Below are 57,442 nucleotides of genomic sequence, written 5' to 3'. Positions count from 1 at the left end.
TTCATCGGCGGCCGCGCGCTGCGCGCCCGCGGCCTCGAGCTCGCCGGCAAGATCGCGGCCAAGACCGGCTGCAAGGTGCAGGCGGCCGGCGGCACCGCGCGCATCGAACGTGGCGCCGGCCGCGTGCCGGTGCTGCGCCTGCACTTCGTGGTCGAGACGGCACTCGAGATGCTGAAGGGCACCCAGCACATGGTGCTGTGCGGCGCCAAGGCGCCGGCCGCCTTCTTCGCCTACCCCGGCAAGCCGTCGGTGCTGGTGCCGGACGGCTGCGAGGTGACGGCGCTCTGCCCGGTCGACGGCGATCCGCTGGGCGCGCTCGAGGCGCTCGCCGCCGAGCTCGATGCGATGAACGCCAAGCCGGCCAACATCGCCGAGGCCAAGCGGCCGGACCGGCCGACCGGCAAGTTCACCCTGGACGGTCTCGGCGCAGCGCTCGGCGCGACCCTGCCGGAGGGCGCCATCGTGGTCGACGAATCGGTCACCACGGGCCGCGGCTTCTTCCCCTACAGCGCCGGCGCGCCGCCGCACGACTGGCTGAACAACATGGGCGGCTCGATCGGCTTCGGGGCGCCGGTTGCGGTCGGCGCCGCGGTCGCCTGCCCCGATCGCAAGGTCATCGCCATGATCGGCGACGGCAGCGCGATGTACACCATCCAGTCGCTGTGGACGATGGCGCGCGAGAACCTCGACATCTGCGTGATGATCTTCTCCAACCGCTCCTACAAGATCCTGTACAGCCAGCTCGCCGACGTCGGCGCCGCCAATCCCGGGCCGCGCGCCATCGACATGCTGACGCTCGACCGCCCGACCCTCGATTTCGGCGGTCTGGCCAGGAGCATGGGTGTGCCGGCCGCCAAGGCGACCGATCTCGAGGAGCTCACCAAGCAGCTCACCTACGCCATGTCGCAGAAGGGCCCGTACCTGATCGACGTGGTGATGTAGGGGGCGCGGCGGACTCATCGCATTCTCCTCCCCCGTCTTACGGGGGAGGAGAATTATTGTTCAGGAACCGTCATGGAAGAGACCCGTCGGCGCACGCTGCACGGTCGTCGGCGCGGCAAGAAGCTGCGCCTCGGGCAGCGGTCGCTGCTCGATACGCTGTTGCCGCGGCTCACGCTGGCCGTGCCGCCGCCGCCGGGCCGGATCGATCTCGCCGCAGCCTTCGGCGGTCGCCTGCTGCCCGACGGCGTGTGGCTTGAGGTCGGCTTCGGCGCCGGGGAGCATCTGGTCTGGCAGGCCGAGCAGCATCCCGAGGCCGGCCTGATCGGCTGCGAGCCGTACCTGAACGGCGTCGCCAAGTGCCTCGCCCACATCGAGCGCGCCGGTATCGGCAACATCCGGCTGTTCACCGACGATGCGCGGCTGGTCATGGCCGGCCTGCCCGCTCGCTCGCTCACCCGCGTCTTCGTGCTGTTTCCCGACCCGTGGCCCAAGACGCGTCATCACAAGCGCCGTTTCGTCCAGCGCGAAACGCTCGACCGGCTCGCCGAGCTGATGGTCCCTGCGGGTGAGTTACGACTGGCAACCGATGATCCGAGCTACTTGCCCTGGATGGTCGAGCACGCGGTCACCCATCCTGCCTTCGAATGGCTCGCCGAGTGCCCCAGCGACTGGCGCGACCGGCCAGCCGACTGGCCAGCCACGCGCTACGAAAGGAAGAAGCTGGCGGGGCGCCCGACGTTTTTGCGCTTTCGCCGATTCGGCTGAAACCGGCGTCGGGAACCGGGACGCGGTACGACCGTCACCATCTACCTGCCGCGCGCCGCCACCCTCGGCGAGCCCGATGCCGCGTCGGCAGGCTCGCTCCTGCCGTCCGGTCACGAGGAGATATCCCCTTCATGTCCGGCTACAGCCGCGACATCATCGTGCATGACGGCCGTCTCGATCCCGGCGCCAGGCCGGTCGCCAGGCCCTTCCGCAAGGCTGAGCTGGCCCGTGCCGTCCGCGACGCCCTCGACGGCGTCAGCGCCTGAGCGCTGTCCGTCCCCCGCGCGCCGCCGCTGCCCTACGCTTCGTCGACCAGCTCGAAAGCGGGGAGTCTCGACGCCGCGCTGGGCGAACGCCTCCGGCCAAGCCTCTGACGATCTTGGGCGCGGCATTGCCTGTGCCACCCGGAAGGCGGCAAAGGTGCTTGCCGCGGCAAGCGTTGGTGCGTTCTGATGGGACATGGCACGTTCTCGTATCGGCCTTGCGCTTGGCAGCGGGTCGGCCCGCGGCTGGGCCCATATCGGCGTCATCGACGCGCTGACCGAGGCCGGCATCGCGCCCGACGTTGTCTGCGGCTCCTCGATGGGTGCCTTGGTCGGGGCGGCACATGTCGCCGGCCGGCTCGGCCCTCTCAAGGCGTGGGCTGAAGGCGCGACCTGGCGCAGGATTGCCGGCCTGACCGATCTTCGCTTCACCGGCGGCGGCCTGGTCAGCGGCCGCCAGATCGTGTCGTTTCTCCGCGATCTCGATATCAGCGCGCCGATCGAGAGCTATGCCATTCAATATGCCGCCGTGGCCACCGAGCTCGCGACGGGTCGCGAGATCTGGCTGCAGTCGGGCCTGATCCACGAGGCGGTGCGCGCCTCGATCGCGCTGCCCGGAATCTTCAGCCCGGTGCTGGCCAACGGCAAATGGCTGCTCGACGGCGGGCTTTCCAATCCCGTCCCGGTGTCGGTATGCCGCGCGCTGGGGGCCGATGTGATCATCGCGGTCAATCTGAACGGCGAGCTGCTCGGCCGCCGCTTCACCGAGCCCGAACCGCCCGAGACGCCGCGCCCTTCGCTGGTCTCGAGCGAGGCCTTGCGGCGCGTGCTGGGCCAGTTCCCGCTGCCTGGCCGGCGCCCTGCGGCCAACGGCGAGACGCCGTCACCCGGCGTCGCGCCACCGGGCTACTTCGACGTGCTGGCGAGCGCCATCAACATCATGCAGGACCACATCACCCGCACGCGGCTCGCCGGCGAGCCGCCGCACGTCATGCTGGTGCCCCGCTTGCGCACCATCGGCCTGATGGAGTTCAACCGTGCCGCCGAGGCGATCGCCGAAGGCCGGGCCTGCGTCGAGCAGGCGTTGCCCGCCCTGAAGCGCTATCTGTGAAAGGCGATATGAAAGCGGCGGGAAGAGCCTCGCCGCCTGCGGGACCACTACTAATAGCGCCCCGATGGTTGACCCCAAAAAGCCGACGGATTCTCTTGCGATCCCGCCGGACTGAGACTATATCCGCGCCATCCTCATCGGGTTCGCGGGACGAACCAAAGAAAAAAGAGTGGGCCAAAAACCCGCTCTTTTCATTTGTAGGCGTTCCCTCTGCCCAAACGTCGAGAAACAGGACCGCTTGACCGACTTGCTGCGTCGCATTGAAGAGATCGTCGCCCCGACCGTCGCCGGCATGGGCTACGAGCTGGTGCGCGTTGCGATGAGCCGCGGCGGCACGCTGCAGATCATGATCGAGCCGGCGGATGGCCGGCCGATGGATGTCGAGGGTTGCGCCACCCTGTCGCGCGCCCTGTCGGCGGTGCTCGATGTCGAGGACCCGATTCCCGGCTCGTATACCCTGGAAGTGAGCTCGCCCGGCATCGACCGGCCGCTGACGCGACCCAAGGACTATGTCCGGTGGTCCGGCCATGTGGCGCGGCTCGAGACCGCCGAACCGATCGACGGCCGGCGCCGCTTCAAAGGGACGCTGCTTGGCCTCGCCGACGACCTGGTGAAGCTCCGGCTCGACGACGGCAAGGAAGCCGCCGTGCCGCTCGCCAGCGTCACCAAGGCCAAGCTCGAGCTGACCGACGCCCTGATCGAGGAACATCGGCGCGCCCAGGAAGGCGCTGCCCAGGCACATTAGAAGAATCGCAAGAGAGGAAGACTGACATGGCAACGACCGCCGATATCCCGCGTCTGGAGATGCTTCAGGTCGCCGACATGGTCGCGCGCGAGAAAGGCATCGAGCGCGAGGAGGTGCTCGAGGCGATGGAGCAGGCAATCCAGAAGTCGGGCCGCGCCAAGTATGGGCTGGAGCACGACATCCGCGCCGAGATCGACCGCAAGACCGGCGAGATCAGGCTGCTGCGCTACATGCAGGTCGCCGACCCGATCGAGAACGAGAACACCCAGGTCGCGCTCGCCGAGGCGCAGCGCCGCAATCCGGAAGCCCAGGTCGGCGACTTCCTGACCGACGAGCTGCCGCCGATCGATTTCGGCCGCGTCGCCGCCCAGACCGCCAAGCAGGTCATCACCCAGCGCATGCGCGAGAGCGAGCGCAAGCGGCAATATGAGGAGTTCAAGGACCGCGTCGGCGAGATCGTCTCGGGCGTGGTCAAGCGCGTCGACTACGGCAACGTGACGGTCGACCTGCAGCGCGCCGAAGGCGTGATCCGCCGCGACGAGTCAATCCCGCGCGAATCGCTGCGCGTCAACGACCGCGTGCGCGCCTACATCTTCGACGTCCGCGAGGAGCCGCGCGGCCCGCAGATCTTCCTGTCGCGCAGCCATCCCCAGTTCATGGCCAAGCTGTTCACCCAGGAAGTGCCGGAGATCTACGACGGCATCATCGAGATCAAGGCGGTGGCGCGCGATCCGGGGAGCCGCGCCAAGATCGCGGTGCTGAGCCACGACAGCTCGATCGATCCGATCGGCGCCTGCGTCGGCATGCGCGGCAGCCGCGTCCAGGCCGTGGTGCAGGAGCTGCAGGGCGAGAAGGTCGACATCATCCCGTGGTCGGCCGACACCGCCAACTTCATCGTCAATGCGCTCGCCCCGGCCGAGGTCAGCAAGGTGCTGATGGACGAGGAGAAGAACAAGACCGAGGTCGTGGTGCCCGACGATCAGCTGAGCCTCGCCATCGGCCGGCGCGGCCAGAACGTCAAGCTCGCCTCTCAGCTCACCGGCTGGGAGATCGACATCATGACCGAGGCCGAGGAGAGCGAGCGTCGCCAGAAGGAGACGCGCGAGCGCACCGAGCTGTTCAAGGCGAGCCTTGATGTCGATGACGTCATCGCCCATCTGCTGGTGGCCGAGGGCTATGGCGCGGTCGAGGATGTCGCGGAGGCCGCGATCGAGGACCTTGCCGGCGTCGAGGGCTTCGACGAGGAGATCGCCACCGAGCTGCAGCGTCGGGCGCGCGAGTATATCGACCGGCGTGACGCCGAGCTGGCGGCCCGCCTGGAGGAGCTCGGCATGGACGAGGATCTGCGGTCGACCGAAGGCCTCAGCCTGCCGATGCTGGTGGCACTGGGCGAGCAGGGCGTGAAGACGCGCGACGACTTGGCCGATCTCGCTTCCGACGAGCTGCGGGAGATCGTCGGCGAAGGCGCGATGGACAACGACACCGCCAACGCCATCATCATGAAGGCGCGCGAGCACTGGTTCGCCGCCGAGGACACCCCGCCCGCCGAAGGGGCCAAGGCATAAGGAGAGGCCGCCGTTCTTGGTTAGCAGCACCGCCATCCTGTCCCAACCCGACGCCGCGGCGTCCGCTGTCGCCGGCGAGCCCCGCCTGCGTGCGCCCGTGCCCGCCTGCCCCCTGCGGACCTGCATCGCCACCGGCGAGCAGGCCGCGCCGGAGCGCATGATCCGGTTCGTTGTCGGACCGGACGGGGATGTCGTGCCCGACCTGGGGCGACGCCTGCCGGGCCGCGGCATGTGGGTGCAGGCGAAGCGAGCCGCGGTCGAGCGGGCGGTGGCGCGCAAGCTGTTTTCCAAGGCGGCGCGCGCGGCCGTGAAGGCTGCCGACGACCTGCCGGAGCGCGTCGAGCGCCTGCTGCTCGAGCGCGCCCTGGCCGATCTCGGCCGGGCGCGTCGCGCTGGCCGGGCGGCGGCGGGTTTCGTCAAGGTCGAGCAGATGATCGGCCGCGGTCGTGCCGGCCTGCTGGTGGTGGCCAGCGAGGCCGACGGCGATGGGCTGGGCAAGCTCGCTGCCAGCGGCCTGCCGATCGCACGGCTGGGTGACGCGGCGTCGCTCGGCCGCTTGTTCGGTCGCGAGCAGACGATTTACGTGGCGATCGCCCGCGACGATGCGGGCGGCGCATTCATTGGACGGATCGAGGCCGGAGCGGCGCGCTGGTGCGGCTATCGGCAGAACAGCAGCAGTTGACGCGCCGGTATGGACCAAGGACAACACCCGACATGACGGAACAGAAAGAAACGACCAAGCCGACCAAGCCGCTCAGCCTTTCGACGGCGGCGCGCCCCGGTGCGGCGGCGTCCAAGGGCAGCAGCGACGCCACTCAGGTGCGCCAGAAATTCTCGCATGGGCGCACGCGGGCGGTGACGGTCGAGGTCAAGAAGCCGGTCAAGCGTCCGACCGCCGGCGCGGCGCCCGCCCCTGCGCCGGCTCCTGCTCCCGCGCCGGCGCCCGCACCGGCGGCTGTGACGCAGCAGGCTGCCGGGCGCACGCTGAGGATAGGCGGCGGCGGCACTCCCGCGCGCTCGACCGTGACCTTGCGTCCCGGCGGCGACCGGTCGGGTCCGGGTGGTCGCGGCATCGTGCTGAAGACCCTTACCGAGGAAGAGAAGGAGGCGCGGGCGCGCGCTCTTGTCGATGCCAACCGCGATGCTGAGCTGGCACGCCAGCGCGCCGCCCAGGAAGCCGCCCGTCGTGCGGCCGAGGAGGAGGTGCGCCGCAAGGCCGAGGAGGAGCACAAGAAGCGGCTGGCCGAGGAGGAGGCGCGCAAGCGGGCCGAGGAGGAGGCCAAGCGCAAGGCCGACGCCCTGGTCCAGAAGCGGCTCGATCAGGCTGCCACCGCGCCCGCTCAGGTTCCCGTCGCGCCTCAGGGACAGCCGGGCCAGCCCGCGGTCGCCCGCCAGGGGCAGCCGGGCGAAAGGCCTCCTGCGCCGACGCAGGCCGCTCCGTCCGCGGTGCCCGCTCAGCAGCCGATCCGGCGTCCGGGCGGCCCGGGACCGTCGCAGGCGCAGCCTGCCGGCGGTGCCTTGCGCCGGCCGCCGATGCGTCCGGCATCGCCCGCCGTCAACAAGCGCCTGCCGCAGCCGCCGGGCGCGCGCCGCGAGGCGCCCAAGCGCCGCTCCGACAAGGTCGATGTCGGCCGCGCGGTCGAGGGCGAGAATGATTTCCGCAGCCGGTCGGCGGCGCAGATGCGCCGTCGCCTCGAGCGCGACCGGCGCCGCGAGCACGCCAACGACGTCCAGCAGCAGAAGGTCTATCGCGAGGTCACCATTCCCGAGACGATCACCGTCCAGGAGCTGGCGTCGCGCATGTCCGAACGCGGCGCCGACGTCATCAAGACCCTGATGCGCATGGGCGTGATGGCGACGATCAACCAGGCGATCGATCCCGACACCGCCGAGCTGGTGGTGACCGAGATGGGCCATCGGCCCAAGCGCGTGACCGAAGGCGACGTCGAGACCGGCCTGACCGAGAACGTCGATGCGCCGGAGACCCTGCTGGCGCGGCCGCCGGTCGTCACCATCATGGGCCACGTCGACCACGGCAAGACCTCGCTGCTCGACGCGTTGCGCGCCACCGACGTGGCGGCCCATGAAGCGGGTGGCATCACCCAGCATATCGGCGCCTACCAGGTCACGCTGCCGTCGAGCCAGAAGATCACCTTCCTCGACACGCCGGGCCACGAGGCCTTCACCGCCATGCGCGCGCGCGGCGCCAAGGTGACCGACATCGTCGTGCTGGTGGTCGCCGCCGACGACGGTGTCATGCCGCAGACCAAGGAAGCGATCGCCCATGCCAAGGCGGCGGGCGTGCCGATGATCATCGCCATCAACAAGATGGACAAGGCCGGCGCCGATCCGAATCGCGTCCGCACCGAGCTGCTGCAGGACGAGATCCAGGTCGAGCAGCTGGGCGGCGAGGTCCAGTCAATCGAGGTGTCGGCGACCAAGAAGACCAACCTCGACAAGCTCGAGGAGGCGATCCTGCTGCAGGCCGAGCTGCTCGATCTCAAGGCCAATCCGGATCGCCTGGCCGACGGCGTCGTGGTCGAGGCCCAGCTCGATCCCGGCCGCGGCTCGGTCGCCACCGTGCTGGTCCAGCGCGGGACCCTGAAGGTCGGCGACGTGCTGGTCGCCGGCGCCGTTTGGGGCCGCGTGCGGCGCCTGATCGACGATCACGGCGATGCCGTGCAGAACGCCGGTCCTGCAGTGCCCGTGGAGATCCTCGGCCTCGACGGCACGCCGCAGGCGGGCGACGAGTTTCATGTCGTCGAGAGCGAGGCGCGGGCCCGCGAGATCGCCGACTTCCGCTCGCGCCGCGACCGCCAGGCCCAGCTTGCCCGCGCGGCGGGCGGACGCGGCACCCTCGAGGAGATGCTGAAGGGCATCCGCGAAGGCACCGCCAAGGAATTGCCGGTCCTGATCAAGGCCGACGTGCAGGGCTCGGCCGAGGCGCTGGCCGGCGCGTTGCAGCGGCTGTCGACGGAGAAGGTCGCGACCCGTGTCGTCTACAGCGGCGTCGGCGGCATCAGCGAGGCCGATCTGACGCTGGCCAGGGCATCGGGCGCGCTGATCATCGGCTTCAACGTGCGCGCCAATCCGCAGGCCCGCGAGATCGCCAAGCGCGACAAGATCGACATCCGCTACTACAGCATCATCTACAAGGTCACCGAGGACATTCAGGGCCTGATGGTCGGTCTGCTCGACCCGACCTACAAGGAGACCTTCCTCGGCAACGCCCAGATCCGCGAGGTCTTCCGCATCACCAAGGTCGGCAACGTGGCCGGCTGCATGGTCACCGAAGGCCAGGTCAAACGCGGCGCCAAGGTCCGCCTGCTGCGCGACAACGTGGTGATCCATGAAGGCACGCTGAAGACCTTGCGGCGCTTCAAGGACGAGGTCCGCGAGGTCCAGCACGGTTTCGAATGCGGCATGGCGTTCGAGAACTACGACGACATCAAGGTCGGCGACGTGATCGAGTGCTTCGAGGTCGAGGAAGTCCGCCCGACCTTGTAGTCAGGAATCCTCCCCAGCTTCGCTGGGGAGGTGTCCGCGTCTTCGCGGAGGGAGGGGTCATGAGTCATGGGACTCATGACCCCTCCGTCGCCGTAAGACGGCGACACCTCCCCTTCGCGGAAGCCGCGAAGGGGAGGAGATCGAAGGAGACCCCCATGTCCCGACGTCGCCAGTCCGAGCGTGAAAAGGGCGGCCACAGCCAGCGCCAGCTGCGCGTCGGCGAGGAGCTGCGCCATCTGCTGGCCGAGCTGCTGGAGCGCGGCGAGATGCGCGATCCGGACCTGCGCGGCGCGTCGATCACGGTGACCTCGGTCGATGTCAGCCCCGACCTGCGCAACGCCACCGCCTTCGTGATGCCGCTGGGCGGCCAGCACGAGGACCGGCTGCTCGCCGCCATGCGCCGCGCCGCGCCGTGGTTCCGTGCCCGGGTCGGCGAGCGCGCCGGCCTGCGCTACGCGCCGGAAATCCGCTTCGAGATCGACCGCACCTTCGACGAGGCCGACCGCATCGGCGCGCTGCTGCGCCGGCCCGACGTGGCGCGCGACATCGAGGAGTCCGGTCGCGACATCGAGTCGGCCGATCGCGACGCCAAGGACGGCTGATCGCGGTAAACGGCAATTGGCAGTACCCGTCGCGCGGAAGGAGTCCGCCTGACCTTGTAGTCAAGTTTCCTCCCCAGCGCGGACCCCGCGCTGGGGAGGTGTCCGCGTCTTCGCGGACGGAGGGGTCATGAGCATCAGCACTGTTGCTCATGACCCCTCCGCCCGCTTCGCGGGCACCTCCGCCCGCTTCGCGTCGGGAGGAGAAGAGGAGGGTCGGCGAGCGCGCCGGCCGGGTCACGACCTCAGGGGCGATTGAGGTAGTACTCGTCGCGCGGAAAGAAATCGGTATTGGGCGAGGCGGCGGGCACCGTCCTGCCGTCGTTGAGCGGCTCGATCTTCTTGTCCTCGAACCATTTGATCAGCTCGGCCCGGTCGATGCGCGCGCCGGTGAGGTGCAGGACGATCTCGGGGCGCGCCAGCAGCTCGAGAATGCGCTGCCGGTCGTAGGGGATCGGCTGGTCGCTGCCGAGCAATGCCGGATGGATCATCGTCACGTAGGGGAACACCGAGCGGAACGTCTCGACCGTGCGCGCGGTCGGCGCCCACTGCACGTAGAGGCCGCCGGGGGCCAGCCTGGCGCGCACCTGCCGGAAGAATTCCTGGGAGTTCAGCAGGCCCGACAATGCCGTCTTGGGCAGGATGGCGTCGGCCTCGATGACGTCGTACCGGCCGTCGTCGAGCGCCAGCGCATGACGGCCGTCGGCCACCACGATCTCGAATTTCGGATTGGCCAGCAGGCCGTCGACGCCGGAACGGCCGCCGGCGTCGCGATAGCGCCGCAACGTGTCGATCACCGGCGCCACGATCTCGATGACGCGGACCCGATCGGTGTTCGGATGCAGGCCGGCCGCATAGGGTGTCCCGCCGGTGCCCGAGCCGATCACCAGCACGCGCCGCGGCTCGGGATGGGCGAGCGGGCCGATGGCGCCCAGGAAGACATGCACGGTGTCGAACGGCAGGCGGCTCTGCGAATGGCCCTGGATATAGAGGCGTCCGCTCTGCGCGTCGGACATCTTGAGCAGGGCGAGACCTGTCTTGTCCTCGGAGACGATCGCCGTCTCGCCGGTGAGGCCGTGCAGGCGTCGCCAGAATGCCTCGCCGCCGGGAAACAGCAGCAGGCCGAGGATCAGCAGGCCGGTCGGCGCCAACGGCCAGCCCAGCCGCCGGCTCGTCGTGATCTGCAGCACGGCGAAGGCAAGGCCGATGGCGACCAGCAGCTTCAACGTCCCCGCGGTGCCGACCAGGTCGAGCAGAGCCAGGCCCGCCGCCAGGCTGCCGGCGCTGTTGCCGAGGATATTGGCGAGCTGGACCAGGCCGACCCGGCGGCCGAGCTGGGCAAGATCGACCTGCACCGCCTTCTGCACGACCGGGAAGGAGAAGCCCATGATGAACGAGGCGGGCAGCACGACGACCGCGACCAGCAGGACGATCAGGCCGATGTCGGCGGCATCGCCCTGCACGATGTCGCGGTCGACGAAGGTCGCGGGCAGCAGGCCGGCGCCGATCGCCAGGTAGACGAACCACGCGCCGGCCAGCGCCAGCGCCGTCGCCAATCCCTGCATCAGGAAGAAGAAGCGTCGCGGGTCGGCAATGCGATCGATGTGCCGCGTGCCGACCAGCAGCCCGGCGGCATCGCCCAGCAGGAAGACGGCGAGGACCAGGGAGAAGCTGTAGCCGTTGGATTGCAGCAGCACGCCGATCAGGCGGTACCAGACGATCTGCAGCGCCACGATCAGGAAGCCGCTGATGAAGACCAGCAGCGACCAGCGCCAGACGACGCTGCCGCTGGCATCGTCGGCGCTGCGGGCCGCCTTGGCCGAGCCGCGCGGCGACGACAGGTCGAGGCCGATCGCAAGCATCAGACCGCCCGCCGCGACGATCAGGTTGAGCGCCGCGCCGACATGGATCGTCCTGTCGAACCCCAGGCTGCCGATCAGCAGCCAGCCGCCGCTGAAGGCGCCGACGGCGGCGCCCAGCGTGTTGAGCCCGTACAGCCAACCGATCAGGCGGGCCGAGCCGTCGATCCGGGTGACCACTGCCTTCGACAGGAAAGGCAGCGAGCATCCCATGAGAAAGGTCGGCCACAGCAGGCCGGCGAACACGACGGCGAAGATCACCAGGCGCGAGGAGGAGATCGGCAGCAGCTCGCGATAGATGACGTCGTAGTAGAGCCACGGGCTCAGCACAGCGAACACCGCGATGCCGACCTCGCACAGCGCGAAGGCGAGCAGGGCGGCGCGGCGCGACATCCGGTCGGCCCAGAAGCCCGCCGCCAGGCTGCCGATGCCGAGACCGAGCAGGAAGGCGCCGACCACCAGGGCCGCCGCGATCGTGTCGGCCCCGGCGAACAGGCCGAGCAGCCGGTGCCAGGCCGTCTGGTAGATCAGCGCGGCGGCACCCGACAGGAAGAACAGCCCGAACAGCACCGACCGCCGGATACGATCTGCCTTGCTGCCTTGCGCGCGCCGGTCAGTCCCGTCTCGCGCACTCCCACTCACCACGGCCATGTCCAGCAACGTCGCACACCGACTGAACGGCGTCACGTCATTGCAACATCGCATCGAAATCTGCCCGGAGAGAAAGGTGGCCAACCGAGGCACGAGTTTGCGCGCCATCGTAAGCGAGGACGCAGTGGCACGCAGGGCAAAGGGTGAGAAGGTCGATGGCTGGGTGATCCTCGACAAGCCGGTCGGGCTGGGATCGACGCCGGCGGTCGGCAAGGTGCGTCGCCTGTACGGCGCCCGAAAGGCCGGTCATGGCGGCACGCTCGATCCGCTGGCGAGCGGCGTGCTGCCGATCGCCCTTGGCGAGGCGACCAAGACCGTGCCCTTCGTCATGGACGGCGCCAAGGAGTACCGCTTCACCCTGCGCTTCGGCCAGGCACGCTCCACCGAGGACGCCGAAGGCGAGGTCACCGCAGTGAGCGACGTGCGCCCGACCGACGAGGCCATCCGGGCCGCCTTGCCCACCTTCGTAGGCGACATCGAACAGGTCCCGCCGACCTTCTCGGCTCTCAAGATCGAGGGCCAGCGCGCCTACGACCTGGCCCGCCGCGGCGAGGCGGTCGATCTAGCGCCCCGTCGCGTGCGCATCGACCGGCTGGAGCTGCTGGCCCGGCCCGACCCGGATCACGCAGATTTCGTGGTCGCGTGCGGCAAGGGCACCTATATCCGGTCATTGGGGCGCGACCTTGCGGTCGCGCTGGGCACGCTTGGGCATCTCTCGGCCCTGCGTCGGACCGCCGCCGGACCGTTCCGGGAGGCGGCGGCCATTTCGCTTTCCAAACTGGAGGCCCTCGGGCATATTCCCGCGCTTCTCGGGGCCCTGGCTCCCGTCGCGACCGCGCTGGACGACATCCCGGCGCTGGCCCTGACGGAAGCCCAAGCGGATCGGTTGCGCCACGGCCAACCCGTTCTCTTGACCCGGGACGCACCGCCCTCTGGCACGCTCAGTCGCGCCGAGACGGGCAGCAGGCTGGTGGCGCTGGTCGAGAGTGACGGCGCCTCCCTCAAGCCGGTGCGCGTGTTCAACCTTTAAGTCTATGGAGAGTCCCGATGTCGATCACAGCCGTCCGCAAGGCGGAGCTGATCAAGTCCTATGCCCAGGCCGAGGGTGACACCGGTTCGCCGGAAGTCCAGGTCGCGATCCTGAGCGAACGGATTTCCAACCTTACCGAGCACTTCAAGGGCCACGCGAAGGATCATCATTCGCGTCGCGGCCTGCTCAAGCTGGTTGGCCAGCGTCGGCGCCTGCTGGACTATCTCAAGGCCAAGGACAACAAGCGCTACGATTCGTTGATCGAGCGCCTGGGTCTCAGGCGTTGAACCAAGGCCCCGCCTCCCTCGACACGAGGGAGCGGGGCCTTTTCGCGTCGCATCGCCGGTCCCCGTCGCGTTCGGCCGGCCGAGGCGACTTCGCAGTAACCGGGAGGGCAGGGGCGAGAGCAAAGGCCCGGCCCGGTCCTGCTGGCGCAAGGGCGCCGGTGGGCGGCAGCCGCCATACGGGGGTGGACGGCCGTGCAGGAAAGGAAAGATGGATATGAGTGATATGTTTCAGGTGTTCCGCAAGGAAGTGGAATGGGCCGGCCGCAAGCTGGTGCTGGAGACGGGCAAGATTGCCCGGCAGGCCGATGGCGCCGTGCTGGCGACCTATGGCGGCACGACGGTGCTGGCCACCGTGGTGTTCGAGAAGCGCCCCAAGCCCGGCCTCGATTTCTTCCCGCTGACGGTGAACTACCAGGAGAAGGCGTTCGCCGCCGGCAAGATCCCTGGCGGCTTCTTCAAGCGCGAGGGCCGGCCTTCCGAGAAGGAAGTCCTCACCTCGCGTCTGATCGACCGGCCGATCCGGCCGCTGTTCCACGAGAGCTTCCGTAACGAGACGCTGGTCGTCATCACCACGCTGGCGCACGACATGGAGAACGATCCCGACATCGTGTCGTTGGTCGCCACCTCGGCCGCGCTGACGATCAGCGGTGTTCCGTTCATGGGCCCGATCGGTGCGGCGCGCGTCGCCTACATCGACGGCAAGTACGTCATCAACCCGACGCTCGAGGAGACCGAGAAGAGCGTCCTCGACCTCGTCGTCGCCGGCACCACCGAAGGCGTGCTGATGGTCGAGTCCGAGGCCAAGGAGCTCTCGGAAGAGGTCATGCTGACCGGCGTGATGGAGGGTCATCGCTCGTTCCAGCCGGTGATCGAGGCGATCATCCAGCTCGCCGAGCATTGCGCCAAGGAGCCGCTGCCGCTCACCGATCCGTCGGAAGCTTCCGGGACGGTGGCCGCGACGCTGAAGGCCGAGATGAGGGCTAAGCTCACTGAGGCCTATGCCGAGACCCAGAAGCTCGCCCGCCAGACCAAGGTCGGCGAGGTCAAGTCCGAGGCCAAGAAGCTGTTCGAGGGCAAGGACGCCGAGCTCGCCGCGTTCGGCGAGCAGTTCGGCAATCTCGAGGCCGATGTGGTGCGCACCGCCATCCTCGACACCGGCAAGCGCATCGACGGTCGCGACACGCGGACGGTGCGGCCGATCGTGGCCGAGGTCGGCCTGCTGCCGCGCGCCCACGGCTCGTCGCTGTTCACCCGCGGCGAGACCCAGGCGCTGGTCGTGGCGACGCTCGGCACCGGCCAGGACGAGCAGATCATCGATGCGCTCGAGGGCGAGTACCGCGAGCACTTCATGATGCACTACAACATGCCTCCCTACGCCGTCGGCGAGGTGCGCCGCATGGGCTCGCCGGGCCGTCGCGAGATCGGTCACGGCAAGCTCGCCTGGCGCGCCATCCGTCCGCTGCTGCCGTCCAAGGACAAGTTCCCCTACACGATCCGCGTCGTGTCGGAGATCACCGAGAGCAACGGCTCGTCGTCGATGGCCTCGGTGTGCGGCGGCTCGCTGTCGCTGATGGATGCCGGCGTGCCGCTCGAGCGGCCGGTGGCGGGCATCGCCATGGGCCTGATCAAGGAGGGCGAGCGCTACGCCGTGTTGTCCGACATCCTGGGCGACGAGGATCATCTCGGCGACATGGACTTCAAGGTCGCCGGCTCCGAGCGTGGCATCACCGCGCTGCAGATGGACATCAAGATCACCTCGATCACCGAGGAGATCATGAAGGTCGCCCTGGCGCAGGCGCGCGACGGCCGCCTGCACATCCTGGGCGAGATGGCCAAGGGCCTGGGCGGCGCGCGCGAGGGCGTCAGCCAGAACGCGCCGCGCATCACCCAGTTCACCATCCCCAAGGACAAGATCCGCGAGGTGATCGGCACCGGCGGCAAGGTGATCCGCGAGATCACCGAGACCACCGGCACCAAGATCGACATCGAGGACGACGGCACGATCAAGGTCGCGGCGGTCGACGCCAAGGCCGGCCAGGCCGCCATCGACTGGATCAAGGGCATCGTCGCCGAGCCGGAAGTCGGCGTGATCTACAACGGCAAGGTCGTGAAGACCGTCGAGTTCGGCGCCTTCGTGAACTTCCTGGGCGCGCGCGATGGCCTGGTGCACATCTCCGAGCTGGCGCCGCGCCGCGTCGCCAAGGTGACCGACGTCATCAAGGAAGGCGACCAGGTCAAGGTCAAGGTGCTGGGAGTCGACGACCGCGGCAAGGTCCGCCTCAGCATGAAGGCGGTCGACCAGGCGACCGGCGAGGACATCTCGAACAAGCCGCGCGAGGAGCAGGCCGCGCCAGCTCCGGCGGCGGGCGAGTAGCACATCGACCGGAAACAAGAACGGTGGCCTTCGGGCCGCCGTTTTCGTTTGGCGCAGAGCGAGATGGTTCGTCGCCCACGCCCCTCTCCGACTCCCGGTAAATCGCAGGCATTCGCATATCGACGCGCCCTCATTTCTCCTCCCCAGCTTCGCTGGGGAGGTGCCCCGTCATACGGGGCGGAGGGGTCATGAGCCTCAGTCCCGGGGCTCATGACCCCTCCGTCGCCGAAGACGGCGACACCTCCCCAAGCTACGCTTGGGGAGGAGAGTGAGAGAGCGCCCATATGCGAACGCCCTGCCCGTAATCGGAGGAGGAGTTTGAAATGCATCCACTGCGTGGCCGATGACGGGGAGGCGAACGAGGCGGGGTCGCGCCATGCTGCTTGCGGCCTGACCCGACGGGCACCACCTCCCTGGCATGACGTCATCCATCGCTTCCCGCCGTCTCCTGCTCGCCGCCGCCGGTGCGAGCTTGCTGCCGCTCGGCGCCAACGCCGCGGGCCTCCTCGCCACGCCCGGCCAGACCGAAGGGCCATTCTATCCGACGGCCTTCCCCGCCGACATGGACAACGACCTCGTCCAGGTGCGCGGGCAGGCGGCGCGGGCGATGGGCACGGTGCTGCACCTCGAAGGCCGCGTGCTCGATCTCGACGGCAAGCCGATCCAGGGCGCCCTGATGGAGATCTGGCAGTGCGATGCGCAGGGCCTCTACGACCATCCGCGCCAGCCCGGCCGCGAGCGGCGCGATTCAGCTTTCCAGGGCTACGGACGGATGCTGGTCTCGGGCGACGGACGATACAGCTTCCGAACCCTGAAGCCGGTCGCTTATGCCGGCCGCTCGCCGCACATCCATGTCAAGGTTGCGACCTCAGCCGGCCGCCTGCTGACCAGCCAGTTCTACATCGCCGGCGATACGGGGAACGACCGCGACGGCGTATTCCGCGGCATCCGCGACCCGCGTCAGCGCGCCCTGGTGGAGATGAAGCTGGCGCCCGCCCCGGGCGTCGAGACCGGCGCCTTCGCCACCACGATGGACATCATTCTCTAAACCCACCCGCCGCCGTCATCTGTTTGACACGGCGGCAATTCACTTCGTATGCTTCCGATAGTGAGACGACGTCTCACATCGTGAGACGACAAGAGCAATGGCCATTCCGGGTGAGATCCAGTCCGTTCAGCGCGCCGTTTCGGTGCTGCGGGCGTTCGGCTCGGCCGACGAATGGTCGACCGCCTCTCTCGGCCGCGAGCTCGGGCTGCACAAGAGCGTCGTGCATCGCCTCTTGGTGACGCTGGCCAGCGGCGGGTTGCTGCGGCAGGACGAGCGCACGGGACGGTTCCGGCTGGCGCCGGCGATGGTCTCGCTGGGCCGCCGCGCCGAGCAATCCTACGACGTGCTGGCGATAGCCCGCCCCGTGCTGCAGCAGCTGGTCGAAGCGAGCCAGGAAACGGTCAGCCTGTGCGTGCTGCAGGACGATCACGGCGTCTGCCTCGCCAATGTCGACAGCCCGCAGTCGATGCGATTCACCATCCGGCCGGGCGAGAGCTTCCCGCTGAACGCGGGCTGCGTCGGCAAGGTCATCCTGGCGTTCCAGCCGCAACGCTTCATCGAATCGCTGCTGTCGGCCGGGCCACTGCCGCGCTTCACCGACCGGACGCTGGTGGCGGCTGCGACGCTTGGCGGCGAGCTCGCCCGCATCCGCGCGCAGGGCTACGGCTTCAGCGACGCCGAGATCACGCCGGGCGCCCGCTCGGTCGGCGCCCCGGTCTACAACGCCGATGGCGACGTGCAGTACAGCCTGGTCATCTCGGCGCCGTCCCTGCGGCTCACGGACGACCGCGTTCCGCAGTTCGTCAACATGGTCTGTCGCGGCGCCGCCGCGCTGTCGCGTGCGTTGGGCCATGCCGCGCCGGCGCCCGCACACCAGCCCTCGGTCCGAACCGATTCATGACCCGCCGGAGCCTCGCCGCCGCCACGGCCTTCCTCGCTCCGCCTGGCCTCTGGATCGGGCTCTTGTTCGTCCTGCCGATGGCGACCATCGTGCTGCTGAGCTTCTGGCGTGTCGTCGACTACGACATCGTCGCCGACTTCACGCTCGCCAATTACCAGAAGCTGTTCAGGCCGCTCTATCTCGACGTCTTCTGGCGGACCATCAAGGTATCGCTGCTGGTGACCGCGATCTCGCTGCTGATCGGCTATCCAGTCGCCTACTACCTCGCGCGCAAGACCCGTCGTTTCCGGGTGACCCTGCTTGTCCTCGTGATCCTGCCGCTGTGGACCAGCTACCTGGTCCGCACCTACGCCTGGATGCTGATCCTCGGCACCAAGGGCGCGGTCAACCAGGCGCTGCAGGCGGTCGGCCTGACCAGCGAGCCGATCTCGTGGTTGCTCTACAGCGACTTCGCGGTCACCTTGGCGCTGGTCCACATCTACGTGCCCTATCTCATCCTGCCGCTCTACTCGGTGCTGGAGAAGCTCGACCCCAGCCTGTTCGAGGCGGCCAAGGATCTCGGCGGCGGCCGCTGGCGCACCTTCTGGCATGTGACCTTGCCGCTCAGCCTGCCCGGCGTGGCGACCGGCTGCCTGTTCGTCTTCATCCCGTCGATGGGCTCGTTCGTCACGCCCGAGCTGCTGGGCGGCACGCGCAGCATCCTGATCGGCAGCATCGTCGCCCAGCAGTTCGGCGTCGCCTTCGAATATCCGCTGGGTTCGGCGATGGCGCTCGCCATCATGGGCATCATCCTGCTCGCCGCCGTTGCCCTGTTGCGCGCCGGGCGGCCGGCGGGGGTTGCCTGATGGTGGCGCGGCGCCTCCCCACGACGCCGCTGTTCGCGCTGTGGACAGCGCTCGTGCTGCTGTTCCTGTTCGCGCCGCTCGTGCTGGTCGTGCTGTTCTCCTTCAACACCTCCGAGATCAGCATCTTCCCGATCCGCGGCTTCACCCTGGAATGGTACGGCCGCCTCGCCGCCAACACGACCTTCCGCGCGGCTCTGGCCAACAGCTTCATCGTGGCCGGTGCGACGGTGATCCTGGCGACCGCGCTCGGCGTCGCGATGGCGACCGGCGTCCATCGCTACGCGGCGCGCTGGCGCACGGTGCTGCGCTCGGCGTCGAGCCTGCCGATGATGGTGCCGCATCTCATCCTCGGCATCGCCCTGCTGAGCTTCTTCAACATCGTGCAGGCCGACCTGTCGCTGCTGACGGTCATCGCCGGCCATTCGATCGTGGCATTCCCTTACGTCTTCCTGATCATCTCGGCGCGTCTGGTCGGCTTCGATCCATCGGTCGAGGAGGCGGCGCGCGATCTTGGCGCCGGCACCCTGACGATCTTCCTCGAGATCACCCTGCCGCTGCTGGCGCCGGCGATCCTCGCCGCGGCGCTGATCTCCTTCACGCTGTCCTTCGACGAGGTCGTGGTCACCTTCTTCACGACCGGCACCGAGAACACCCTGCCGATGATGATCTGGTCGATGCTGCGCTTCGGCATCACCCCCGAGATCAACGCCATCGCCACGCTGACCATCGTCGTCAGCTGCGTCATGGCGGGGCTGGCGGAAATCGCCATACGGCGCGCGCGGACGACCGCCGAGACAAGACAGTGAACAATCTCGACACGACAGGAGACCGACCATGACCGAGAGACTCGACCTCAATCTGCTGCTTCCCGCCGGCATGTCCAGGCGCGGCGCGCTGCGCGCGCTCGGCGCGGCGGGGCTCGGTGCAGCGGCGATGGCCGGCGGTGCCGGCCGCGCCTTCGCCCAGGAGCGCAGCCTGAACTATTTCACCTGGTCGGCGTGGGGCGAGGGGCCGTTCGTCGAGGACGCCAAGAAGAAGGTCTCGATCGATCTCAAGCCGACCTTCTACAGCAGCTCGGACGAGATGGTCGCCAAGTTGCGCGGCGGCGGCACCAAGCTCTACGACATGATCGTGCCGGTGCAGAACTACATCGCACCCGCGGCCAAGGCGGGGCTGATCGAGCCGCTCGACCCGGCAAGCCTGCCCAACGCCAAGACGGTGTTTTCCGAGTTCGCCGCCATGCCGCAATGGACGGTCGACGGCAAGCTTTACGGCGTACCGTTCGTGTGGGGCGCCAATGCCATCGCCTTCAACAAGAAGGAGACGGGGGACGTCGATTCGCTGAACGTCCTGTTCGACCCCAAGTACAAGGGCCGCCTCGCCATGCGCGACGAGCCCGAGGACTCGCTCGGCGTCGGCGCGCTCAAGCTCGGCATCAAGCAGCCCTATGCCATGGAGGAGAAGGAGCTGCAGGAGGTGAAGAAGCTCCTGATCTCGCAGAAGCCGCTGCTGCGCGCCTACTGGAAGAACGTCGCCGACGTGCAGAACATGCTGGCCTCGGGCGAGGTGGTCGCAGCCTGGACGTTCCTCGCCGTGATCGCGCCGCTGCGCAAGGCGGGCGTCGATGCCGGCTGGGTATGGCCCAAGGAAGGCGCCATCGGCTGGAGCGAGGCGATCACGCCGGTCAAGGGCACCTCGAAGCTGAAGCTGGTGCAGGAATACGCCAACTTCACCCTCAGTCCCGAGTACGGCGAGTTCATGGCCCGCACGACGCGCTACGCGCCGGCCTCCAAGGCGGCCGTCGACCGCCTCGAGCCGGCACTGGTCACCGACCTCGGCATCGATCCAAAGAACGTCTCGCGGCTCGCCTTCAAGGAGATTCCCAAGGACAAGTCGCGCTGGAACGAGATCTGGAACGAAGTGAAGGCGGCATGAGGCCGCGATGACGGCGAGCAGCGTCGAAATGCCCGACGTGCGGCTACGCGGCGTGGTCAAGCGCTTCGGCCGCTTCGAGGCGGTGGCGGGGGTCGACCTCGACGTCGCGCGCGGGCAATTCGTGACGCTGCTCGGGCCGTCGGGCTGCGGCAAGACGACGACGCTCCGCATCATCGGCGGCTTCGAGCAGGCCGATGACGGCGAGGTGGCGGTGGCCGGCGAGCCCGTCGTCAAGGACGAATCGGGGCGTCACACCCGCATGGTGTTCCAGAGCTATGCGCTGTTCCCGCACATGACGGTGGCCCGCAACGTCGCGTTCGGGCTGCGCATGGATGGCCTCGCCAAGGCCGAGATCGGCCCGCGCGTCGAGGCGATGCTCGGCAATCTCGGCCTCGCCGACCAGGCGCAGAAATATCCGCGCCAGCTCTCCGGCGGCCAGCAGCAGCGCGTGGCGCTCGCCCGCGCGCTGGTCACGCGGCCGCGCGTCCTGCTGCTCGACGAGCCGCTGGGCGCGCTCGATCTCAAGATGCGCAAGCGCATGCAGGGCGAGCTCAAGGCGCTGCAGCGCGACGTCGGCATCACCTTCATTTACGTGACGCATGACCAGGAAGAGGCGATGAACCTGTCCGACGTCATCGTGGTCATGGAAAAAGGCCGGGTTGCCCAGGTCGGAACCCCGGAGGAGATCTACCGCCGCCCGGCCAGCGCCTACGTCGCCGACTTCGTCGGCGAGACCAATCTGCTGCCGGGGCGCGTCGCCGCGGCGGCGTCAGGCGGGCTGCGCGTGTCGACGGCGCTGGGCGAGCTCACTGTCAGGGGCAAGCCGGCGCCGGCCGGCAGCGCCGTCATGATTGCCGTGCGGCCCGAAGCCATCGTTCTTGGTCCGTCGATCCCGGCTGGCCAGGCGCGCGGTAGCGGTGTCGTGCGGTCGCGATCTTTTCTCGGCGCGCTGACGCGGCTGGCGATCGAGTCCCGCGGCACGACGCTGACCGTCGACAGCCCCGGCCTCGCGGGCGCCGGCGTGGGCGACACCATCGAGTTCGGCTGGCGCGACGAGGATTTGCTGGCGCTGCCGGAAAACGCATCTTCGACAAGGGAAACGACATGACGTTCACGATCGTCGGCCGGTGCAAGAGGACCGGCCATCGCGGCATCGCGATTGCGACCAGCTCGCCGGCCATCGGCACCCGGTGCTCCTTCGTCTCGCACGCCGGGGCGGTCGCCTTCCAGGCCGTCGCCGAGCCGCGGCTCGGCGTGTTCAGCCTGCGCCTGCTCGAGCAGGGCTACAGCCCGCGCAAGGTCGTCGCCGAGGTGACGTCGAGCGACGACTGGCCGGGCAAGCGCCAGATCGGCATCGTCGACGTCGACGGCCGCTCCGCCGCCTTCACCGGTGACGCCAACATGCCCTGGGCGGGCCACATCACGGGCGAGAATTTCGTCGCCATGGGCAATGTGCTGGCCGGCCCGCAGGTGGCCGAGGCGATCGCCGAGGTTTTCAACGAGCGCGAATCGGATGCGCTGGAAGTGCGCCTGCTGCGCGCCATCGAGGCGGGGCGCGACGCCGGCGGCCAGGAGGAAGGCCAGACCTCGGCCGGCCTGCTGACGTTCGGCGAGCAGATCGTCCCGCGCTGCGACCTGCGCGTCGACATTTCCGACGAGCCGGTGAAGGAGCTGCGGCGCATCTTCGACTGGTACGCGCCGCTGCTCCCCTACTTCGAGGAGCGCAACCGCAATCCCAACGTGCCGCGCTTCAAGGACTATTTCGCGCAGCTCGGCCACGCGCGCGAGTATGGCAAGCCCGTCCCGGTGACCCGCGGCGGCAGCACGAAATTCCCGTATCGGCCGTGACCGTCATGCCTGACGCCTCGATACAGCGTGGCCCCGCCGGCAACCGCATCGGCGTCGATGTCGGCGGCACCTTCACCGATCTCGTCGTCGAGCAGCCCGGCGGCAGCATCGACGTCTTCAAGGTGCCGTCGGTGCCGAGCGATCCCAGCCAGGGCGTGCTCGACGCAGTTGCCGCCGCGGCCAGCGGGCTCGGCACGACCGTGCCCGACCTGCTGGCCGGCTGCGGCTGGTTCGTGCACGGCTCGACCATCGCCACCAACACCGTGCTGGAACGCAAGGGCGCCAAGGTCGGCATGCTGACGACCGCGGGGTTCCGCGACAGCGTCGAGATCCGCCGCAGCATCCGCGAGAACCCGTGGCATCATCGGGTGCCCTATGCCGAGCCGCTGGTGCCGCGCCATCTCCGCCTCGGCGTCCGGGGGCGCCTGGACGCGCAAGGCAACGAGCTTGCGCCGCTCTCGTCGGACGATGTCCGCGATGCCGTCGAGACGTTCGCGCAGCGCGGCGTCGAGACCGTCGCCATCTGCTTCATCAACGCCTATGCCAATGGCCGGCACGAGGAGGCGGCGGCGGAGATCGTGCGCAGCGTGGCGCCGCACATGGCGATCTCCCTGTCGTCGCGCCTGGCGCCGATCGTCGGCGAGTACGAGCGCGGCTCGACGACGGTCGTGGACGCCTATATCCGGCGCCGCGTCATCGCCTACCTCGAAGCCCTGGGTGAGCGGCTGCGCGACCTGGGATTCGGCGGCGAGGTGGCGCTGATCCAGAGCAACGGCGGCGCCATCGGCCTCAGCCGCGTGGCGCGGGCGCCGTCCATGCTCTGCCTGTCGGGCCCGGCCGCCGGCATCGGCGCCATGCGCTACTACGGCCGGCTGTGCGGCAGCGACAACCTGATCACCATGGAGATCGGCGGCACCAGCTGCGACGTCAGCATGCTGCAGTCCGGCCGGGCCCAGCTGATCGATGGCTTCGGCATCGGCGGCCATCATGTCGGCCTGTCGGCGATCGACATCCATACGGTCGGTGCGGGCGGCGGAACGATCGCCCGGGTCGACGAGGCCGGCCTGCTGCGCTGCGGGCCGCAAGGGGCGGGCGCCGCGCCGGGACCGGCTGCCTATGGGCGCGGCGGCAGCGACGCCACCACGACCGATGCGCTGGTCGTGCTCGGCCGCATGCGGGCCGGACCGATCGGCGACGGCTCTGTCGTGATCGACCCGGTGCGCGCGCGTGCCGCCTGCGCCGAGCGCGTCGCCGGCCCGCTCGGTCTCGACGTCGAGGAGGCGGCGATCGGCATCGTGCAGCTGCTCGAGCAGAACCTGCTGCACGCCGTCGAGGAGATCAGCGTCAAGCGCGGTCTCAATCCGGCGCGCTACACGCTGATCGCCGCCGGGGGCGCGGGTCCGATGCACGGCGCGACGGTCGGCCGAGTGTTGGGTTGCCGGCGCGTCTACGTGCCCCGCCACGCCGGCGCATTCTGCGCGCTCGGCATGCTCGACAGCGACATCCGGCACGATCTCTATCGCGTCTTCGATGCGCCGCTGGGCGACGAGGCGATGGCCGCCCTGCCCGCGTCGTTCGCCGAGCTCGCCGCGACGGCACTCGAGGAGGTCGGCGCCGAGGCGGCGGCGTCGCCGCCGACGCTGCGCCGCGTGCTTGACCTCGTCTACAAGGGCCAGATGCGCTCGGTGCAGGTCGACTACGATCCTGCCCATGACGATATCGCCAGCCTCAAGGGACGGTTCGAAGCGGAGCACCGGCGGCTCTATGGCCACATCAAGCCGATCACCCCGATCCGGATCGCGGCGCTGCGCGTGGTGGCGACCGTGCCGGCCTCGGCCCTCGCCGTGCCCGAGCGCGCCGAGGCGGCCGGCACGCCGCGCGCCGCCGAGACGCGCCGCGTCTTCATCGACAGGAATGCCGGCTGGGCCGACGTTCCGGTCTATCGGGGGGCCGACCTCGGCGCCGGCCATGCTCTCGATGGACCGCTGGTCATCGAGGAGCAGACGATGACCCTCTATGCCGGCCCTGCCGACCATGTCAGTGTCGATCGTGCGGGCAACTTCGTGATCGAGTTGAGGTGACCCATGGACAAGCGCATCGTCGATCCCGTTCTCCTGGCGCTGACGCAAAACCGCCTCGACCATATCTGCCGTCAGATGGGCTGGGTGATGCAGCAGACGGCGCTGAGCCCGATATTCAGCCAGGCGCACGACTTCACCTGCTTCATCACCGGCCGTGACGGCCACATCATCAGCCAGGCCGAAGGCCTGCCCGCACACGCCGCCGGCGGCGGCTTTGCGGTGCGCGCCCTGATCGCGGCTTTCGGCGACGACATCTCCGACGGCGACGTCTTCCTGATGAACGACCCTTATGTCGGTGGCGGCAACCATCTGCCCGACTGGGTGATCGCCACGCCGGTCTTCGTCGCCGGTCGCCTCGTCGCCTTCGCCTGCGATCGCGCCCATCAGTCCGACATCGGCGGCGGCGCGCCCGGCACCTACAACGGCGAGGCCACCGAGATCTTTCACGAGGGCATCCGCCTGCCGCCGATCCGCGTGGTCGCGAAGAACGAGGTGCGGCGCGACGTCTGGCAATTGCTGCTGCTCAACAGCCGCACGCCCGAGCTGCTCGACGGCGACCTGCAGGCGATGATCGGGGCGACGCGAGTCGGCGGCGATCGCATCGTGACCCTTGGCAACGAGCTCGGCACGACGGTGATCGCCGACATCTTCGATGCCGTGCTCGACCATGCCGACGCCCGCTTCCGCCAGGTCGTCGCCGCGCTGCCCGACGGCGTCTACGAGGGCGACGAGCATACCGACAACGACTGCTTCGCGCCGGGTCGCTTCAACATCCACGTCAAGCTGACCATTGCCGGCGACAGGCTGACGATCGACTACACCGGAACCGACCCGCAGATGCGCGGCTTCAAGAACAGCCCGCTCGCCAACACCTATTCGCTGACCTATGTCGGCCTCGCGTCCTTCATGGGCGAGGATATTCCGATCAACGAGGGCACGTTCCGCTCGGCCGAGCTCATCCTGCCGCCGGGAACGCTGGTCAATCCGACTGCGCCTGCGCCGCAGACGATGAGCACCATGTACATGGGCCACGAGATCGTTCACGCGATCTGGAAGGCCCTGGCCAAGGCGGACCCCCGGCGCGCCTGCGCCGGCTGGGGCAAGACCGTGCATGGCATCAGCACGGGCCATAACCCGGCTGGCGAGCCCTATGTGCTCTATCACTGGAACGCCCTGTCGGGCGCCGGCGCGGTGGCCGAGCGCGACGGCTTCCACCAGGTCGGGTTGCTGGGCGCGTTGGGCGGCCTGACGGTGCCGAACGTCGAGGCCTACGAGCGGCTCTACCCGATCCGCATCCATCGCCACGAAATCCGCTGCGACAGCGCCGGTCCCGGCGAGCGGCGCGGCGGCGGCGGTATCGAGTACGAGGCCGAAGTCTACGGCGACGTCGTGCAATCGTTCCGCAGCGAGGGCCTGACCTATGCGGCAGCCTACGGCGTCAACGGCGGCGGCGAGGGCGCCGGCGCCGACATGACCATCGCCAGCGCCGGCCAGCTCGTGAACGACCTGCCCGCCTACGGCAAGCGTTCCCTCAAGGACCCCGTCTTCAAGGTGCGATCGTCAGGCGGCGGCGGCTGGGGCGATCCGCGACGGCGCGATCCCGCTGCCGTGGCGCGCGACGTGCTCGATGGCGTCGTCAGCGTTGCCGCCGCGCGCGAGATCTACGGAGTGGCGGTCGATGCCGCCACGGGCGCCGTCGACGCGGTGGCGACCGCGCGGCTGCGCCTGGCGGAGGCCGCCGAGTGAAGCGGGGCCCCCCTGCATGAAGGCCCATCTTTTCTGTCATCCTGAGCGCAGCGAAGGATCTCATCGCCTTTAGTGGCACAGCACACTCACGGCAAGCGGCGATGAGGTCCTTCGCCAGGCTCAGGACGACATGAAGGTTTCGGTCTCCGCAGTTCGTACTGCTCACGCGCTTCGTGGCGCGCAGGAACGACGAGGCAGTCACGGCGTCAGCGTGTTGAACGGCCGGCGGTGGGCGAGAGGGACGCTGAAGCTGCCGTTGAAAATGTAGAACTCGTTCGCGACGTTCTTTTCTTTGCATTCGGCATCGAGAGCAGGATCGGACTTCCCAGGCGTCGGGAAGCGCACGTTGGTCATCACGGTCTGCACGAGCTGGGCATTCTGCTTGGCGTCGCTGCCGGCGGCGCGCAGCTTGACGAGGGCTTCCTCGATTTCCACGTGCACGATCATGTAGGTGAACGTAACCGTCTCGGGGTCCTGGCCCAAGCAATAGAAGACCAGGGTGCGGTCGGCGGCGTAGACCTTGGCCACTTCCAGGGCCGACCGGAAACTCAACGGCGTCAGCGGTTCAGCCGCGGCGAGGCCGGGCAACAGGCAGGAGGCGACCAGGGTCGAGATGAGGGCGCGCATGGGACGCGAGCCTATCACGCGTCGTCCTATTCGCCCCAGACCTCGCGGAAGACGCGGACCCAGTTACCGCCAATGATCTTGAGCACATCGGCCTCGCGGTAGCCGCGCTCGAGCAGGCGGCGCGTGAGGTTTGGCAGACCCTCCGGTGTCTCGATGCCTGACGGAAAATAATACGGCGGCGGCGGATAGCTCTTCGGGCTCCACCGGCCGCTGTCGACCAGGCGCTGGTAGAGCGCTGCCGCCGCGTCGTCGCTGGCGATCGGATGCTGGCCGGTGAAGTAGTCGATGCCGAGCGCCACGTGATCGATGCCGACCAGGCTAACCATGTGATCGATGTGGGCGATGAACTGGTCGAGCGTCGGCCGGGGGCCGCTCGCGACGAAGGCGGGATATCCCACAGCGCCGACCAGCCCGCCGGTCGCCGCCACCGCCTTGATCTGCTCGTCGGTGATGTTGCGCGGCGACGGATGAACGCTGAAGGCCCCGGCGTGGGAGAACACGGTCGGGCGTCTCGAAGCCTCGATCGCGTCCATCGTGGTGCGATAGCCGGTGTGCGAGCAATCGACGACGATGCGTGCCTCGTTCAGCCGCTTGACCACGTCGTGGCCGAAGCGGCTGAGGCCGGCATCGCCCGGTTCCTTGCAGCCGTCGCCGACGCGGTTCCTGACGTTGTAGGTCAGCTGGACCATGCCGATGCCCAGGCTCTTGTAGGCGTCGATCAGGTCGACGTCGTCCTCGATCGGATCAGTGCCCTGGAAATGCAGGATGATGCCGAGGCGACGGTCACGCTTGGCCGCGTCGATGTCGGCTGCACACCGGACCAGGGCGAGATCGCCGGTATTGCGGATCAGCTTGATCCAGCGGCCGATCGTGCGCAGCGCGGTTTCCGCATTCTCCGAGCCGCCGACCGTCGGCGCCACCGCGGTCGCACCGCCGCGGCGATAGAGCTGGAGATGGCGTGATTCCATCAGCAGCGGACAGACCGCATCGATGACGATCGCCGAGTCGTGCAACGAATTGGCGTCAACAGTCATAGGGTCGGCCTCCGGCTTTCACGTTCCACTCCTAGGCGCCGCTCGGTGTGGCGGTGCCGTGAGCGTTGGCGTAGTCGACCGGCGCGATGCGCTGCAGCAGCCTCCGAGCGCGAGCCCCAAGCCGCGCACACGGGGCCACCACCCCGTCGACCTCGTCGGAGGTCGCGCTGGTGCAGCCATGGAGTCCAGGATACACAGCTAAATCTTCTCCAAGTTGTCGAAGAGACTAACTGTGACTCGTTCGCGAAGGCGGTTAAGCGCAAATGACATAGGGACCGGATTGCGAAACACAAGGTGACTCTCGATAGTGTCTACAACCTCCCATTTGAGATAGGCCGCTACCTTCGGAAGGTGTTGGAAGATGAGTTCCATCCGGTTGAGGTGAAGGAGCAGATAGTCTGGCTTTCCGTTTGCCCGTAGCTCACCCCGGAAGTCGGATAGCTGCTCCGCTACTTCGCCGTAAGTCTTCCGAAACTGGACGTCTTTGCACTCCAAAGCGAGAACTCTTCTGTAGGTTGGGTTCCAAGCTAGAACGTCGATATCGCCGAAGTCTCGATCAAATCTCTGGTGCAGTAGTTTGGTGATTTGGATGTCTACCTCGGTCTTCCATCCGAGCTCGTTCAATCTACGTGCTACATCTTCAGCGAACTGCCGCCCACGTGTGTCGGCAATTCTTCCTGCCCACTTCCGCATGCCGAGAGATAATTGATAGTTCGGGAAACTCCCTCTATGAAAGTTGCTCACGGAATAGGCGAAGGCCTCCCGCACTATGGCGGGCGACATGATAATCGTCGGATTCTCTTTATGATCGATCTGCAGCAGCGGCCTTCGAAGGATCGTTAGGCGCCTACGAAACCGCCAAGGGAAACGATCTCGGTCATCGTATCCAGATGGAGTAGCTTTCCATAAAGGACGAGTTTCAAGCGTCAGCGCGTTAACGATCCGTCTAGCAATTTCCTCGTCAAGCTCGCCGATGTCCGTCTTCACCGTGAGAAGGCTGCTTCGAGGCAACATCACGACGGCTCGCTTCGATCGAACTGCGATGTCTTCGACGAACTCGACGAAGGTCCGCATATGATCGATGGTTACGCCGAATTCTTCTTCGAACGCCGATAGGAACTCCGGCTCGAAAGCATCTGCGAGCGAGGCGACGACTTTGCGCTTCTCGAGATTCTTGGGGTACTCTTTGATCGCGTCGTCCAAGCGCAGGTCGGCCGCAGCAAGTAAGAACGGTTCCACGACCTCGTTCACAAAGTCCCAGTTCGCATGCACGTCACCTAGAGGTGTGACCCTGAGGCGAGGTTCCATCACATCCCAGCGGATCGCGTCGGACCACCCGCCAATGTTGAAGAGGTTGGCCGCCCGAGTCATCAGTCGAGCGAGATCGAGGACTCCCGGATATCGCCCCCTGGTAAGAGGACATTCGCAGATCGCGAACTCCGCCAATATCCGGCATGATTGGAATACAGCGTTCAGCCTGAATTCGTAACGCGAGATCGTTTCGCGAGCCGCGGCCTCGTCGTTGTGCAATGCGACGACAGCAGCTGTAGTGCGGTGCCAGTGAGCACGGTCAACGGCGGCCGCCTCGTGATTCCGCAATATCATGTTCAAGAGGGAGCTTCGTTCGAACTGCCGAAGATCCGTTGCCAGGTCATCCTGAAGTGCCGATACAAGCTTGTTCAAGAACTGGGTCGTCTCGGATTTCCCCAGAATCCACGCGCCGTCCGCGCGGGTTCGGACTTTCCAACCCAGACCCAACTTCGACGCAGCGTCGTCTAGCTGATCAATGACGGTAACCCGTTCTGTTAACGATCCTTGTACGTAGTCCCGCAGAGTTGGATTGGTGAAGACATGCTGTTGTCGTGCCAATGGGCTACGCACGATCCGATCAACGACCGCTTCGCGCTGGAGCGCCTCGAACTCTCGACCGGCAAGCTTTGCGGCTCCCTCGACCAGGGCAGCGACAAGCGCGCGCTCAGCTCTGTTGTCTGAACTCAAGTGGGCAAGTTCGTACCTACGCGAAGCGTGCACCAAGATTCGCCGCCGTTCGCGATCGATAGTGACTCTGAGCTCAGCAACGGCTTCGTCGTACTCAAGCGGTACTTCATCATGGCCAATATTTGAAAGGTCGCCCTCGTAGATTGTGCGCCACAGCAACGCCCCGGCTGGAAGGTTATGGAAAACATCTTCGAGCACAGGTGCCGCACGGGCCAACCAAACCGTCGACGTCTGCCAGCGTGGGTAACCCATAGAGTCCCGTACGTTCTCAGGCACTTCGACGTCGCACCACCACGCGCGGATCGATGTTTCAAAAACACCCGCGCGTTGCTCTTCGCTTGCGTAGAGCGGCTTCGTCTTATCCTCTTCGAAGAACGAGTGACCCTCCCGCCGCACTTTCACCCAACGGCCTGTTAGGTCTCGCTGCATGTGGGCATCCCACAGTCTTGCAACCAGCTCTCGCAGTTCAAGGAGGTTGTTTTGGTTGACCATGAGAAACGTGCTGGCGCTGGATTCCACGAAGTCATCTGGAAGCTCGCCGTGCGGTACGAGATGACCATTCAGCGTCCTGGCCCAAGCAACGAGATTTAGAAGACCATTGATGTTGTGAAGCTGCAGCCCCTGACGTTCGAGTTCGTCTCGAGCATCGAGAATTCGCCACAGTGAGAGCGGCTTGAAGTCGGGCGTCGAGCTTAACGTGCAGAGGTCCGGCGCGCTGATCATCTCTATCCGCCAGTCTGCTCGATCAACATTGTTGAGCGCGTAACTAACTCCGCGGCCGAAACCGCACCCCACGATCAGCGTCGTTCCTTGTTGGAAGTCTGGGTCAGCTTTCGCAAGGCATTCCGCATGGTTGATGAACCTATCGACGTCATCTGCCACCGCCATCGAATCAGGATTCGATCCTGCAAAACTGTCAGTCTCGAACCCTGCAAGATTGTCCATTACGAAAAGAAGATTGAGCAATCGACCTCGGTCCACCTTTGACGTCACGCCGGCGAAGTAGCCGTTCTCCGTCATTCGAAACTCGAGATCGGCGCCACGAGGACCGCCCAAGAGGTTGACATCGCGAAACAGGTCCGAATAGTCCCTAGCGAGTGCGGCGAGCATCGCTGGTCGCAGCCCAGAACGATCCATCATCTCCACCACGAAGCGTCGAATGGCGAGCGATATGGCAGTGGGCAGGACGAGGAAAAATTCGTGCTTCCGACGAGCAACTGGGTAGCGCTCCAGAAACGTGTGGCCGATGCTTTGCGCAAGAAGTCCACGGCGCTCTTCGAAATTGAAGAAAAAGTTAGCGAGATGGTCTACATCGATGCCGGCACTCTTGAGATCTATCTCGGTAAACCAAACACGCGAGCCTAGTCCGTCAACATCCATCAGGAGTGTCCGCGGAATCGCCTTGGCGGGCGTTTCGCCACCGGACTGATAACGGGAGAGTTCCGCTCGTTCACAGGCTAAGTCTGAAAGACTTAACAGGGCGTAAATGCTGTCCCGCCATTCATCGTAGGGGCTACATTGGGGCATTCCCTCGATCAGTCCGACGACGCGTTCAAGATAAAATCTGGCCGATTCCCATACCCCTTCGATAATTCGAAAGGGAGTAAGCGATGTTGTCAGGCCGCGGCGCGATCGAGCGGTTTCGGCTTGACGTAGGCGAAGGGCAAGAGGTCGTCGATGCGGCTCATGGGATGTCTTGCGACGATCCTGGTGAGCACGTCGGACAAGTATGCGTAGGGATCGACGTCGATGAGCTTGCAGGTTGCAACGAGCGAGGCGATTACGGCCCAGTGCTGGCCGCCGCCATCGGACCCGGCGAACAGGTGGTTCTTTCTTCCGAGAGTGATCGGCCGGATGGTGCGCTCGACGACGTTGTTGTCGAGCTCGATGCGGCCATCGTCGAGGAAGCGGCAGAGGCCTTGCCAGCGCGACAGCGCGTAGCGGATCGCCTCGGCCAGCTTGGACTTGCCCGACACCAGGCCGAGCTGGCGCTCGAGCCAGGGCTTGAGCGCCTCGAGGATCGGCTTGCTGCGCAGTTGGCGCATGCGGCGGCGCTGCTCGGCCGACTGCCCGCGGCACGCGGTCTCGACGGCATAGAGCGGGGCGATACGGGCGAGCGCCTCGCTGGCGATCGGCGCGGGCGTGTCGGAGGCCTGCAGGTCGTAGAAATGCCGTCGCACGTGCGCCCAGCAGAAAGCGAGCTCCACCGTACCGGCCGATGCCAGCTCGCGATAGGCGCCGTAGCCATCGACCTGCAGCGTGCCCCTGAACCCGGCGAGATGCTGGCCCGGGCGTGCATGCTTGCGATCCGGCGCATAGACGTAGACGACCGCCGGCGGATCGCTGCCGCACCACGGTCGATCGTCGCGCGCATAGGTCCACAGTTGGCCCGTCTTGGTGCGACCGCGCCCGGGGTCGAGCACCGGCACCGTCGTCTCGTCGGCGAACAGCTTGGTCGAGCTGCGAAGCTTCTCGAGCAGCCGGTCGTACACCGCCGTCAGCACGAAGGCGCTGCGTCCAACCCAATCCGCCAGGGTCGAGCGGTCTATCAGCACGCCCTGGCGGGCCCACATCTGCGCCTGGCGATAAAGCGGCAGGTGGTCGGCGTACTTGGCGACCAGCACCTGCGCCACCAGCGTCTCGGTCGGCAGGCCGTTCTCGATCAGCCGCTCCGGCGCCGGCGCCTGGGCGACCTCGCCCTGGCAGCTCCGGCAGGCGTACTTGGGCCGACGCGTCACGATCACCTTGAACTGCGCGGGCACCCGGTCCAGCCGTTGCGATACGTCCTCGCCGATGCAGACCTTCAACCCGCCACAGCAGGCGCACTGCTTGTCGGCGACGTCGACCACCACCTCCTCGCGCGGCAGGTGCTCGGGCAGGCTGCCGCGGTTGATCTTGCGGCGCTGCCCCGACCTCGGCGACGCCGCAGGCTGGCTCTTGTCCTGGACCGCCTCGGCGGCCGACGCGGCCTGCTCGACCTCCTCCAGCGCCAGCTGCAGCTGGTCGGGATCGAGCTGCTCGGAGCGCTGCCCGAAGCGATGCCGCTGCAGCGCCTTGATGATCGCCGTCAGCCGCTCGATCTCCTGGTCGCGTGCCTCGACCATTGCCGCGAGTCGTTGCCGCTCCGCCTGCAGCTCCTCGATGTCGGGGGGAAGTGGCTCGTTCACGGCCCGAGTACACCACATCTTGGGGTTGTTGTCGCTCGGCGAACACAAGGTGAGTCAACTTGTCGCTGCCCTGCCTCCACCGAAGCGACGCCACTTCGGCTTCGCACAGGCAGGTCACGACACCGCGCTCGGCGTGCGCACGCGCACCGGTCTCACCCGAGTCCAATCGAGACCCTCGAGCAATGCCGACAACTGCGACGCCGAGAGCCGCATCACCCCGTCACCGATCGACGGCCAGCGGAACGAGCCCTGCTCGAGCCGCTTACTCAGCAGCACCACGCCGCTGCCGTCCCATAGCAGCAGCTTCAGCCGATCGGCCCGCTTGCTGCGGAACACATGGATCACCCCGCTGAACGGATCGCTCGAGAGGCGATCGCGAACCAGCGCCGCCAGGCCATCCATGCCCTTGCGAAAATCGATCGGCTGCGTCGCCACCAGCACCCGCACCGCTCCCGACGGGACGATCACGACACCGCCTTCGCCGCTTGCAGCACCTCCCGCAGCGTCGCCCCGTCGATGCCGGGCGCCACACGGATCGTCATCCCGCTAAGCTCGATCTCGATCGCCGACCGTGCCACCAGCACCGCCGCGAAGCCCAGCTCCTCGTGCCCTGCTGGCCGCTCGATTCCCGACCGCCGACGCCACCCGTACAGCTGCTGCGCCGTCAACCCGTGACGCTGCGCTACCGCGCTTACAGACGCCTCGCCAGACATGGTCTCCCCGACGATCCGCGCCTTCTCCGCAGCGCTCCACGACCGGCGACGTCTGCCGCCCTGGACCAACTCCAACCGGGCCTCCGGCTCCGACTTCGACGCAAGCTCTGTGTCCGACATTTTTCCACTCCGCTCGTTGCCTCGGAGCCGACGATGAACAATCACAAGCCGTCTATGAAGATGCGGTCAGAACACCGCTTACGAAAGGGACCGCGCGGCGACCGAATCAGGCTGACGAATACATCCTCGGCCGGATCTTCCATTCGACCACACGGACCTTCTCCAATTGCGGTGAAGCTGTCATTGACAAGCTTGCTTGTGGGCTTCCGGTCCGACTCACCCGTCGCGAGTGCGAGGTGCGCCAGCACCTCTAGCCGGGTGCCATTCGTCATGAGTTCTGGAATGGTGAGTAGCGAGCCGAATGTGGCCGCCGTCCGCAGGGGATCGAAGCTCCTCAAGTTCGTTACTGTTGCTTCATTTGTCGCTGCTAACTTTGCGAGTCCCATATCACCGAGGAACGCGAGTTGAAACTGCCCTAGAAGGGCTCGGAGGTCTGGGAATTCCCCTTCCGAGGAGGCCATTTGGTCACCAGTTCACTCGATTGCCATTTCGCGTTTGGGAACATATAGTGAACAAGATCTAGCATTGCAAGTACTACCATGGGTGAGTCTACGAGCCTTTGGCGCAACAGTGATCTTGGCAGTTTCGAGCGAGCAAAGTTAAGTTATCGGCACTCGATCCGCGCTAGATCCGACGCGCAGTTGGCGATGACAGTATGGCGGCCCACTCCAAGGTGCCCCAGCGATCACGCCGTAGCGGGGGGAGGCATACGGCTGTAGCGCGATGGATTGGATTCGAATGAACATAGAGCGATACAGTGAGGCGCATCAGATCGAACTTGGACGATCCTTGCTTGGGCGGCGCAAGATATATCTCGATGCCTGTTTCTGGATCGTACTTCGAGACGTCGAGCTCGGGAGGCGAACCGGCACCGTCGAGCGCAAGCTTCTACATTTCCTTCGGCGGGGTGTTTTTGCCGGGAAGTTAATCTGCCCAATAAGTGTGAGCATGTTCTCTGAGTTGATGAAGCAGCCCTATACGTCAACGCGCCGGCGAGCGACGGCACAGCTGATTGACGAACTGAGCTTAGGCGTGAGCATGGTCGATTCTCGGTTGTTGCTGAGTACCGAGATCAAACTGTTTCTACAGAACATGAAGGCTGAGGATGCACTCCATACAATGCAGGAACTCATTTGGACCAAGGTAGCTCATATCCTGGGCGTTCAGTATTCTTTGATCCCCAGTGCGGTTCTAGGTGGTGAACCTCCGAAAGACATGTTCGACTATGTGTGGCAGCACTCACTTGTTGCATTGGTAGATGCAGTCGGAGATGCCAAGATGCCGCACAATGATTACAGCCGGCTGAGCAATGAAACGAATGCGCAAAACCGGCAGTATCGAGACGAGCTCAAGAGCTTCAAGATAACCTATGACATTGAATTGCGAGGACTGATCGAGTTGGTGGGAGCCATCGCTGCAGACGTTCTTGTGCACTTTGCTTCAAGAGAGGTGGGAGAGATCCCGGTACCTATACCGCAACAGCGCGCTGAGTCCGTGAACGCCTGTAAGAACATTCTTTACTACTCAATGAAGAAGGCCGAGTACCGCAGCGCCTTGAGAACACTGCATGTGCAGGCCTCGCTCTATGCTGCCATGCGCTGGGACAAGGAGCGAAAGTTCAAGCCGAACGACTTTTACGACTTCGAACATGCGACTGCGGCACTAACCTATTGCGATGCCTTTCTCACGGAATCGCCGCTCCATATTCTTGTGACACGACCGCAGATCGACTTGGAACAGGTCAATGGTTGCAGGGTCATTTCTGACCTCGACTTAGCAGTCGAGTTTGTGCGCACAGTTGCCCGGGAGCCATTCTAGCCAAGTTTGGCCCTAGTCTTATCCACACTAGCGTGCGCTGAGCAAGATGAAGCCGGTTACCATCCCGCAGTCTCGAACTGAGCGTCCTCGCCGCGATGATGGATACCGTTGTGGGGCAGGGAGCGGGGCAGCGGGACGGAGCGATACCCTCATGCTCGGGACAGGGCGTCTCTAGTGCCAGTCTCTCGGCCCTACCGCCCGCCCGCCGCCTCGATCAGCGCGGCGACCTCACGCTGGCCGCGGCGGCGGGCGTGCTGCAGCGGGGTGACGCCGTCACGGTCGGCGATGCTGGGATCGGCGCCGGCGCCCAGGACCAGCCTGGCGACCTCGACATGGCGCGGCCCGCCGTCGCCCAGGATCACGATCTCGAGCAGGCAGGTCCAACCGAGATTGTTGATGTGGTTGATGTCGATCCTGGTGGTCACCAGGAAGGCCACCGTGTCGACGTGGGCGCGCTCGCAGGCGGGGATCAGCGCGTTGCCGCCGAAGCGGTTGCGGATCGAGAAGTCGGGCCCCTTGGGCAGCATCTGGCGCAGCATCGTGGTGCGGCCGAGGGCGCCGGCGAGCAGCCAGGGCGTGTCGCGGTTGGCGGCCTGGGCGTTGATGTCGGCGCCGGCCGCGATGAGCCGCGTCGCCGCATCGAGGTTGTCGTTCCGGACGGCGAGCAGGAGCGCCGTCTGGCCCGCCGCGTCGGTCGCCTGGAGCGACGCGCCTGCGGCGATCAAGCGATCGAGCGAGGCGATGTCGCCGCGCGCGACGGCGTCGACCATTGCCTGGCCTGTCGCCTGCGGCTGGGCCGCGGCGGTCATCGGCAGCACCAGCGCGGCAGCGAGCAGCGCTGCAGGCCACGGCCAGCGCCCCCACATGGCCGCCTACCCGGTCGCACGTGGCGGGCCGGCATCCTCGGCCGTCGGACCGACGCGCATGCGCTCGACGCCGGCCGAGGCCAGCGCGCGCTGACAGGCCGCGCAGGGTCGCGACGTCGCGTAGACCACCGCGCCCTTGAGGACCTGCCGGCCAAGGCGCTTTTGCGCCTCCCACAGCGCCACGCGCTCGGCGTGGGCGTCGGGTTGCGGTCGCTGTTGACGCGGCTCGGTCCGTAGCCGGCGATGATTCCGGCGACGACCATCACCGCGCCGTAGGGCTGATCGCCGCGGGCCACCGCTTCGTCCTTCATGCGAAACGCCTCGGCCACGAAGAAGCGATCGGGTTCGGCGACTGCCGGCGCTTGCGCCCATGCCGCCGCCTTGCTCGCCCCCAGCACGGCGCCGGCGGCAGCAAGCAGGGTCCGGCGGCGGGGAGAGCGCGCGCTTTTCACTCCCCTCCCCAGCGAAGCTGGGGAGGTGCCCCCGTAGTCGGGGGCGGAGGGTCATGAGCCTCAGTCCCGCTGCCCATGACCCCTCCGTCGCCGTAAGACGGCGACACCTCCCCAGCGAAGCTGGGGAGAGGAATGAGAGAACGCTCAAATGCGAATGCCCTGGGGTGAGCGCATGCGACGGCGACGGTCTACTCGGTGCCGTTCTGTCCGTTCGCCCCGGCGTGCGGCATGCCGATGGCGTGGTAGCCGGCGTCGACGTAGTGCACCGTGCCGGTGACGCCGGCGCTCAGGTCGGACAGCAGGTAGAGGCCAGCGCCCCCGACGTCGGTGAGCTCGATGTTGCGGCGGAGCGGCGAGGCCTCGCGCGACACGCGGTAGACGTAGCGCGCGCTGCCGATCACCGCGCCGGCCAGGGTGCGCATCGGGCCGGCCGAGATCGCATTGACGCGCACGCCCTGCGGGCCGACATCGGCCGCGAGGTAGCGCACGCTCGCCTCGAGGGCGGCCTTGGCGACGCCCATCACGTTGTACGACGGCATGACGCGCACGGCGCCTTCGTAGGTCAGCGTGATCAGGCTGCCGCCTTCGGTCATCAGCGGCAGGGCGCGACGGGTGATCTCGGTGAAGGAATAGCAGGAGATGGTGAGGCTGCGTTGGAAGTTGGTCTTGGTCGTGTCGACGTAGCGGCCCTTCAGCTCCTCCTTGTCGGAGAAGGCGATGGCATGGACCACGAAGTCGAGCCGGCCCCATTCCTGGCGCAGGCGCGCGAACAGCCGGTCGAGGCTTTCCTCGTTCTCGACGTCGGCTTCCTCGACGATCTTCGAGCCGAGCTTCTCGACCATCGGCAGCACGCGCTTGCCGAAGGCGGCGCCCTGGTAAGTGAAGGCCATCTCGGCGCCGGCGGCGTGCAGCGCCTTGGCGATACCCCAGGCGATCGAATGGTCGTTGGCAACGCCCATCACCAGGCCGCGCTTGCCGGCCATCAGCTTCGGAACCTCGGGCAGCTCGACCGCGCGCGACGGCGTATGGGTGGCAGCGCGCGCGTCGGCGGAACCGCCGCCGGAGGCATCGGGGGCGGCGGCCGCGAGGGGACGATTGTCGGGCATGGTCCCCCTCAGTGGTCGTAGCGCGAGAACACCAGGCAGGCGTTGGTGCCGCCGAAGCCGAAGCTGTTCGACATCACGGTCTGCAGGCCGCCATTGTCGATGCGTTGCCGCGCGATCGGGTAGTCGCCGGCGGCGGGATCGAGGTTCTCGATGTTGGCCGAGGCGGCGACGAAATCCTCCTTCAGCATCAGGAGCGAGTAGATCGCCTCGTGCGCCCCGGTGGCGCCCTGGCTGTGCCCGGTCAACGACTTGGTCGAGCTGACGGTCGGCAGCCGGTCGTTGCCGAAGGCGGCGCGGATGGCGTCGAGCTCGACGATGTCGCCGACCGGCGTCGCCGTGCCGTGGGTGTTGACGTAGTCGACCGGGGCATTGCGCCGCGCTGCCCCCGGGAAGCCGTCGAGTGCGAGCTTCATGCAGCGCACCGCGCCTTCGCCGGACGGCGCCACCATGTCGGCGCCGTCGGAGGTGGCGCCGTAGCCGATGACCTCGGCATAGATTTTAGCGCCGCGCGCGCGCGCCACCTCGAGCTCCTCCAGCACCAGCATGCCGCCACCGCCGGAGATCACGAAGCCGTCGCGATCCTTGTCATAGGCGCGGCTCGCCCGCTCGGGGGTGTCGTTGTACTTCGACGACATGGCGCCCATGGCGTCGAACAGCACTGACAGCGTCCAGTCGAGCTCCTCGCCGCCGCCGGCGAACATGCGGTCGGCCTTGCCGAGCTGGATGCATTCGACGGCGTTGCCGATGCAATGCGCCGAGGTCGAGCAGGCCGAGCTGATCGAATAGGACAGGCCCTTGATCTTGTAGGCGGTCGCGAGGTTGGCCGAGACCGTGCTCGACATGGCGCGCGGCACCATGAAGGGGCCGACCCGCTTGGGTCCCTTCTCCTTGGCGATGATCGCCGACTGGACGATGGCGCCGGTGGTCGGGCCGCCCGAGCCGGCGACGAGGCCGGTGCGCTCGTGCGAGACCTCGGCCGCGCCGAGCCCGGCGTCGGCGATCGCCTCCTTCATGGCGAGCCAGGCGTAGGCCGCGCCGTCGCCCATGAAGCGACGCAGCCGGCGGTCGACCAGCTCATCGACGTTGATCTTGAGCGTGCCGGCAACCTGGCTGCGGAAGCCCAGCTCCCTGTATTGCGGCACGAACTCGATGCCGGACTTGCCTTCCTTCAGGGAGCGCGTGACCTCGGCGGCATTATTGCCGATCGAGGAGACTACCCCCAGGCCGGTGACGACGACTCGCTTCATGATGTCAGCTCGCTGCCGGAAGCGCTGCCCCGTCCTGGATCAGGCCGACCTTCAGGCCGCTGACCTCGAAGACCTGCTTGTCGTCGGCGTGAACGAAACCGTCGGCGATGCCCAGGACGAGCTTGCGGAGAATGACGCGCTTGAGATGGACGTGATAGGTGAGCTTGCGCACGGTCGGCACGATCATGCCGGAGAACTTGACCTCGCCGACGCCCAGCGCACGGCCGCGGCCTGGCGCCTTCTTCCAACCCAGGAAGAAGCCGAGGAGCTGCCACAGCGCATCGAGCGGCAGGCAGCCGGGCATCACCGGATCGCCCTTGAAGTGACAGCCGAAGAACCAGAGGTCGGGCTTGATGTCGAGCTCGGCGACGACCTCGCCCTTGCCGAACATGCCGCCTGTGTCCTGGATCTTGAGGATGCGGTCGAACATCAGCATGGGCGGCAACGGCAGCTGAGCATTGCCCGGCCCGAACAGGCGCCCCTTGGCGCACTCGATCAGGTCTTCGAAGGTATAGCTATGCTTCTGCTCGCTCACACGTACCGTCCCCACGGGGCAACCGACTCTGGAATCTCTATGACAATAGGGATGCCGGACGCCGAGCGCAAACCGGTGCGGCCGGCGGCGGGTGGCCTTTTCACAGGCCCTCCTGCACTCTACATAGGGACTGACCAATGTCTGACACCAGCCCCGACTTTCCCAGCCGCCTGCGAGCCGTCGGCTTGCGGCCGACCCGCCAGCGGGTCGCTTTGGCGCGCCTCCTGTTCGAGGGCGGCCATCGCCATGTAACTGCAGAGAGTCTGCACGCCGAGGTCCGGTCGGCGCAAATGCCGGTGTCGCTTGCCACCGTCTACAACGCGTTGAACCAGTTTCGCGACGCCGGATTGCTGCGCGAGGTGGTGGTTGCGCCGGGGCGGTCGTATTTCGACACCAATATCGGCCACCATCATCATTTCTACGTCGAGTCGGATGGCGAGCTGCACGATTTCCCGTCGGACAAGGTGACCATCAGCGGCCTGCCGGCGCCGCCCAAGGGCACGCGCCTGTCACGAGTCGATGTCATCGTCCGGGTCCGCCGCTGAGCGCCTCCTTCGCCCGGTGTCTTGCGAATCGTTCGCATAGTTTAGAAGCATTCTAAAGAGCTTGACGTCCGCAGCAGGGCTACCCATACTTTGATCAGTGGACCGGTCGAGGGGCCGGCCGCACGGAATGAAGGGAGAAAAGCGATGGCGAATCTCAAAGGTTCGAAGACCGAGGATAATCTGAAGGCTGCATTCGCTGGCGAGAGCCAGGCGAATCGTCGGTATCTCTATTTCGCCCAGAAGGCGGACGTCGAGGGTTTCAACGATGTCGCCGTCGTGTTCCGCTCGACCGCCGAGGGCGAGACCGGCCATGCGCACGGCCATCTCGAGTTCCTCGAGGAGAGCGGCGACCCCGCAACCGGTCTGCCGATCGGCGGCACGTCGTCCAACCTGAAGGCGGCGATCGCCGGCGAGACGCACGAGTACACCGACATGTACCCGGGCATGGCGCGTACCGCGCGCGAAGAGGGCTTCGGCGAGATCGCCGACTGGTTCGAGACCCTGGCGAAGGCCGAAAAGAGCCACGCCGGCCGCTTCCAGAAGGCGCTCGACACGCTGGCCTGATCCGGCGGAGGCTGATCGACGGATCTCATGAACACCTCCCCAGCTCTGCTGGGGAGGTGTGGGCGCATCTGCCATGTCCCTTCCCGTAATCGCAGGGCATTCGCGTATGGACAAAGATTCCGTCATCCCGAGCGAAGCCGCCTGATTCGGCGCTGTCTACAGCGCCTTGGCGGCGCAGTCGCGGGACCTTTCTTGCTGTCGCTGCAACAAGAAAGGTCCCTCCGCTACGCCGCGCTGCGCGCGGCTCCGGTCGGGATGACGGCTTTTTTTCGTATGTGAATGCCCTGTCGGTAATCGGGGGAGGGAATGCGTCCACGCCGTAGCCTGCCCGACCTCGACCCAAGACCACGACTCCAACCAAGCGAACTCCCATGCGCGAAGGCAGCCTCGAAGCCCCCGTTCGTCATGCCCTGGACTGGCACAATCCCTGGTTCTGGGACGAGAAGGCGCTCGAGAAGGAGATGGAGCGCGTCTTCGACATCTGCCACGGCTGTCGCCGCTGCTTCAATCTGTGCGATTCCTTCCCGCGCCTGTTCGACCTGATCGACAACGGACCGACCGGCGAGCTCGACGGCGTCGACAGGGCGCGTTTCGCCGATGTCGAGGAAGCCTGCACGCTCTGCGACATGTGCTTCATGACCAAGTGTCCCTACGTGCCGCCGCACGAATGGGCGCTCGATTTCCCCCATCTGATGCTGCGCCATCGCGCCGTTCACGCGCGCAAGAAGGGTATCGATTTCGTCGATGCCCGCCTCGCCGACACCGACCAGACCGGCCGGCTGGGCAGCCTCGCCGCCGCCGCCGCCAACTGGGCGACCGACGAGAGCAACACGCTGACGCGGCGTGGCCTGCAGCGCCTGGCCGGCATCCATCATGGCGCACGCCTGCCGCGCTACGCCGGCGAGACGTTCGAGAGGCGGGCGGCGCGCGAAGGCGCCTTGCTCAACGAGGCGGCACCGGCCTACGGCAAGCGCAAGGCTGTGCTCTATGCGACCTGCTTCGTGAACTTCAACAACACCGGTATCGGCGCCGCGGCGCGCGGCGTGCTGAGCCGCAACGGCGTCGAGACCGAGGTGGTCCATCCCGCCTGCTGCGGCATGCCCAAGCTCGAGCTGGGCGATCTCGAAGGCGTCGAGGATGCCGCGCACAAGGTGACCGCGGCGCTGCTTCAGTGGGTCGACAAGGGCTACGACGTGATCGCGCTGACGCCGTCCTGCGCGCTGATGCTGAAGTTCGAATGGCCGCTGCTGCTGCCGCGGAATCCCGACGTGGAGCGACTGTCGCGGGCGACCTTCGACATCTCCGAGTACGTCGTCGACATCGCCAGGAAGGAAGGGCTGGCGCCCGGCCTGCAGCCGCTCGACGGCGGCGTCAGCGTCCATCTCGCCTGCCATGCGCGCGCCCAGAACATGGGCGCCAAGGCTGCCGAGATGCTGCGCCTGGTGCCGCAGACGCGGGTCGCCGTGATCGAGCGCTGCAGCGGCCATGGCGGCATCTGGGGCGCCCGCACGGAGAATTTCGAGACGGCGGTCAAGATCGGCAAGCCGGCCGCCCAGGCGGCGCTGAAGAACGACACCAGCTTCGTCGCCTCCGAGTGTCCGCTGGCCGCTGATCACCTGATGCAGGTGATAGAGATCGCCGCGGGAGACGAGAAGCCCAAGCCGTCGCGCGCCAGCCATCCGATCGAGCTGATGGCGCGCGCCTACGGCCTGATGGAGGAGCAGCCATGACACCACGCGCCATCGAGGCGTCGGTCATCCTGCCGATGGCCGACTATGCCAAGCAGCGCGCCGAGCGCCGCCGCCGCATCACCGAGCTGAAGCGCAACCGGCGGCTCGAAACAGGGCCGTTCGCGACGTTCTACTTCGAATCGTACGACACGATGCTGCATCAGGTGCACGAGATGCTGTTCATCGAGAAGGGCGGGGCGGAGCAGATCCCGGGCGAGCTCGCGGCCTACAATCCGCTGATCCCGCAGGGCAGCGAGCTGGTCGCCACCGTCATGTTCGAGATCGACGACCCGGTCCGCCGCGCCCGCGTGCTCGCCACCCTGGGTGGCGTCGAGCATGGCGCCTTCATCCGTATCGGCGGCGAGAAGATCCGCGGCGTCGCCGAGAGCGACCAGGAACGCTCGCGCGAGGACGGCAAGACCTCGTCGGTCCACTTCCTGCGCTTTCCCTTCACGCCAGCCCAGATCGCGGCCTTCCGCAACAGCAAGGACGACGTCGTCGTCGGCTTCGATCATCCGAACTACGGCCACATGGCGGTGATGCCGCAAGCCGTGCGCCAGACCCTGGCGCAGGATTTCGCGTAGGCCTGTTCTCCTCCCCAAGCGAAGCTTGGGGAGGAGAAGGAGAAGAGTCCGACCGCCGCGTGGCCAGTTGCTGCCTGTCGCGTGAATCGCCTATTGTGAAGCGCGTTCGTTGGTATCCAAGGCGTCGAGCCGCTGCTTGCTTGCTTTCGGAGTTTGCCAATGCCCAAGCTTCTTCCTCCCAACACCAATCCGGCTTTCGAGGCGGCGGTGCGCCGCATGCTCGGGACTGCGGCGGCGCAGAAGAAGGTGGTGGTGAAGAAGGCCAAGCCGAAGAAGAACGGCTCGCGGACCTAGCCAGGCGAGCCTGACCAGGCAGGGGCGAGGCTTCAGCGCCGAGCGGCGCTGAGAGTGTAGGTCATCGGCAGCACCAGGATGATCGGGTCACCCGGCATGTCGCCCGGCACGGGTGGAAACGGGCTGGCCCTGCGGATCGTCTCCGCCTCGGCGGCGTCGATGGCCGGCCAGCCGCTCGACGTGCCGACCCTGACCTCGAGCACATGCCCGGTGCGGGCGATGGTGACGCGCATCACCACGCGGCCTTCCTGGCGGTTGCTGGCGGCAACGGCGGGATAGACGCGATACTGAGCGATCTGGCGGGCGACCCGCGAGAGGTAGTCGTTGCGTTGCCGCCCCTGACCCATCAGGACGTCGCCTGGCTGCGGCCCGGGGATCGGTGACGGCATGGTCGCCGGCGCCTGTGCCGGCGGCGGCCGGTAGGGCGCCGGCGGGGCCGGCCTGGGGGGCGCCGGCGCCGTGCGCTGGACTGCCGCCGCCGGCGGGCGCGGCGTCGCCGGGCGGGCGAATTCCTGCGAACTCGGAGCCGGCGGCGGTGACGGCGGCGGCGGAATCGAGAACTCGAAGCGCGGCAGCGTGGTCACCGGCTCGGGCTCGGGCGGTGTCACCGAGGGTGGCTCCGGCTGAGGCGGCTCTGGAGCGGGTGCGGGCGTTGGCGACGGCGCCAGCGCCTGCTGCGGCTCTGGAGCGGGTGCCGGGGTTGGCGCTGGTGCAGGAACCTGTTGCGCCTCGCCCTCCTTGGGCGGCTCGTTCGACGGCTGCGGGCTTGCCGCTTCGGACTCGGCCGGCGGCCCGGGTTTCTCGGGCGCCTGCAGGCCGACATTCGATGGCGACGAATCGAACATCACCATGATCGGCTCGTCCTGCGATTCGTGCGGTCGTTGCGGCGCGAACCACCAGAGGACGGCGGCAACCGCCGCATGCAGCACGATCGCCAGCGCCAGTGCGCCCGGTGGCATCGAGCGCGGCCGCTGGGAGACGAGGCTGATGCTGGTGTCGGCCACGGCGCCCCGCCCCCTCAACGCGGATCGGTGCGCCGGTAATTGAGCGGAACAGTGAAGATGTGACGGTCGCCGCGAATGTCGGCCGGGAGCGGCGGATAGGGTGAGGCTTGGCGGGCGATCTCGATCATGGCCGAATCGACGGATGCGCAGCCGCTCGACTTGGCGACGCTGACGTCGAGCAACCGACCATCACGGGCAATGGTGAACCGGCCGACCACCTCGCCGCCACCGATGTCGGGGCAGATCTTCGGCTGGAATTGGTACTGAGCCATTCTGCGCACGACCGACCAGAAATAATCCTCCTGCGCCTTGCGCTCGCCGTAGGCTTGCGCCGGGTTGACGAAGGTCGGGGACGTCGAGCGCGACGCCTGCTGCGAATTGGGCGCTGGCTGCTGCGGCGGGTTCGACAACGGCGAGGAGAAGAGCTGCTGCCGTTGCGGCGGCGCCTGGGTTGGCGCTTGCTGCCGTTGCGGCGGTGCCTGCTGTGCCTGCTGCGGCGGCGGGGCAGGCTTGGCCGCTGGTGCCGGCGGCGTTGCCTGCGGTGCCGGCTTGGGCGCTGGTGGCGGCGGTGGCGGATGGGGTGCCGGGATCTCGCGTGCGGTCACCGGCGGTGGCGGTGCGTCGAGCGGCGGCAGGGCGCTTTCCAGGGTCGGCGCCGGCGGCACGGACGGCAACGGCGGCGCGGGCGGCAGCGGTGGCGTCGGCGGCAGCGCGAGCGCCGCCTGCTGCTGCTCCTTGGGCGGCTCGGGCTTGGTCTCGGGTTCGGCCGGCTTCTCGGGCTCGGCCGGCTTCGGAGGCTCTGCTGTCTTCTCCGAGTCAGGCTCTTGCTCCGCCGTCGGCTTGCTCTCCGGCTCGGGCTTGACGATCTCGGGCCTGACGATCTCAGGTTGCTCGGCCTTGGGAGGCTCAGGCTGCCCCGGCTCCGGCCTGGCCGGCTCCTGCTTTTGCGCCTCGGCCTTGGCCTCCGTGTCGGCGGCCTTCGGCGTGGCCGGGCTGGCGCTGTTCGGCTGCAGGGTCGGCGTCGTCCTTGGATCGGGCGGCTGGGCGCCGAGCTGCGTCCTCGGATCGAGGGTGACGCCGATCGGCGCCGATAGCGCACTGAAACGCGGCGGTGTCGGCTGGGACTCCGGCGGTGCGGTGGGAGGCGCGGGCGGTGGTGGCGGCGGGATGACGGCCGCTTCCTGCACGGGCGGCGGTTCGGGTGCGGCGGGAACTTGCGCCGGCGGGGTTGGCGGAGCGGGGTCCTGCTCCATCGTGATCTCGACCGGGTCATCCGTCCGGTCGACGTGGCTGAGTGGCGAGAGCCACCACAGCGCCAGCGCCGCGGCGCCATGCAGCACGGCCGCCAGCACCAGGGCGGTGGGCGACATGTGGTCGGAGCGCGCGTAGCTGAGACTGACTGCGTGGGCCACGGTGACCCCGTTTTACGACCCGGCCGGTACGGCCGCCAGAGCACATTCCCCGCGCCTGCAATCAGCCGAAAGGAACATGCCCGCTGCTGGAAGTGCCCCCTGCGGGGCTAGTTGATCGGCTCGGATTTGTAGACGCCCCACATGGAAGTCCGCTGGATCCAGCCGGTGACGTTCGACACCCTGACCCGGCACCAGTCGCCGGTGCAGGACCGGATCTCGCCCATCACTTCCGGCTCCAGCCTGGCGACGATTTCGGCCGAGACGGCGGGGGTTTTGTGCACGCTGGCTGCCTTTGACGAGACGATGAAGCTGCGCTTGCCGCTCAGCAGGCTCTGATGGACCCAGCCGCTGGCCCCCTGCCAATCGCGAATCTTGCGATAGTTTTCGTACTCGGCGACGATTTCGACCGGCAAGGCCTTGCGCCTGAACACCCATTCGATCGGATAGCGCGTGCCGGGCCCGGCCCGGACATTGACCTCGTCCGAGCGCAGCGAGGCGAAGCGCGGGATCGGCAGGCCCGATCCCTTGCGCTGGGTGGTGGCCTTGTCGCCCGAGCGGGAGATGGTTTGAGACGTCGCGATGCCGGGCAGTGACAAGGCGATCACGGCCGCGAATGTCGCCCAAAGTGTCAGGGTGGGTCGAATTCCCATCACCTGCTCTATACCTCAATTCTTCGTAACGATCGACAAGCAGCTGATAACGCGTGCTTTTCGGTCGCGACCTGCAATCGGCCGCGGTTGCTGGACAAGGCACTTGGGGAATTGCTAATCGGGATTCCCGCCGCCAGCCGCACGGTACAGATCGTCCATGCCGTCCAGTTCCAAGAAGAAGCCGCTGGTGATTGTCACCCGGAAGCTGCCCGACGCGATCGAGACGCGGCTGATGGAGCTGTTCGACACCCGCCTCAATGCCGACGACAAGCCGCTGGCCTTCGGCGAGCTGGTCGAGGCGGTCAGGACCGCCGACGTGCTGGTGCCCACCGTCACCGACCGCATCGACAGCCGCGTCTTGTCGCAGGCCGGCCCGCGGCTCAAGCTGATCGCCTCGTTCGGCACCGGTGTCGACCATATCGACCTCGACACGGCGCGTCAGCGCGGCATCACCGTCACCAACACGCCGGGCGTGCTGACCGAGGACACCGCCGACATGACCATGGCGCTGGTGCTGGCGACGGCCCGGCGCATGGGCGAGGGCGAGCGCCTGGTGCGGGCCGGCAAATGGACCGGCTGGAGCCCGACGGCGATGCTGGGCGGCCGCCTGCTCGGCAAGCGCATGGGCATCGTCGGCATGGGCCGCATCGGCCAGGCGCTGGCGCGGCGCGCCCGCGGCTTCGGGCTCGCCATCCACTATCACAACCGCAAGCGCCTGCATGAGGACATCGAGCGTGAGCTCGAGGCGACCTACTGGGAGAGCCTCGACCAGATGCTGGCGCGCATGGACATCGTGTCGGTCAACTGCCCGCATACGCCGGCGACTTTCCATCTGTTGTCGGCGCGCCGGCTGAAGCTGATGAAGGCCAGCGCCATCATCGTCAACACCGCGCGCGGCGAGGTGATCGACGAGAACGCCCTGGTGCGCATGCTGAAGGCGGGCGAGCTGTCGGGCGCCGGTCTCGACGTCTACGAGCACGAGCCGCAGGTCAACCCCAAGCTGGTCGAGCTCGACAACGTCGTGCTGCTGCCGCACATGGGCTCGGCCACGCTCGAGGGCCGCATCGACATGGGCGAGAAGGTCCTGATCAACATCAAGACCTTCGCCGACGGCCACAAGCCGCCCGACCGCGTGCTCGCGACGATGTTCTGAGCCGTCCCGGGCGCAAGTGCCTCCAGTCGACGATCGTCGGCCGGGGGTAGTGTCCTTAGGGCACTACCCGGCCGGGATCACGTTTGCCGCGGGAGGCTCATTTCGGTAGTGTTGCGGGCGTGCGGGGAGCCGCTGCATGGCACTACAATCGAGGCTGTTCGCGGGCGATCCGAAGCTGGAGGCGGCGGCGCTGTCCGATCCGGCGCACATCTTGCCCGGTTCGCGCGGCCCGCATGTCGGGAAGATCCAGATAGCGCTCAATCGTCTCGACAACGCGAAGATCGCCGCGCCGGAGCTCGAGGCGACCCTGTACGGCAAGTCGACCACCGATGCGGTGCTGGGCTTCAAGAAAAAGCGTTCCATCATCAACTTCAGCTATCAGTCGAGTGCCGACAACATCGTCGGCAAGATGACCATGGCGACGCTCGATCGAGAGGTGGCTCTTGCCGAGAAGGTCACGACAAATCCCATCATCGTACCGCTCGACCCGCCGCCGAGCCCGATAAGACCCAACCTCTTCGTCGCGGCACGGGGGCGGGGCCTCACAAACCTCGCTTTTGCGCCGGCGGCATCGGGCTTCGCCGCCTTCAGTCTGCTCGACGACGGGCCGAGTTTTCTGACGAGGCAGATCGAGATCGACGAGGGCGACACCGCGACTTTCCAGATCATCGGAGGCAAGGGCGAGCGGGTATTTGTCGAGAATGTTCGCGTCGGACTTTTCGTCGATCCCGACGATCCGTTTCGCCTACGGGCGGTTCTCGACGTCACCCTCGGTTCCCAGACGTTCCGCGTCAAAGGAGTGGGATCAGGGGCGACCCGAATCGTCGTGACCAAGCGCGGAGGCATCTTCACCAGTCCCAGCACCGTGTCGATCGGGCTCGTGGTCAATGAGTTGACGGTCGAGAAGCTTTGGCGACCCAAGCTGGACGCAATTCGCATCCCGCCGCGCCAGCGAACGACAATCATGCGGGACAATGTGCTGAGCGTTGATATCGGGGCGGAGAAGTTTTCCTTCGATGGCTCGGTCGATCCGAAACCGCAGATCCAGCCGAGCGATCTCCGGTACATCCAGGCCATGAGCGCTTTTCGAGTCGCGGGGCGCTAAAGGCCTGTCGCAAAACAAGTGCTTTAGATTCCGCTACTGGCACGTGGTGCGCGGGACAAAGGCCCTGTCATCCGGAGGAAGGCACTTGCGAAGCAAGTGCCGTAAGCGAGGGACCTTTCCTGCTGCCTTAAAGGTCCCTCGCTGCGCTCGGGATGACAACCTTGCTGACTGCGGTCACTTCGTGAAATGGAGTACCTATCTTGTGACAGGCCCTAAGAACGGGTTCTTGACTAGCCATCGTCGCTGGTAACGCGCTCGTTCCCAGCCAGATCACGATCGCCGAGGAAGCTGCGCCTCGGCGCGCGACGTGGTCAATCTCGTCATCGCGGATCGCGCCTCTTCGACCGTTGGACACATCGCGAACCCTTAAATTTGTGCGGCGGATCGGTCGAGTCCACTCGATTGCACGCCAGCGTGGCTGCAGGCGTGAGCCAGTTCGGCTGGTCCGGCTGCCTGCCCGAGCGGTGTCGTGATAGCTCGGTCGCGAAACGCCGCGCAAACCAAAGGACATGATCGTGCTCGCCAACGCCGCAGCTGCCGCACCGTGTCATCGCTTCCGATCCAGAGCGCGTGCAATCAATTGCACAAGCCCGTGGCGGCAAGCGCGATCCGCTCCGGCTGGCCTGCCTGCCGACTCGTTTGGTGTTGTGATAGCCGGGTCGGCCAGACTTTGATCGAACCGCGGGACACGACCGTGATTGCCAGCGCCGACGCGACCCAACCTGCCGCTGACGCCGGACCTTGCCGGTGGGTCACGGCCAGGGCGTTGATTTCAAAGGTCCCTGACGGACGGACGCACGATCCGGCTCCGACTCTGCGCGGCGCGGCGCGCAGAGGGGGACGGGAATGCCTGCAAGCAAGATAACGAACGCGATTGCCTGTTCCGCTGCTTCAAATTCCCTGATCTGGTGCGAGCAATTCCCTGCTCATTTTTTTGCTTTCCCTGTTCGAATTCCCTGTTCGAATTCCCTGTTCGGCGACGGGCAAAGGACCGACGCGAGATGCCAAGGCGTTGGAAAGGCGGACGTTTTCATGTGTCAAGGCCTCGTGGCCGGACCCTCGTCTCGTACTTCTCCTGCAACCTGTACGTGAATTCACGAGAGAGGGAGTCATGCGCAGGGAGCGCGCCACTCCGATCGCGCTCATGGGAAGTTTCATCAAGAAGAAGAGCGCCATCGGAGTGGCGCGCTCCCTGCAGAAGAGTCCCCTTTCGGCGACGGTTCCGGCGGTAATGATTGCGCCCGGCCCTCGCCCGCGCCGGCGCGGCCTACAGATCGCCTTCGACCATCTCGCGGGCGCGGTTGTCGATCAGGATGTCGCGCGTCGAGCGGCCGACCTGGGCGCCGATCAGGATGGTGAGCGAGGTCCAGTACATCCACACCATGATGGCGGCGATGCCGGCGGCGGCGCCGAACGCCGAGGTGAGCTGCGTGACCTCGAAGTAGAAGACCAGGGCGCGGTTGCCGGCGGCGAACAGCAGGGCATTCACCGCGCCGCCGATCAGCGCGTAGCGCCATGGCACGTCGACGGTCGGCAGCCACTTGTAGACCAGCGTGAAGAAGGCCGACAGCAGACCATAGTGCACGAACACCGACGTCGCCGGGCCGATCCACTCGCCGAGCACGGGAAAGGCCGCGAGGGCACCGGCATAGGCGGAGATCAGCACGCTGGTCAGGATGACGGCGATCAGCAGCACGCCCAGCACGATCATCAGGGCGATCGCCAGCAGGCGCGATTTGAGGCTGGCCAGCACCGGATGAAGGTGGCGCGTCTTGCGGTCGCGCCAGATCGCGTCGATGCCGTCGTCGAGCTCGACGAATACCCGGGTGCCGGTATAGATCAGCACGCCGGCGCCGATCAGGGCGGCGATGCCGCCGCCCTCGAACAGGTTCTCCGACGCGAACCGGCGGATCATGGCGAGCTGGTCGGGCGCGACGATGGCACCCAGCGCCTCGAACACCGCCTCCTGCGCCATCAGGCGGCCGACGAACGGCTCGGCGATGGCGATGGCGAAGATCATGATCGGGCCGAGCGCGAACATGGTGTAGAAGGCCATCGCCGCCGCCGACGTCGCCAGCCGGTTGTCGAAGTAGCCGTATCCGGCCGAGAGCGCGATGCGCCACAGCTTGCCGATCATCGTCGACGAGAATGTCATGGGTCAGCGCAGGTGGGCGATGGCGTTGGCGTAATAGGCGAGCACCGGCCGGTCGGCCGCGACCACGGCGTAGAGCCCGTCGCTCTCCGCCACCAGGCGGCGCAGGGCCAGCATGCGCAGGCCGACATGGAAGGCGTAGTCGCGATCGCCGCGCGGCACGTAGATCTTGGCGCCGCGTTCCTCGAAATGGCCCATCAGCCGGGCGGCGCGCGCCTTGAGCTCGAGCTCGTCGATCGGCTGCTCGGCCTCGAGCAGCACCGTGGCGATCAGCGACACCGGCAGCACCGGCACCAGGCGGGCAATCTCGCCCATCACGTCGTGCGCCAGCCGGCCGATGATCTCGAAGCGCTGCTCCTTGTCGAGGCCGCGCAGGTCGCCGCCCAGCGGGGCGGCGTTCCTGGCGAGCCAGTCGCGCGCCGAGACCAGGCCGCCGAAATTGACGCAGGCATAGCCGAAGCGGAACCAGCGGCCGCGCAGCATCAGGCCGAGCTGGCCCAGCCAGAAGCCCATGGTCGTCGAAAGCACGAACCAGGTGCTGCGCCGCCGCGCCTCGCGGTCGAGCGAGCGCAGCAGGGTGCGGTCCTCGAGCACGCGGTCGTAGTTCAGCGCCACCGGCACGAAGACGATGTCGTTGCCGCCCTTGGGATCGAACGATTTCAGCATGTAGTCGAACAGGCCGAGCTTGGGCTCGCGCAGCCTGCCGTCGCGCGTGAGCCCGCCCTCGGGATACATCGCCTGGGCGACGCCGGCCTCGGTCGCCATGTGGACGTAGCGCTCGAGCACGCGGCGGTAGACCGGGCTGTTGGAGTTGCGGCGCACGAAGTAGGCGCCCATGGCGCGGATCAGCTGCTGCAGCGGCCAGATGCGCGCCCATTCGCCCACCGCGTAGCTCAGCGCCGTGCGCTCGGCTGCCAGGAAGGCGACCAGCACGTAGTCCATGTTGCTGCGATGGTTCATGACGAACACCACCGTGGTGTTCGGCGCCACGCCGGCCAGGGTGCGCTGGTCGGCGAAGCCCAGCCGCACGCGGTAGAGGAAGCGGGCGACGGCGCGGGCGATCGAGTAGCCGACGCGGAAATAGATGTAGGCGTTGAAGGTCGGCACGATCTCGCGGGCGTAGCGCTGGACCTCGGCCATCGCCGCCTCGCGCGGCAGGTTGCCGGCGCGGGCGTGCTCGTTGGCGGCGGCGACGACCTGCGGGTCGTAGACCAGACGGTCGATCAGCACCTGGCGGCGCGTCAGCTGGAACGGCTTGATCTCGATGTCGAGCCGCTGGTTGACCCGCTCGATCAGGCGGTTGAGCCGGCGGCGCAGGAACCAGCGGCCGCTCGGGATCAGCAGCCGGTCGAGCAGCGACCACAGCGCGAAGGCGGCGAGCGCCGCCAGCAGCCACAGCGGAACGGCGACCGGCTCGCCCATCGACCGGTGGCCGCGGCTCAGTATTGCCGCAAGCCGACGCCGGCCAAGACCAGCAGGATGCCGGCCACGGTGAGGACCACGATGGTGCCGATCGCGCCCAGGAATCGTCCCATCGGGATGACGTCGAGCATGCCGCCGGCATGAAGTGCGCGGGCGATCAGCAGGACGAGCGACAGGAGGGCGGTGACCACGAAGCCATAGAAGTCGGCCGCCAGGTAGATCAGCACCAGGCAGAGCGGCGCGAACTCGACCAGGTTGGCGTGGGCCCGGATCGCCGACAGCATCTCCGGATCGCCGCCGTCGCCGAGAAAGATCTTCTTCCGCCCGCGCAGCCGGCCGACATGCAGCGACAAGGCGACGGTCAACAATCCGAGCAAGCCTGCGCATACGAAGAACACCGGCATCCAGAGATCTCCCCCCGCCTGTTGGGAGGCATTGTATGGCGAACTTGGTGACCGACGATAGCAGGAGCTGCTCATTCTCCTCCCCAGCGAAGCTGGGGAGGTGTCGGCGTCTTCGCCGACGGAGGGGTCATGAGCAGCGGGACTGGGGCCTCTGACCCCTCCGTCTCGGATTACCGAGACCACCTCCCCAGCTTCGCTGGGGAGGAAAATGGAACAGCCCCTACACCGTCGGCTGCGCCGTCGCGTAGCCGAACTCGGCGTCCAGCGCGGCGATCTCTTTCCGGAAGGCCAGGCGCAGCGCGCTCTTGTCGCTTTCGTCGAGCCACGATGCCTCGACCGAGGCGAGGCTGAAGCGGCGGGCCATGTCGGGGCCCCAGCCGATCGACTCGAACAGGGTGGTGAAGCCGTGGCCGAGGTTGGTCTCGAACATCGCCGGATCGTCGGTGTTGATGGTGACGTTCAAGCCCGCCTCGACCATGCGGCGAATGCGCTGCGGGCGATGCGGCCGGTTGTGCACCAGGCTGGTCCAGGCGCAGGGCGTGAAATAGAGGCCGTCGCGCCGCGCCTCGGCCATCACGAAGTCGGAGGCCAGCATGTTGTAGCCGTGGTCGATGCGGTCGCAATGGAGCACGTCGCGGCAGATCAGGTAGTTGGTCGGCGGCGCCTCGACAAGCGTCTGGTTGTCCTCGCAGCAATGGGCGGTGCGGTGCAGCCCGGCGCGGCGCGCCAGCGCATAGGCCTCGGCGAAGGTCGCCGGCGGGCCGGCGCGCTCGGCGCCGTCGAGGCCGATGCCGACGACCTGGTCGCGGCGATGGGCGATCGCCGTCTCGACGATCTCGACTGCCTGGGAAGGCGTGTTGGTCGAGCGGTCGATGCAGCAGATCAGAAGGCTCGACACGCCGAACTGCTTCTCGGCCGCCTCGATACCGCGCACCATGCCGTCGACCATCGACGGATAGTCGATGCCGTTGGGATAGAAATAGTCGGGATTGAAGAAGAACTCGACGTGCCGGAGATTGCCGTCGCGCGCCGCGTCCTCGACATACTCGTAGACGGCGCGCTCGAAATCCTCGGGCGTGCGCAGCACCAGGGCGGTGAGCCGCAGCACGTCGAGGAAGCCGTAGAAATCGGGCCACTGGTAGAGCTTGTCAGCCGGCCGCGGCAGGGCGAGCCCGGCGCGCGCCGCCAGCTCGGCCACCGTGGTGGCGCGCAAGGTGCCGGCGAGATGGCAATGCAGCTCGGCCTTGGGAATGCGCCGCAGGTAATCGTCGGCAACCGCCTTCGCCATCGTCGCCTCTTACTTCCTGTCGATGTTGTAGAGCAGCATGGCGGGCGATCTCAGCACGCCCTCCAGATTGTTGCGCCACGCCGACGGCGTGGTGAACTGCGCCAGCGGCAGATAGAGGACCTGCTCGTACGACCGTGCCTGGATCTCGCTGGCGATCGCCTTTTGCGCCGCCGCGTCGGGCGCGGTGGCGAACTTCAGGCGCAGCTCGTCGGTCTTGAGATCGTTGGGCCAGCCCCAGGCCGAGGCGGGCGGGCCGCTCGCCACCAGGAACGGGTTGCTGAGCGGATTGCCCTGGTCGGGCACGGTGTTGGTGGTGTGCGCCAGGTTCCAGCCGCCTTCGCTCACCGGCCTGGTGTTGAGGCGCCGCGTCGCGAAGGTCTGGAAATCCATCGCCTGCATGTCGACCTTGAAGCCGAGATCGACCAGCACCTGGCGGGTGACGTTGCCCAGCGCGGCGATGCCGGGCGCGTTGGCGACGTGCAGCATGACGATCGGCTTGGAAAAGTCGACGCCGGCCTCGGCGAGCATCGCCTTGGCGGCGGCCATGTCGCGCGTCGGGATGCCGTCCTTGCTCTCGTAGGGCATACCGCAGCCGAACACGGCGGCGCAGTCGGTGGCGAAGCTCGGATCGCCGGCGACGACGGCGGCATAGAGCGATCGGTCGATCGCCCGGGCGATCGCCTGGCGCACCTTAAGATTGTCGAACGGCGGCTGCAGGTGGTTCATGCGCATGATCGCCTGGAAGCCGAGCTTGCTCACGACCTCGGCCTTGGCGGCCGAGGCCTTGCCGCCAGATTGGGAGTCGAACAGCGGCAGCAGGTCGGCCGGCACGCGTTCGAGGTAATCGACCTCGCCCCTGATCAGCGCGCTCACCTGGGTCTGCGCGTCGGGCAGGCCCAGCATCTCGACCCGGTCGAGCTTCGCGATCTTGCCGCCCGAGGCCCAGTTGGGCGGCTCGCGGCGCGGCGTGTAGTCGGTGAACTTCTCCAGCACGATCTTGACGCCGGGCTCGTGCAGGTCGGCGCGGAACCGGTAGGGGCCGGAGCCGATGATCTCCTTGACCTGCTCGTTGCCCGGCGTCCTGGCGATGCGTTCGGGCATCATGAAGGGTACCGGCGCGCCCACCTTGCCGAGGCTCTCGAGCACCATTCCGTAGGGCTCCTTCAGCACCAGCTTGATGGTCGAGGCGTCGGTCGCCTCGAGCGCGGCCAGGAACCGGGTGAGCGTCTGGCCCATGCTGTCGCGCGACGCCCAGCGGCGGATCGAGGCGACGCAGTCGGCCGCCGTCACCGGCTGGCCGTCGTGCCACTTGAGGCCGGGCCGCAGGACGAAGAGGTAGGTGAGCTTGTCCAGGCTCACCGTGTAGCTCTCGACCATCTGCGGCTTGGGCGTGAACGTGTCGTCGACCGCGAACAACGTGTCGTAGATCAGGTAGCCGAGATCGCGTGTCGTGAACGACGTCGTGAAGTGCGGATCGAGGATGCGCGACAGCGTCTCGGGGGCGACGCGCAGGATCGATTGGGAAAAAGCCGGCAGGGTCTCCAGAGCGCTACTTCCCATCGCGATCGAAATGGCCAGGAGTCCTGTCCGCCACGTCCTTCGCATTGCCATGTTGCTGCTCCTTCGTTCCCGCTGCCGGCGGCAAGGCCCATGCCATGATATCGGTCACGATATCGGCCGCGACCCCGTGCGTCGACCGTGTCGAAGCGCAGCCGTCAGATCGAAGGAGCCGATGCCGCCAACGCGGTGTGGACCGCTGCATTGCCGATGGGCGCGGGCGAAGCGTCCCGGCGAAGGGCTTCATAGCGCTCCAGCGCCGGCATGCGCTCCTGGTCGATGAGGCGCTCCAGGATCGGCAGGTCGCTTTCACCGAACGAGGACAAGGTCGAACCTTCTGCCCGCGTGACGGCGAAAAGATCCGCCTGTGCCGCGGCGATGGCTCGCAGGAGCATGGACCGGCCGTGACCCTCGAAGGTGAGCGCCTGGATGGTCGAGATCTCGGACCTTCCCGGCAATCGGCAGGAAGACTGGAAACGCTCGACCAACCGTTCGGTCTGGCGCCGTGTCAGCGGGCGGCCGGCGATGGCGAGCAACAGGTTGTTGCCGGCTGCACCGCAGTCGCGGCCAGGCCTGTCCGCGAGGCAGGCAAAAGCGACCTGCTGGGCGCCCAGAAGGCGGTCGGCGAATCCGGGGTTGGTCGCAGAGACCAGCTCCTTGAGCGAGCTCAACGCTTGCCGGTCACGAGGCAAGGCCGGCAACGTCCATCGTGGCTTGAGCTGCAGAATCAGCCAGCGTTCGAACCCGTCCAGCCTGCCGGCAATGCCCTTTTCCAGCGAACGGATCGAGGGGACGCTCTGCGTCCCATCGGCCGGACAGGGCGGTGTCCCCTCGCAGAAGGTAGGCCGGACGAGAACGATCTCGCGGCGGATCGTCAGCACGCCGTTGCGTCGGGCCTCCTCGATCGCGTGATGCAGCTCCTGCAGGATGAAGTCGAGACGCTGCTCGTCGGTGAGCGAATCGGCCGCAGCGGGCACGAAGCCGAGAGCCAAGCGCAGCCGGGGAAAGGGAAGGCGCCACCGCCCGCAGCGTTGGGCCGTGCGATAGAGATCGTGCGCCGCAAGCGCGAGCAGCCCCTCGCACCCGGCTTCCAGGACGCGTGCATGGTCGTCGGCAGGACGATCACCGGCGAGACGCGCCAACGCATCGAACCGGGTTCCGCTCGCGACCGCCGAGGCGAGGACGCGATGACGGCCGAGGAGGTCATGCGCGTCCTGTGGCAGAAGGAGCCGGTGGCCGGCGTCGGGACGCGGCAAGGCAACCTGGAGCGGCACGAATGCGTCGTCGAGCGCCTGTGCCGCGGCGGTGACCGTGGCTTCGAATGCCGTCGCCAGTCCCTCCAGCTCCGACGCAGCCGCCCTGGCGAAGAAGTAGTGCTCGTCGCCGAACGACAGGTTCCACAAGGGTCTCGCCAGGGCGGAAAGGCGACTTGTCAGCGATGCGGTGACGAGATCGATCACCAGGTTGGCAAGTCTCGGGCCGAGCGCCTGGTTGAGCAGACCGAATGCCTGCAGATCGATCGCCGCCGCAAACAGGGGCACATGAGGTCGCTGCTGCAACATCGCGCGACGTGCATCGGCATGGTGCAAAGAGTTCAGCACGGCAGACCCAGGCGGCGCGAAAGATCGGCGCTCAGGGTCTTGTTGGCGCGCTCCGGTCCAGAGGAGAGGATTTCGGCAGGGCGGCCCAGAGCGTCTGGCGAGGCCAGGAACTCGAGGAACGCCCGCACCAGAGGGTCGCGCAGCGGATCGCCGTCCGCCTCGCCCTCGCGTCGGGCGATCCGTGTGAGGATC

General features: G+C 67.1%; 51 protein-coding genes (1 of these 51 only partly in view). 29 read left to right on the top strand and 22 right to left on the bottom strand.

From position 1 onward, the window contains the following. The 9 genes from ACILR9_RS12880 to rbfA all read left to right on the top strand — a co-directional run. Positions 1–942, top strand: the 3' portion of a protein-coding gene (locus tag ACILR9_RS12880; protein WP_395710331.1) for an acetolactate synthase large subunit. It extends 606 nt beyond the left edge of the window; 942 of the gene's 1,548 nt are visible here — the last part of the coding sequence; the start codon falls outside the window, past its left edge; the stop codon is at positions 940–942. 72 nt (positions 943–1,014) lie between these two features. Continuing rightward, the gene (gene trmB / locus ACILR9_RS12875) at positions 1,015–1,707 is read left to right on the top strand and encodes a tRNA (guanosine(46)-N7)-methyltransferase TrmB (RefSeq protein WP_395710330.1); all 693 of its coding nucleotides are present in this window, start codon (positions 1,015–1,017) and stop codon (positions 1,705–1,707) included. Positions 1,708–1,838: 131 nt separating this feature from the next. Further along, positions 1,839–1,973, top strand: a complete 135-nt coding sequence (locus ACILR9_RS12870; protein WP_395710329.1) for a hypothetical protein — start codon at positions 1,839–1,841, stop codon at positions 1,971–1,973. 193 nt (positions 1,974–2,166) lie between these two features. Beyond that, positions 2,167–3,081, top strand: coding sequence for a patatin-like phospholipase family protein (locus ACILR9_RS12865; protein ID WP_395710328.1), 915 nt, complete (start codon positions 2,167–2,169; stop codon positions 3,079–3,081). Positions 3,082–3,319: 238 nt separating this feature from the next. Further along, the gene (gene rimP, locus ACILR9_RS12860) at positions 3,320–3,826 is read left to right on the top strand and encodes a ribosome maturation factor RimP (RefSeq protein WP_395710327.1); all 507 of its coding nucleotides are present in this window, start codon (positions 3,320–3,322) and stop codon (positions 3,824–3,826) included. A 26-nt stretch (positions 3,827–3,852) separates the two neighbouring features. Further along, entirely contained in the window at positions 3,853–5,391 is a 1,539-nt protein-coding gene (gene nusA, locus ACILR9_RS12855) for a transcription termination factor NusA (protein WP_395710326.1), read from the top strand. A gap of 16 nt (positions 5,392–5,407) precedes the next feature. After that, a complete protein-coding gene (locus ACILR9_RS12850) occupies positions 5,408–6,073 on the top strand; it encodes an RNA-binding protein (protein WP_395710325.1) in 666 nt (221 codons plus the stop codon). A gap of 32 nt (positions 6,074–6,105) precedes the next feature. Beyond that, positions 6,106–8,898 (top strand): translation initiation factor IF-2, encoded by a 2,793-nt coding sequence (gene infB, locus ACILR9_RS12845; protein WP_395710324.1) that lies wholly within the window; start codon positions 6,106–6,108, stop codon positions 8,896–8,898. Between the two features lie 155 nt (positions 8,899–9,053). Beyond that, positions 9,054–9,500 (top strand): 30S ribosome-binding factor RbfA, encoded by a 447-nt coding sequence (gene rbfA, locus ACILR9_RS12840; RefSeq protein WP_395710323.1) that lies wholly within the window; start codon positions 9,054–9,056, stop codon positions 9,498–9,500. A 242-nt stretch (positions 9,501–9,742) separates the two neighbouring features. Here rbfA and ACILR9_RS12835 read toward each other — a convergent pair whose 3' ends face one another. Beyond that, complete coding sequence (locus ACILR9_RS12835) at positions 9,743–12,001, bottom strand: hypothetical protein (protein WP_395710322.1); 2,259 nt, start codon at positions 11,999–12,001, stop codon at positions 9,743–9,745. Positions 12,002–12,005: 4 nt separating this feature from the next. Here ACILR9_RS12835 and truB point away from each other — a divergent pair, with 4 nt between their 5' ends. From truB to ACILR9_RS12775, 12 genes are all read left to right on the top strand, one after another. After that, positions 12,006–13,037 carry a tRNA pseudouridine(55) synthase TruB gene (gene truB, locus ACILR9_RS12830; RefSeq protein ID WP_395710321.1) on the top strand — a complete coding sequence of 344 codons (1,032 nt, stop codon included), beginning with the start codon at positions 12,006–12,008 and terminating at the stop codon, positions 13,035–13,037. Between the two features lie 17 nt (positions 13,038–13,054). Continuing rightward, positions 13,055–13,324, top strand: a complete 270-nt coding sequence (gene rpsO / locus ACILR9_RS12825) for a 30S ribosomal protein S15 (protein WP_395710320.1) — start codon at positions 13,055–13,057, stop codon at positions 13,322–13,324. A 223-nt stretch (positions 13,325–13,547) separates the two neighbouring features. Continuing rightward, positions 13,548–15,698, top strand: a complete 2,151-nt coding sequence (pnp, locus tag ACILR9_RS12820; protein ID WP_395710364.1) for a polyribonucleotide nucleotidyltransferase — start codon at positions 13,548–13,550, stop codon at positions 15,696–15,698. 418 nt (positions 15,699–16,116) lie between these two features. After that, complete coding sequence (locus tag ACILR9_RS12815; RefSeq protein ID WP_395710319.1) at positions 16,117–16,746, top strand: protocatechuate 3,4-dioxygenase; 630 nt, start codon at positions 16,117–16,119, stop codon at positions 16,744–16,746. A 97-nt stretch (positions 16,747–16,843) separates the two neighbouring features. Continuing rightward, a complete protein-coding gene (locus ACILR9_RS12810; protein WP_395710318.1) occupies positions 16,844–17,647 on the top strand; it encodes an IclR family transcriptional regulator in 804 nt (267 codons plus the stop codon). Continuing rightward, positions 17,644–18,492 carry an ABC transporter permease gene (locus tag ACILR9_RS12805; RefSeq protein WP_395710317.1) on the top strand — a complete coding sequence of 283 codons (849 nt, stop codon included), beginning with the start codon at positions 17,644–17,646 and terminating at the stop codon, positions 18,490–18,492. Before ACILR9_RS12810 ends, ACILR9_RS12805 begins: the two co-directional genes overlap by 4 nt. After that, on the top strand, positions 18,492–19,298 hold the full coding sequence (locus ACILR9_RS12800) for an ABC transporter permease (RefSeq protein WP_395710316.1): 807 nt from the start codon (positions 18,492–18,494) through the stop codon (positions 19,296–19,298). The genes ACILR9_RS12805 and ACILR9_RS12800 overlap by 1 nt, the downstream gene beginning before the upstream one ends. A 28-nt stretch (positions 19,299–19,326) precedes the next feature. Further along, positions 19,327–20,427 (top strand): PotD/PotF family extracellular solute-binding protein, encoded by a 1,101-nt coding sequence (locus ACILR9_RS12795; RefSeq protein ID WP_395710315.1) that lies wholly within the window; start codon positions 19,327–19,329, stop codon positions 20,425–20,427. Between the two features lie 7 nt (positions 20,428–20,434). Further along, positions 20,435–21,535, top strand: a complete 1,101-nt coding sequence (locus ACILR9_RS12790; RefSeq protein WP_395710314.1) for an ABC transporter ATP-binding protein — start codon at positions 20,435–20,437, stop codon at positions 21,533–21,535. Continuing rightward, positions 21,532–22,275: a DUF1028 domain-containing protein gene (locus ACILR9_RS12785; RefSeq protein WP_395710313.1), complete on the top strand. Its 744-nt coding sequence runs from the start codon at positions 21,532–21,534 to the stop codon at positions 22,273–22,275. The genes ACILR9_RS12790 and ACILR9_RS12785 overlap by 4 nt, the downstream gene beginning before the upstream one ends. Positions 22,276–22,280: 5 nt before the next feature. After that, entirely contained in the window at positions 22,281–24,356 is a 2,076-nt protein-coding gene (locus tag ACILR9_RS12780) for a hydantoinase/oxoprolinase family protein (RefSeq protein WP_395710312.1), read from the top strand. 3 nt (positions 24,357–24,359) lie between these two features. Beyond that, positions 24,360–26,102 carry a hydantoinase B/oxoprolinase family protein gene (locus ACILR9_RS12775; protein ID WP_395710311.1) on the top strand — a complete coding sequence of 581 codons (1,743 nt, stop codon included), beginning with the start codon at positions 24,360–24,362 and terminating at the stop codon, positions 26,100–26,102. A 198-nt stretch (positions 26,103–26,300) separates the two neighbouring features. On the opposite strand, the gene ACILR9_RS12770 is transcribed toward ACILR9_RS12775, so the two are convergent. The 6 genes from ACILR9_RS12770 to ACILR9_RS12745 all read right to left on the bottom strand — a co-directional run bounded on the left by ACILR9_RS12770 (position 26,301) and on the right by ACILR9_RS12745 (position 33,761). After that, positions 26,301–26,729 (bottom strand): hypothetical protein, encoded by a 429-nt coding sequence (locus ACILR9_RS12770; protein ID WP_395710310.1) that lies wholly within the window; start codon positions 26,727–26,729, stop codon positions 26,301–26,303. A 26-nt stretch (positions 26,730–26,755) separates the two neighbouring features. Next, on the bottom strand, positions 26,756–27,763 hold the full coding sequence (locus ACILR9_RS12765) for a dipeptidase (RefSeq protein ID WP_395710309.1): 1,008 nt from the start codon (positions 27,761–27,763) through the stop codon (positions 26,756–26,758). A 198-nt stretch (positions 27,764–27,961) separates the two neighbouring features. Further along, a complete protein-coding gene (locus ACILR9_RS12760) occupies positions 27,962–31,141 on the bottom strand; it encodes a hypothetical protein (protein WP_395710308.1) in 3,180 nt (1,059 codons plus the stop codon). Between the two features lie 236 nt (positions 31,142–31,377). Beyond that, positions 31,378–32,865, bottom strand: a complete 1,488-nt coding sequence (tnpC, locus tag ACILR9_RS12755; protein WP_395708515.1) for an IS66 family transposase — start codon at positions 32,863–32,865, stop codon at positions 31,378–31,380. A 177-nt stretch (positions 32,866–33,042) separates the two neighbouring features. Further along, a complete protein-coding gene (gene tnpB / locus ACILR9_RS12750) occupies positions 33,043–33,396 on the bottom strand; it encodes an IS66 family insertion sequence element accessory protein TnpB (RefSeq protein ID WP_395708492.1) in 354 nt (117 codons plus the stop codon). Further along, the gene (locus tag ACILR9_RS12745; RefSeq protein ID WP_395708491.1) at positions 33,393–33,761 is read right to left on the bottom strand and encodes a transposase; all 369 of its coding nucleotides are present in this window, start codon (positions 33,759–33,761) and stop codon (positions 33,393–33,395) included. The genes tnpB and ACILR9_RS12745 overlap by 4 nt, the downstream gene beginning before the upstream one ends. A 738-nt stretch (positions 33,762–34,499) precedes the next feature. Between ACILR9_RS12745 and ACILR9_RS12740 the strand changes: the two genes are divergently transcribed. Next, entirely contained in the window at positions 34,500–35,579 is a 1,080-nt protein-coding gene (locus ACILR9_RS12740) for a hypothetical protein (RefSeq protein WP_395710307.1), read from the top strand. Between the two features lie 191 nt (positions 35,580–35,770). Here the strand turns inward: ACILR9_RS12740 and ACILR9_RS12735 are convergent, their stop codons facing one another. The 5 genes from ACILR9_RS12735 to fabA form a co-directional block, all read right to left on the bottom strand. After that, positions 35,771–36,445: an ankyrin repeat domain-containing protein gene (locus tag ACILR9_RS12735; protein ID WP_395710306.1), complete on the bottom strand. Its 675-nt coding sequence runs from the start codon at positions 36,443–36,445 to the stop codon at positions 35,771–35,773. Positions 36,446–36,451: 6 nt separating this feature from the next. Beyond that, positions 36,452–36,817: a deaminase gene (locus tag ACILR9_RS12730; RefSeq protein ID WP_395710305.1), complete on the bottom strand. Its 366-nt coding sequence runs from the start codon at positions 36,815–36,817 to the stop codon at positions 36,452–36,454. Between the two features lie 268 nt (positions 36,818–37,085). Then, positions 37,086–37,880: an enoyl-ACP reductase gene (locus ACILR9_RS12725; RefSeq protein ID WP_395710363.1), complete on the bottom strand. Its 795-nt coding sequence runs from the start codon at positions 37,878–37,880 to the stop codon at positions 37,086–37,088. Between the two features lie 131 nt (positions 37,881–38,011). After that, entirely contained in the window at positions 38,012–39,250 is a 1,239-nt protein-coding gene (fabB, locus tag ACILR9_RS12720) for a beta-ketoacyl-ACP synthase I (protein ID WP_395710304.1), read from the bottom strand. A 4-nt stretch (positions 39,251–39,254) separates the two neighbouring features. Next, positions 39,255–39,785: a 3-hydroxyacyl-[acyl-carrier-protein] dehydratase FabA gene (gene fabA, locus ACILR9_RS12715; protein ID WP_395710303.1), complete on the bottom strand. Its 531-nt coding sequence runs from the start codon at positions 39,783–39,785 to the stop codon at positions 39,255–39,257. A gap of 137 nt (positions 39,786–39,922) precedes the next feature. On the opposite strand from fabA, the gene irrA reads away from it, so the two are divergent. The 5 genes from irrA to ACILR9_RS12690 all read left to right on the top strand — a co-directional run bounded on the left by irrA (position 39,923) and on the right by ACILR9_RS12690 (position 43,502). Then, positions 39,923–40,330, top strand: a complete 408-nt coding sequence (gene irrA / locus ACILR9_RS12710) for an iron response transcriptional regulator IrrA (protein WP_395710302.1) — start codon at positions 39,923–39,925, stop codon at positions 40,328–40,330. A 144-nt stretch (positions 40,331–40,474) separates the two neighbouring features. Further along, positions 40,475–40,894: a rubrerythrin family protein gene (locus ACILR9_RS12705; protein ID WP_395710301.1), complete on the top strand. Its 420-nt coding sequence runs from the start codon at positions 40,475–40,477 to the stop codon at positions 40,892–40,894. A gap of 371 nt (positions 40,895–41,265) precedes the next feature. Then, the gene (locus tag ACILR9_RS12700) at positions 41,266–42,624 is read left to right on the top strand and encodes a heterodisulfide reductase-related iron-sulfur binding cluster (protein WP_395710300.1); all 1,359 of its coding nucleotides are present in this window, start codon (positions 41,266–41,268) and stop codon (positions 42,622–42,624) included. Further along, positions 42,621–43,208 carry a DUF3501 family protein gene (locus ACILR9_RS12695; protein WP_395710299.1) on the top strand — a complete coding sequence of 196 codons (588 nt, stop codon included), beginning with the start codon at positions 42,621–42,623 and terminating at the stop codon, positions 43,206–43,208. Before ACILR9_RS12700 ends, ACILR9_RS12695 begins: the two co-directional genes overlap by 4 nt. Positions 43,209–43,367: 159 nt before the next feature. Next, entirely contained in the window at positions 43,368–43,502 is a 135-nt protein-coding gene (locus tag ACILR9_RS12690; RefSeq protein ID WP_395710298.1) for a hypothetical protein, read from the top strand. A gap of 32 nt (positions 43,503–43,534) precedes the next feature. Here the strand turns inward: ACILR9_RS12690 and ACILR9_RS12685 are convergent, their stop codons facing one another. The 3 genes from ACILR9_RS12685 to ACILR9_RS12675 all read right to left on the bottom strand — a co-directional run bounded on the left by ACILR9_RS12685 (position 43,535) and on the right by ACILR9_RS12675 (position 46,568). Then, on the bottom strand, positions 43,535–44,506 hold the full coding sequence (locus ACILR9_RS12685; protein WP_395710297.1) for an energy transducer TonB: 972 nt from the start codon (positions 44,504–44,506) through the stop codon (positions 43,535–43,537). Positions 44,507–44,520: 14 nt separating this feature from the next. Beyond that, entirely contained in the window at positions 44,521–45,918 is a 1,398-nt protein-coding gene (locus ACILR9_RS12680) for a TonB family protein (RefSeq protein WP_395710296.1), read from the bottom strand. Positions 45,919–46,025: 107 nt separating this feature from the next. Beyond that, positions 46,026–46,568: an SH3 domain-containing protein gene (locus ACILR9_RS12675; RefSeq protein ID WP_395710295.1), complete on the bottom strand. Its 543-nt coding sequence runs from the start codon at positions 46,566–46,568 to the stop codon at positions 46,026–46,028. Between the two features lie 157 nt (positions 46,569–46,725). On the opposite strand from ACILR9_RS12675, the gene ACILR9_RS12670 reads away from it, so the two are divergent. Together ACILR9_RS12670 and ACILR9_RS12665 are read left to right on the top strand one after the other, a co-directional pair. Continuing rightward, entirely contained in the window at positions 46,726–47,721 is a 996-nt protein-coding gene (locus ACILR9_RS12670) for a 2-hydroxyacid dehydrogenase (RefSeq protein WP_395710294.1), read from the top strand. A gap of 211 nt (positions 47,722–47,932) precedes the next feature. Then, positions 47,933–48,826, top strand: coding sequence for a hypothetical protein (locus ACILR9_RS12665; protein WP_395710293.1), 894 nt, complete (start codon positions 47,933–47,935; stop codon positions 48,824–48,826). A gap of 1,267 nt (positions 48,827–50,093) precedes the next feature. Here ACILR9_RS12665 and ACILR9_RS12660 read toward each other — a convergent pair. The 7 genes from ACILR9_RS12660 to ACILR9_RS12630 form a co-directional block, all read right to left on the bottom strand. Then, the gene (locus tag ACILR9_RS12660; RefSeq protein ID WP_395710292.1) at positions 50,094–50,981 is read right to left on the bottom strand and encodes a YihY/virulence factor BrkB family protein; all 888 of its coding nucleotides are present in this window, start codon (positions 50,979–50,981) and stop codon (positions 50,094–50,096) included. 3 nt (positions 50,982–50,984) lie between these two features. Then, on the bottom strand, positions 50,985–52,400 hold the full coding sequence (locus tag ACILR9_RS12655) for a 1-acyl-sn-glycerol-3-phosphate acyltransferase (RefSeq protein WP_395710291.1): 1,416 nt from the start codon (positions 52,398–52,400) through the stop codon (positions 50,985–50,987). A 17-nt stretch (positions 52,401–52,417) separates the two neighbouring features. Continuing rightward, positions 52,418–52,804: an MAPEG family protein gene (locus ACILR9_RS12650; protein ID WP_395710290.1), complete on the bottom strand. Its 387-nt coding sequence runs from the start codon at positions 52,802–52,804 to the stop codon at positions 52,418–52,420. Positions 52,805–53,024: 220 nt separating this feature from the next. Beyond that, a complete protein-coding gene (gene add, locus ACILR9_RS12645; protein ID WP_395710289.1) occupies positions 53,025–54,092 on the bottom strand; it encodes an adenosine deaminase in 1,068 nt (355 codons plus the stop codon). A 9-nt stretch (positions 54,093–54,101) separates the two neighbouring features. Further along, positions 54,102–55,703: an ABC transporter substrate-binding protein gene (locus tag ACILR9_RS12640; protein WP_395710288.1), complete on the bottom strand. Its 1,602-nt coding sequence runs from the start codon at positions 55,701–55,703 to the stop codon at positions 54,102–54,104. Between the two features lie 104 nt (positions 55,704–55,807). Further along, on the bottom strand, positions 55,808–57,190 hold the full coding sequence (locus ACILR9_RS12635) for a hypothetical protein (protein ID WP_395710287.1): 1,383 nt from the start codon (positions 57,188–57,190) through the stop codon (positions 55,808–55,810). 53 nt (positions 57,191–57,243) lie between these two features. After that, positions 57,244–57,442, bottom strand: a 199-nt coding sequence (locus ACILR9_RS12630; protein WP_395710286.1) for a hypothetical protein, incomplete at its 5' end; no start/stop codon positions are given.

The sequence above is a fragment of the Reyranella sp. genome (assembly GCF_044224635.1).
GTDB lineage: Bacteria > Pseudomonadota > Alphaproteobacteria > Reyranellales > Reyranellaceae > Reyranella.
This window is presented reverse-complemented; position numbering and strand designations above follow the sequence as displayed.

What these genes read in the sequence shown, in the direction of transcription:
- ACILR9_RS12670 (WP_395710294.1), top strand. Translation starts at nt 46,726, where the DNA reads ATGCCGTCCAGTTCCAAGAAGAAGCCGCTGGTGATTGTCACCCGGAAG.
- add (WP_395710289.1), bottom strand. Translation starts at nt 54,092, where the DNA reads ATGGCGAAGGCGGTTGCCGACGATTACCTGCGGCGCATTCCCAAGGCC.
- rbfA (WP_395710323.1), top strand. Translation starts at nt 9,054, where the DNA reads ATGTCCCGACGTCGCCAGTCCGAGCGTGAAAAGGGCGGCCACAGCCAG.
- truB (WP_395710321.1), top strand. Translation starts at nt 12,006, where the DNA reads ATGTCCAGCAACGTCGCACACCGACTGAACGGCGTCACGTCATTGCAA.
- ACILR9_RS12765 (WP_395710309.1), bottom strand. Translation starts at nt 27,763, where the DNA reads ATGACTGTTGACGCCAATTCGTTGCACGACTCGGCGATCGTCATCGAT.
- ACILR9_RS12740 (WP_395710307.1), top strand. Translation starts at nt 34,500, where the DNA reads ATGAACATAGAGCGATACAGTGAGGCGCATCAGATCGAACTTGGACGA.
- ACILR9_RS12705 (WP_395710301.1), top strand. Translation starts at nt 40,475, where the DNA reads ATGGCGAATCTCAAAGGTTCGAAGACCGAGGATAATCTGAAGGCTGCA.
- ACILR9_RS12690 (WP_395710298.1), top strand. Translation starts at nt 43,368, where the DNA reads ATGCCCAAGCTTCTTCCTCCCAACACCAATCCGGCTTTCGAGGCGGCG.
- ACILR9_RS12870 (WP_395710329.1), top strand. Translation starts at nt 1,839, where the DNA reads ATGTCCGGCTACAGCCGCGACATCATCGTGCATGACGGCCGTCTCGAT.
- rpsO (WP_395710320.1), top strand. Translation starts at nt 13,055, where the DNA reads ATGTCGATCACAGCCGTCCGCAAGGCGGAGCTGATCAAGTCCTATGCC.
- ACILR9_RS12640 (WP_395710288.1), bottom strand. Translation starts at nt 55,703, where the DNA reads ATGGCAATGCGAAGGACGTGGCGGACAGGACTCCTGGCCATTTCGATC.
- ACILR9_RS12675 (WP_395710295.1), bottom strand. Translation starts at nt 46,568, where the DNA reads ATGGGAATTCGACCCACCCTGACACTTTGGGCGACATTCGCGGCCGTG.
- ACILR9_RS12730 (WP_395710305.1), bottom strand. Translation starts at nt 36,817, where the DNA reads ATGGGCGCAAGCGCCGGCAGTCGCCGAACCCGATCGCTTCTTCGTGGC.
- pnp (WP_395710364.1), top strand. Translation starts at nt 13,548, where the DNA reads ATGTTTCAGGTGTTCCGCAAGGAAGTGGAATGGGCCGGCCGCAAGCTG.
- ACILR9_RS12810 (WP_395710318.1), top strand. Translation starts at nt 16,844, where the DNA reads ATGGCCATTCCGGGTGAGATCCAGTCCGTTCAGCGCGCCGTTTCGGTG.
- ACILR9_RS12695 (WP_395710299.1), top strand. Translation starts at nt 42,621, where the DNA reads ATGACACCACGCGCCATCGAGGCGTCGGTCATCCTGCCGATGGCCGAC.
- ACILR9_RS12790 (WP_395710314.1), top strand. Translation starts at nt 20,435, where the DNA reads ATGACGGCGAGCAGCGTCGAAATGCCCGACGTGCGGCTACGCGGCGTG.
- tnpC (WP_395708515.1), bottom strand. Translation starts at nt 32,865, where the DNA reads ATGGTCGAGGCACGCGACCAGGAGATCGAGCGGCTGACGGCGATCATC.
- ACILR9_RS12700 (WP_395710300.1), top strand. Translation starts at nt 41,266, where the DNA reads ATGCGCGAAGGCAGCCTCGAAGCCCCCGTTCGTCATGCCCTGGACTGG.
- ACILR9_RS12650 (WP_395710290.1), bottom strand. Translation starts at nt 52,804, where the DNA reads ATGCCGGTGTTCTTCGTATGCGCAGGCTTGCTCGGATTGTTGACCGTC.
- ACILR9_RS12800 (WP_395710316.1), top strand. Translation starts at nt 18,492, where the DNA reads ATGGTGGCGCGGCGCCTCCCCACGACGCCGCTGTTCGCGCTGTGGACA.
- ACILR9_RS12815 (WP_395710319.1), top strand. Translation starts at nt 16,117, where the DNA reads ATGACGTCATCCATCGCTTCCCGCCGTCTCCTGCTCGCCGCCGCCGGT.
- ACILR9_RS12785 (WP_395710313.1), top strand. Translation starts at nt 21,532, where the DNA reads ATGACGTTCACGATCGTCGGCCGGTGCAAGAGGACCGGCCATCGCGGC.
- ACILR9_RS12745 (WP_395708491.1), bottom strand. Translation starts at nt 33,761, where the DNA reads ATGTCGGACACAGAGCTTGCGTCGAAGTCGGAGCCGGAGGCCCGGTTG.
- ACILR9_RS12725 (WP_395710363.1), bottom strand. Translation starts at nt 37,880, where the DNA reads ATGGCCGGCAAGCGCGGCCTGGTGATGGGCGTTGCCAACGACCATTCG.
- ACILR9_RS12805 (WP_395710317.1), top strand. Translation starts at nt 17,644, where the DNA reads ATGACCCGCCGGAGCCTCGCCGCCGCCACGGCCTTCCTCGCTCCGCCT.
- infB (WP_395710324.1), top strand. Translation starts at nt 6,106, where the DNA reads ATGACGGAACAGAAAGAAACGACCAAGCCGACCAAGCCGCTCAGCCTT.
- ACILR9_RS12660 (WP_395710292.1), bottom strand. Translation starts at nt 50,981, where the DNA reads ATGACATTCTCGTCGACGATGATCGGCAAGCTGTGGCGCATCGCGCTC.
- ACILR9_RS12775 (WP_395710311.1), top strand. Translation starts at nt 24,360, where the DNA reads ATGGACAAGCGCATCGTCGATCCCGTTCTCCTGGCGCTGACGCAAAAC.
- ACILR9_RS12770 (WP_395710310.1), bottom strand. Translation starts at nt 26,729, where the DNA reads ATGCGCGCCCTCATCTCGACCCTGGTCGCCTCCTGCCTGTTGCCCGGC.
- irrA (WP_395710302.1), top strand. Translation starts at nt 39,923, where the DNA reads ATGTCTGACACCAGCCCCGACTTTCCCAGCCGCCTGCGAGCCGTCGGC.
- fabB (WP_395710304.1), bottom strand. Translation starts at nt 39,250, where the DNA reads ATGAAGCGAGTCGTCGTCACCGGCCTGGGGGTAGTCTCCTCGATCGGC.
- ACILR9_RS12735 (WP_395710306.1), bottom strand. Translation starts at nt 36,445, where the DNA reads ATGTGGGGGCGCTGGCCGTGGCCTGCAGCGCTGCTCGCTGCCGCGCTG.
- ACILR9_RS12655 (WP_395710291.1), bottom strand. Translation starts at nt 52,400, where the DNA reads ATGGGCGAGCCGGTCGCCGTTCCGCTGTGGCTGCTGGCGGCGCTCGCC.
- ACILR9_RS12795 (WP_395710315.1), top strand. Translation starts at nt 19,327, where the DNA reads ATGACCGAGAGACTCGACCTCAATCTGCTGCTTCCCGCCGGCATGTCC.
- ACILR9_RS12760 (WP_395710308.1), bottom strand. Translation starts at nt 31,141, where the DNA reads ATGGATGTTGACGGACTAGGCTCGCGTGTTTGGTTTACCGAGATAGAT.
- nusA (WP_395710326.1), top strand. Translation starts at nt 3,853, where the DNA reads ATGGCAACGACCGCCGATATCCCGCGTCTGGAGATGCTTCAGGTCGCC.
- trmB (WP_395710330.1), top strand. Translation starts at nt 1,015, where the DNA reads ATGGAAGAGACCCGTCGGCGCACGCTGCACGGTCGTCGGCGCGGCAAG.
- ACILR9_RS12780 (WP_395710312.1), top strand. Translation starts at nt 22,281, where the DNA reads ATGCCTGACGCCTCGATACAGCGTGGCCCCGCCGGCAACCGCATCGGC.
- ACILR9_RS12865 (WP_395710328.1), top strand. Translation starts at nt 2,167, where the DNA reads ATGGCACGTTCTCGTATCGGCCTTGCGCTTGGCAGCGGGTCGGCCCGC.